We start from the raw sequence: 50,118 nt of genomic DNA on the forward strand, positions 1-50,118 counted from the left end.
ATAGAGAATCGTAAGAATATAAAAGATATGATTCTAGCTTAATATAAGTTTATGTTTAAACTAGAACCTTGCACAAGTACACGTAGAGAAAGGCTTGTGTAAGTTACTACGCTGGGTTAACTGCCCCTTTTCTACTGAACTTTAATTTTATCAAAATTAAAGGCACGCTGGGATTAGCTGAAGTTTCTTCGGAAATTTAGGAGCTGAGCAAAAACCTGTAAAAAGCTCGCATCTATCTTCAAAAATTAAATTTACTTTAATGAGAGGAGAAGGTGTCTAAATCTAAAATATTCTGACTTGTTCAGATTTGTTTAGATTTAGGAAACCAGGTAAGAAAATGAAGAAGCTTGTGCTAATTACTAGCTTGATTTTTTCACTTGTATTACTAAGCAGTTGTTCAGACAAGAAGGCTGTGCCTGTTCCTGTTCCTAGTGAATCTAAAACAGTTCCAATTGTAACTAAGGTGACACCTACCATTAAGGATTATTTTTATTTTAGTGAAAATTGTAAATATGTGTATGAGGGTAAGGGAAATGAATATGCTTCTTATAATGTTTTTGTAGACTATTTAACTGGAAGTCATGCTCAACTAAGATCTAATAATGGTGGTACAGAAACTGTTAAGGTGTTAGAGAATAAAGATGGAAAGTTGACAATGCTTCTCTCTAGATCTGAATGTTATTATAGAGAAAATTTAACCCAAAATTCTAGTAGTAATGCAGAGATTTTATTGAAAGAGCCATTAATAAAAGGAACCACTTGGATGCTTTCTGACAATAGAAAACGATATATATCAAATTTGGATGTAGAAGTTACAACACCTTTGGGTAAATATAAAACACTTGAGGTTACTACAGAGAATAAAGAAGGCAAGAATATAGATTATTATGCACCAAATGTTGGGTTAGTTAAGACAGCATTTGTTATAAAAGATGCCGATGAGATTACTTCTGTTTTAAGCAAAGTAGAAAAAGAGAGCCCATTAACTCAAAAGGTAAGATTTTATTATCCTAATGCAATTGATGAAAAACTATATTTCGTAAATAAGGAGCTTTCTTTTAAAACTAATGATATAACAAAAATAATTTTTGAGAAGGCTTTTAAAGATTTGCCTAAAGGGGAGTTCGGAAAAATACTCGGCCCTAATGTTAAAATAAAAAGTCTTTATTTAAATAAGGATAATATGGTCTATGTGGATTTCACAGAGGAATTGGTTAGTGAAATGAATGCAGGTTCTGGATATGAAGGCATGATTTTGAAGTGTATTACCAATACTCTTGGTGGATATTATGGTGTAGATAAAGTATGCATTACTATTGAAGGCATTCCTTACTCTTCAGGACATATTATGATGAAAAAAGGTGAGTCCTTTACGGTAGATTATAAAAATAGTGTGGAATTAAAATAAAACAGATTATGATAGTATGTAAATGAGCTTGTTTTCACATGAAAGAATAGCCGAAATAAATATTTAAAGAAATTATGAGAATATTCAAAAAATATCTTTACAAGCTTAATTTAATGTACTATAATAAACACAAGAAGAATTTAATTCTTCCTGCAAATCCTAATTCATTATTCTAAGTTACAAATTAGTTTTTATTTGAAAAGTTAGTTTTTGATTTGAAAAATTTAAGGATTTGAAAAGTGTTAAGGTTAAAAATTAAGGTTAAGATTTAAGATTTAAGATTTAAGATTTAAGATTTAAGATTTAAGATTTAATGTTTAATGTTTAATGTTTAATGTTTAATGTTAATGTTAAGGTTTAAGGTTAAGGTTTAAGGTTTAAGGTTTAAGGTTTAATATTCAAAGAATCAAAGATTCAAAGTTTTAAAATTTTCAAGGTTTATAATTAATAAAAAGTAAAATAGCTTAATTGTTTTAATTATGGTCAATGAAAAGTAAATTAAGATCAATGTTACTGTTAATGTAATTGGAACAACTGCAATAGAAGGGAAAGGTTTGTCATCACAAAATTAGGAAATATATTTAAAAATGAATTAGGGTTTGCTTAGAAGCCAATTTATATTTGTATATATAAATTGGCTTCTATAATTTTTTGGATAAATACGTATAGAAAATATTGTACTGATTATACCAACATTAGAAGGAAACCATTTACATTGCAATAAGTCTAATAGTAAGTTATACTTAATTAAGTAATAAATAATAAATGGCAAAGAATATGAGCCGCATTATTATAAAGTGTTATGCTTTATTTTGATGGGCTTTTTTTTATGTATTAAATTGTAAACGGTTCAACAGGACTAATTAAAAAGGAGTTTTCATAATGGCTAAATATATAATGGCATTAGATCAAGGAACAACAAGTTCAAGATGTATTCTATTCGATAAAAAGGGGCTTATTGTAACCTCAGCACAAAAGGAATTTACTCAGATTTTTCCGAAAGCAGCATGGGTAGAACATGATCCAATGGAGATATGGTCAAGTCAAATTAGTGTTGCAACAGAAGCAATGGCTAAAGTTAATGCTACGGCATCTGATATAGCGGCAATAGGAATTACAAATCAAAGAGAAACAACTGTGGTTTGGGATAAAAGAACGGGAGTTCCAGTATATAATGCAATTGTTTGGCAATGTAGAAGAACTGCTGAAACTTGTGATGAATTGACAGAAATGGGCTTTGATAAAGTAATTAGAGCAAAAACGGGGCTAATTTTAGATGCTTATTTTTCTGGAACAAAGATAAAATGGATATTAGATAATGTAGAAGGTGCTAGAGAAGAGGCAGAAGCAGGCAATTTATTGTTTGGGAATATAGATACTTGGTTAATTTGGAATTTAACAAAAGGAAAAACATATGTAACAGACTATTCTAATGCTTCAAGAACAATGCTATTCAATATTCATGAATTAAAATGGGATGAAGAAATTTTAGAAACATTGAACATACCAAAATCAATGCTTCCAGAAGTTAAACCTTCAAGTTATGTTTATGGATACACAGATGCATCTCTATTTGGAGGAGAAATTGCTATTGCTGGAGCGGCTGGAGACCAACAAGCAGCATTGTTTGGACAAACTTGTTATGCACCAGGAACGGCTAAGAATACATATGGTACAGGATGTTTCATGCTTATGAATACAGGGGACAAGCCAATAGAATCTACACAAGGATTACTTACTACTATTGCTTGGGGAATAGATGGCAAAGTAGAGTATGCACTTGAAGGTAGTGTATTTATAGCAGGAGCTGCTATACAATGGCTAAGAGACGAGCTTAGAATGATTGATAATGCCGCTGATTCTGAAGAATATGCAAATGCAGTAGAAGATACAAATGGAGTATATGTAGTTCCGGCTTTTGTTGGACTTGGAGCTCCCTATTGGGATCCTTATGCAAGAGGAACAATAGTAGGTCTTACTAGAGGTGCAAAGAAAGAACATTTGATAAGAGCGACTTTAGAAGCACTTGCTTACCAAACTCATGATGTGTTAAAAGCAATGCAAGAGGATTCTGGGATTAGGCTTACAGAGCTTAAAGTAGATGGAGGAGCTTGCATGAATAATTTCTTAATGCAGTTTCAATCTGATATTTTAAATGTTCGGGTAGATAGACCAGTAGTTACTGAAACTACAGCACTTGGCGCAGCTTATCTTGCAGGACTCGCAGTAGGATATTGGAAGAGTAAAGAAGAGGTAGCAGAGCACTGGGCAATATCAAGGAGTTTTACACCTAGTATGACAGAGGAACATAGAAAAGAATTACTTCATGGATGGCATATAGCTGTTAAGAGATCAGGTATAAAACTTGAATAGGGATAAATGTAAGAAAAGCTAGCAGAAATTAAAACTGCTAGCTTTTCTTTTTCAACTAATAAATGGTGAAAACATTCTGAAAATAAAGCTTCACTAATATACCCCCATATGGTATACTCTAAAGTAATAAGTAGTAAATTTTGATGGAATAAGGGGGAATAGTAATGATAAAAAAATTAAAAATTAAAAATAGAATTTATTTAATAGCTGCCATTCTTTTGGTAGGAACATTTTCTGGCTGTAGCAATAAAAGTGTTGAAACTAATAAAGAGGTTTCAACTGTTCAACAGAAGGCTAGTTTCAGTAATATAACTCCGGAAGAAGCAAAAAAAAGACTTGATAGTGAAAAAAACATTATACTTTTAGATGTGAGAACTAAAGAAGAGTATGAAACTGGTCACATAAAAGATGCTACATTAATGCCTGTAGATACTATAGAGGAGGAGTCTGTAAAAAAACTTGAGGATAAGGAAGCAATTATATTTGTTTATTGTAGGAGTGGGAATAGGAGCACTGCTGCAGCAAATATATTAATAGAACAAGGATATAAAAATGTATATAATTTAGGTGGAATAAATAATTGGCCTTATGAGGTTGTAAAATAACCTATGGAGGGGATGCTAATATGAAAAAATCATGGCGGAACAACTTGTATATATTAACTATACTTCTTTTCACTCTTGGATTTTTCAATATTATTTTTGCATGGCTTGGGTTTGCGTGCATGATTATTCCCTTTATATTATTGGCAAGGGATGGTAAGAAGACTTGGTGCCAGAATTATTGCCCAAGAGCAAGTCTTTTTACAGTTTTATTTAAGGATAAGTCTTTGACCGGTAAGTCTGCGCCAAAATGGCTGAGAAAAAGTAGTGCAAAAGAGTTTTTCTTATATTATTTTGGTATCAACTTATTTATACTATTTATGTCAACAGTTATGGTATTCAGGGGTAGACTAGATGCAATGGAAAAAGTGAGATTTATGATGGCATTTCAGCTCCCATGGAATATTCCTCAGATACTAAATATAAGTTCTATACCAAATTGGGCAGTACACTTGTCATTTAGAATTTATTCAATGATTCTTACAACCACAGTGATAGGACTTATTCTTGGTTTATTGTATAGTCCTAGAATCTGGTGTACAATATGTCCTGTAAATACAATATCAGATATAGTTATTAAAAAAATAAGCACTAAACAATAATTTTATTTATGAAGGGTAAGAAAAAATCTATTAGACAAAGGAGGTATAAAATGCATAAGTTTAATATTAAAAATATAGAAAAATTAGATAATCCAGAAAGAAGAAGGACCATGCCGCCAGAAGAAACACTTTTAAAGTTTAAAGTCGAGGATAATGGTACATTGTTAGATGTAGGGTGCGGTATAGGATATTTTTCCGTACCAGCTTCAAAGCTTCTTAAAAACAACAGTGTTATAGGAATAGATATAGCTCCTGAAATTTTAGAGTTTGCTAAGGAAAAAGCAGTGGGTATAAGCAATATAGAATTTAAAACCAGTGAAGAATATTCTTTTCCAGTACAAAGTGATTCGGTTAAATATGTACTTATTTGCAATGTTATTCACGAAGTTTCTGATGTAGTAAGATACTTTGATGAAGTTAAAAGAGTATTAAAGGATGATGGTTACTTTTTAATAATAGACTGGGCTAAAAAAGTAATGGAGGTTGGGCCTCCTATCCAGGATAGAATATCCGTTGATGAAATGATACAATTATGCAGCAGTGCAGGATTTAAAACAATAGAAACTATAGATGTATCACCTACTCAATATGGCTTAAAATTAGAAAAGCAAAAGTAAGTAAAAAAATTAAGGCAGGATTATCCTGCCTTAATTTTTTTACTTAGTACCTTTATTAGCAGCTGATTCATTATTTGATTTTTTTACTTGTTCCAAAGTAGCAGGATCAGTGCTACTAGTCATGTTAGCCATACTACTCATTCCAGAGTTTGAAGCACCAGCATTACCTTTATTAGCAGCTGATTGCTTATTTAATTTTTTTGTTTCCTCTAAAATAGCAGGATCAGTGCTACTGCTCATATTAGCCATACTGTTCATACCAGAGTTTGAAGCATAGCCATTACCTTTATTAGCAGCTGATTGATTATTTAATTTTTTTGTTTCTTCCAAGTTATTATTATTCATAAATGTTCTCCCTTCGAATTTGTAAATTACACTGGACGTATCCGATGCATTTTATAGTTTAACCATTTTTATTAAAGATATAGATGGGAAAACTAGGATATTTGTAATTTAAATTTTTTTTAAAATTAGTCAAGATTATTCCCTAAGCTTAAAAAAGCAAAAATAATAATTTGTGTATAATAATTTATTGTGTTATTATTAGTAGATGAAATAAAAGTGAATAACCGAGCACAGGGGAGTTGGATAAGCCAACTGAGATCAAGAACTATAATTCTTTGACCCTAATAACCTGAACTGGATAATGCCAGCGTAGGAAGTTGTTTAATGGTGTATAATATATGTATATATTTTATATAGCATAGAAATTTAAACACAAATCCTAGAGATTTGTGTTTTTTTGTTTAGCATCTAAAAAAACGATACTACAGATAAGCATGATTGGAGCACTTATAGCTGGAATTTTATATAAGAAAACCAAAAATAATTTGATCGCAGTATCTGGAGAAATATTTGGCACGGGAATTTTGGGGGGATTATTAGCATTTCCAATAGCTAACCTTATAATGGGTAAGAAAGTTGGCGCATTATTTTTTGTAGCTCCATTTTTAATAAGTACCCTTGGAGGAAGTTTGATAGCATTTTTTATTCTTAGAGTTTTAGATTTAAAAAAACTTACTAATTTAAGTAAAGAAGCTTAAATAGATAAAAAGTAGGAGGTTTTACATATGAAAAAAGTTTTGACTATAGCAGGTTCTGACAGTTGTGGAGGGGCGGGCATACAAGCAGATTTGAAAAGTTTTAGTGCCAATGGGGTTTATGGGATGAGTGTTATTACAGCGGTAACTGCGCAGAATACCATGGGAGTTTTTGCAGTGCAAGATTTGGAGGCCGAAATTATAAAGGCGCAAATTGATGCTATATTTACAGATATAGTTGTAGATGCGGTTAAAATTGGTATGGTGTCTGTGATTTCAACTATTGATGCCATAAGTGAGAAACTACAACAATACAAGCCGAAAAACATAGTACTGGACCCTGTAATGATATCAAAAAGTGGTTATTCACTTTTAAAGCCAGAGTCAAAAACTGCACTGATTAAAAAATTAATTCCATTAGCATCACTTATTACACCTAATGTTCCAGAGGCGGAGGAAATTCTACGTGAAGTCGGTTTAGACAATATTAGCATTGAGACTGTAGAAGATATGGAAATTGCAGTAAAAGAAATGTACAAGCTAGGCTGCAAAAGTGTGCTCTTAAAGGGTGGACATATGAAGGGGGATGCCATAGATGTGTTTTATGACGGAGTGGAAATTATACATTTTAAATCCGAAAGAATAAATACTAAAAATACTCATGGAACGGGATGTACATTATCTTCGGCCATAGCCGCAAATTTGGCACGAGGGTTTAGTATGAAGGACGCAATAAAAAATTCCAAAGAGTACATAACCATTGCAATAAAGCATTCTTTAGATATTGGGCACGGGGTAGGTCCTACAAATCATTTTTATGAATTATATAAGAAAGCAGGGATAGTAAATGATTAATGAAAATGAAAAATTAGGTTTTTGGACCTTCTTATTTTTATGGTTTGGCGCTGCGATTTCTGCTGCTGAAATATTGACAGGGGGACTCATTGCACCCTTAGGCTTTAAAATAGGGATAATAGTAATTTTGATTGGACATTTAATTGGAACTGGAATATTGATACTGGGAGGTATCATAGGTACTAGGGAAAAAGTGCCAGCAATGACTTCAACTAATATTTCTTTTGGGGTATATAGTACATATTTATTTTCAATTTTAAATATACTTCAATTGCTTGGCTGGACGGCAATTATGATAAAGGTAGCAGCAAGTTCTGTAAACTTGATTTCACAAAGTCTATGGAATTTCGATAATGTTTTAGTTTTTACATTGATTATTGGTGTACTTACAATGTTGTGGCTTTATTTTGGCAAAGCAGGTATGAAAAAATTAAATATTACAGCTGTATCACTACTGTTTATACTTACATTGGTACTTGGAACAATTATTTTCAAAGATAAAACATTATTACTAAAAGCAAGTAGTGACGAAATATCCTTTGGTGGAGCATTAGAGCTCAGCATAATTATGCCTCTTTCCTGGCTACCACTAATTGCAGATTATACAAGATTTGCGAAAAGTGAAAAGGGAGGCGCTTATGGAAGTTTTATAGGTTACTTTTTAGGAAGTTATGGATGTTTATTATTGGTCTTGGTGCGGCAATAGTTTCAAATAATTCAGACCCTTCGGCAATGATGCTTGCTGTAAATTTAGGAATGGCAGCTCTGGGAATAGTAGTGTTATCAACAGTAACCACAACATTTTTAGATGTGTATTCAGCAGGAGTTTCATTCTTAAACATTATGCCAAAACTAAGTGAAAGAAAAGTTGGTATTGTTATGACTATTATTGGAACAATTGCTGCTATAATATTTCCAATGGGAAATTATGAAGGCTTTTTATATGCAATAGGGTCAGTATTTGCTCCATTATTTGCGATTTTGATTACTGATTATTTTATAATAAAGAAGAATACAAAAGTTCAATCTAGTGTGCTTATAAACTTTGGTGCAATCCTCGTATGGATTATGGGAATAGTAATTTACTATAGATTTATAAAACTTGATTTGATACTTGGTGCTACAGTACCAGTTATGATTATTACAGGATTTATATATACAATAGGTTGGAGGGTGACATCTAAATGGAAATTAATAAGAAAATCATAGAATTATTAAACAATGTAAAAGAAAAAAGCCCCTTGGTTCATCATATAACAAATTATGTTACGGTTAATGATTGTGCTAATATTACGCTAGCTATTGGTGGGTCTCCAGTTATGGCGGAGGATATTAATGAAGTTTGTGACATGGTATCACTTTCATCAGCACTTGTGATAAATATAGGGACCTTAAATTCTACAAGTATACAATCAATGCTTGAGGCAGGAAAAACAGCTAACAAATTAAATATTCCTATTATTCTAGATCCTGTTGGTGCAGGTGCAACAATTTACAGAACTGATACTGCTAAAAGAATTATAGATGAAGTAAAACTCTCCGTTATCAGAGGAAATTTATCAGAAATAAAAACACTATATGGTATAGAAGCTAAAACAAAAGGTGTAGACTCTTGCGATAGTGTTTCTGTAGAAGGTAATGAATTTACACAGGAAAAGGAAATGGCAAGGGCACTGGCTATCAAATTTAATACAGTTGTAGCTATAACTGGTGTGGTAGACATAATAACAGATGGAGAAAATCTTTACACTACATCAAATGGTCATAAAATAATGGCCAAGGTTACAGGTACAGGATGCATGTGTACATCACTTATTGGCTGTTATTTAGGTGTAGGAGATAACAATCTTCTAGCAGCGTTGTCAGGAGTTGTTTCTATGGGGATTGCAGGAGAAATAGCCTATGAAGGCCTTGATAAAAAGCATGATGGAACAGGAACTTTAAAAGTGAAAATTTTAGATGCTATTTATAATTTATCTGAAAATGAAATAATGAAAAGGAGCAAAATAAATGAAGAGTAATATTGATTATAGCCTTTACCTTGTTACAGATAGGGATGTGCTAGTGGATTCAGATATATATACTGATGTTGAGGAGGCAATAAGAGGCGGAGTTACCTTAGTGCAGATTAGAGAAAAAAGCATGGGCACTCTAGAATTTTATAATATGGCAGTAAAATTAAAGTTAATTACAGATAAATATAAAATTCCATTGATAATTAACGATAGAATTGATATTGCACGAGCTGTAGATGCAGCAGGGGTCCACTTGGGTCAAAGTGACATGCCAGCAGATATTGCAAGGCGTATATTAGGAAATAATAAAATAATAGGTGTTTCTACTGGAACATTAAAACAAGCGCAAAAGGCAGAAAAGCAAGGAGCAGATTATGTAGGGGTGGGAGCTATGTTCCCTACAACAACTAAAGATGATGCTATTGCAGTGACAATAAACTGTTTGAAAGATATAAAAGAAGGAATTTCTATCCCGGTAGTTGCTATTGGTGGAATTAGTGAAAAGAATGTAGCGCTATTAAGAACAACCAAGATTGATGGTATAGCAGTAATTTCAGCTATTTTAGGTAAAAAATCAGTAAAAACAGCAGCAGAAAAACTAGCTGTTTTAATCAAATTATAGAATGAATATTTAGAAAATTTTTAAAATTCCTTGTAATTTATGGTAAAACAAATTATAATCTATTTAGAATTAAATTTTATAATTGGCGATTTATTAATAAGCCGTTTAATAACACTAATGCGAGTTAGCCCAGTATGATTAATAATCAAATTGGGCTTTTTTTATAAAGTTTTATGAAGTAATAAAGTAGAGAGTAGATACAACAATAGGATAGTAAATTTAATTCAAAAAAATCATTACAAAGGGGTGTGAAAATATGATAATTGAAGGTAAAGTTTTAATTGCACAAGGGGGAGGACCAACTGCTGTTATTAATCAATCACTAGTGGGTGCGGTACTAGAGGCAAGAAAATTTGCACAGGTGACAAAAGTCTATGGTGCTATAAATGGAGTACATGGAATAGTTAATGAAAATTTTCATGATTTAAGCCGTGAGACAACCCATAATTTAGAACAGGTTGCTATGACTCCATCCTCGGCACTTCTATCTACAAGGGACAAGCCAGATGAAGCATATTGTAAGGAAATATTTAAAGTGTTAAAAGCTCATGAAATAAGATATTTCTTTTATATTGGAGGAAATGATTCATCAGATGCAGTTAGAATAGTACATCAGCAAGCTAAAATTGCAAATTACGAGCTTCGTGCAATTCATATACCTAAAACTATAGACAATGATCTTATGATTAATGACCATACTCCTGGATATGGATCTGCAGCTAAATATATAACAAATGCATTTATTGGAATTAATCTTGATAATAGAGCATTACCGGGGGTATATATAGGAGTAGTAATGGGACGTAATGCAGGGTTCTTAGCAGGAGCAGCAGCACTTGCTAAAAAATACGAAGATGATGGTCCGCATTTAATATATGTTCCTGAAAGGGTTTTTAAAATAGAACAATTTTTAGTTGATGTAAAAAATGTCTATGATAAATATGGAAGATGTGTGATAGCTGTTTCAGAAGGTATTGTAGATGAAAAAGGTCAACCAATTATTTCAAGTCTTATGGAAAAAGTAGAAAAAGATGAACATGGAAATATTCAATTATCAGGATCAGGAGCATTAGGTGACCTTTTAGGTAACTACATTAAACACAATCTAAATATTAAGAGAGTCAGAACGGATACTTTTGGATATGCTCAAAGATGTTTTATGGGGTGTGTCTCAGATGTAGATAGAAATGAAGCTCGCGAAGTAGGGGAAAAAGCTGCACAATTTGCACTTTGGGATAATGTGGATGGCTCAATTACTATTCATAGAACAGGTCATTATTCAGTAGATTATAGACTTACGGAGTTAGACCTGGTAGCAGGAAAGACAAAGGTAATGCCTGATAATTTTATTAATAGTGCATGTAATAATGTAACTGAAGCATTCTTGAATTATGCTAGGCCACTACTCGGTTCCGACATGCATTATGCACATAGACTTAGAGCATCTAAAGTAGAGAAAATTCTAAATAAATAGGGCTAGAAAATAAAAAAGTTTAATAATAGTACCAATACTAATTGTGAGATAGTTTAACCAGGGGGAGGATATTTATAATGAGTATTGAAGGGGATATATCCTCAAAACAATTATGGAATCAAAAGTCAAATAAGTTTTTTCTTTCAAATATTCCAGGATTAAAGGAAGAAATGCTTTTCTCAAAGAACTGGATAAGATTAAGTGGCATGACTGAAGTTATTATGAATGCTCAGCACATTGAAGAATATAATAAGAAAAGTTCAAAAGATGTAACACCTATTGTTGATTTAGAAAATTACAGCGAATCCCTTAGTAAAGAAGAATTAATTGATAAACTAAACACTATTAGTTGTTTGACTAAATGTGAAAGGTACCATGAAGATGGGAAAGTAGTAAGTGTAGAATATTATAATAAGTTAATACAAAATTGTAATATCCATGGATTAATGGACAAAAATCATATTGAATATGGAATAACTTTTAGAAAGACTGTCATGAGGACATTTCCAACCTATGACACAGTATTTACAATTGGAGATAATTATGAATTTGATAGATTTCAAGAGACGGCTGTTTATCCTGTTGAACCACTTGTAATTCTGCATAAGAGCGTGGACAATAAATGGTATTTGGCACAGATGTATAATTATTTAGCATGGATACCTGAAAAAGATGTGGCAATCTGTAATAAACAAAGACTTTTTGATTATCTTAAAACACAAGATTTCATAATGACTATAGGAAAAAGGGTGTTCACAAATTATAATCCATTAAAAGAACAATTATCAGAAATAAAGTTAGATATGGGTATTAGGATACCACTTGCAAGTGTTAATGAGATAAAAGAAGATATCTATGGCCAAAATCCAATGGGTAATTATGTGGTTAAACTTCCAACAAGAAATGATAGTGGTGAGGTCGAATTTAAACTAGCTTTAATTGCAAGAAATGAGGAGGTTTCAATAGGATATTTACCTTATACTAGAGAAAATATTCTAGTTAATGCTTTTAAATTCTTAGGCGAAAGATATGGATGGGGTGGAATGTTCAATGCTAGGGATTGCGCAAGTCTTATAATGGACGTCTTTAGAACTATGGGTATTAATATTCCTAGAAATGCAGAGCAGCAAGGAGAACTTGCAGTTGGTGATTTCTATGAAATGCCAGAACTTATGGCTATAGAAAATAGAGAGAAGTTACTGGATAAATTGAAACCTGGAACACCAGTTTATATGAGTGGACATGCAATGATTTATTTAGGCAAAGAAGAAGGGAAACATTATGTTATACATGATTTTTCTGGTTTTTATAAACCACAGCAAGAGGGAGTAGCAAAATATTATAAAGTCCGGGAAGTAATGGTTTCTCCTTTAAATATTGAGTTGTCAGAGGATGGTAAAACATATATTGAAGGGTTATATGGGGCAAGGGACTTTGTTTTGTTGGAATAAGAAGTTTATGTAGATTAAAATAAATAACAAGTCAAAATACATTAGCATTTTGACTTGTTATTTTTTAATGATTTTTTTAAACTTTGGAAATAGCAATTATATGGTCTTTAACCTTGTTGTAAGCATAATCTATTGAGGAATCCAAATTATTATTATTTTTTCCGCCACCTTGCGCAGACAGGGCACTTCCACCACCTTTTCCATCTATAAGGCTTATAGCATCTTTAAGGAGAGAATTCATGCTAAGCATATTTAAACCCTTTGAGCACATGAATAGAAGATTTGCCTTATCATCAGATTTAACTCCAAATAAAACTATAACATTTGGTGAGGATACTAATTTTGTTGCTAACATATTAGTGTATTTTAAATCACCATTATCATATATGTATTTTAACACTCTAATATCTTCTATTTTTGTAGCTGTTGATAGCATATTTTCAACTTCATACTGCGCAACAGCTGCCTTTAATGTCCTCTTTTCGGTTAGAGCTTTATTAAGTTCACCAGAAAGGCGATCTACTTCGGACAAAAGGGTATCATTATTGCAGGATAAAAGTTTAGACATTTTATCTATGGATTCATGTTTTGAAATATAATCAGAAACAGCCCTTGAACCGCATAAAAATTCGATTCTTATGCCAGTTTTATATTTTTCAAATTTTATTACCTTAATTAATTGTACCTCAATAGTGGAGCTTGGATGTAATCCACAGCAAGGGTTTATATCAATATCACCTATCTTAACTATTCTAATTTTTTCACCAGCTTTTACTGGAATCTTTCTTTGAGTTAACTTTTTTAGCTCAGAACTACTTGGGTACAGTGTTTCTACTTTAATATTGTCTAAAACTATTTTGTTAGCCTTTTCTTCAGCAAATTTAATTTCATCACTGCTAATGATTTTAGGGAGATCAATAGTTGTAGAATGCATGCCAAGGTGAAAACCAATAGTATTTGCATTAGTTAAATCAGTAATACAAGCAGAAAGTATATGTTGCCCTAGATGCTGTTGCATATAGTCATACCTAATGTCAAAGTTTATGCTACATTTAACCCTATGAATTTTCAGTGGTTTTACTGCCACTACATGATATATTTTTTGATCTTTTTCATACACATAAGTTACAGAAGATCCATTTATAAAACCGGTATCACAGGGCTGACCACCGCCTTCAGGGTAAAAACAAGTATTATCTAGCTCAATATGATACTCTTTTTCACTTTCAATTACATCTATGATTTCGGCTGTAAACTCTTTTTTATATGGATTTTCATAATATAATTTTTCCAAAGTAAGCATCTCCTTTTACTAACTATACAAAATGAGTTCATAATATATAACAAGCACATTTTATATTGTATCATAAAAATATAATGGAATAAAAATATATTTTAATGGGCCATTAGTTCTTTTAAATTTATTATAGGTATATTGGAGTATTAATTGTGAAACACTATGGTTAAGTCTATAAAAGAAGAGTATTTTAAAATTACATTAAGAAAAATTTGCATAGTTAATTAATAAGAACTAGGAAGTTGGGATAAAATGAGTTTGCAATATGTTCAAGGTAAACCAATGTTTACAAATACAGATAAAGTACCTAAGCAGTATAATTATTTAACAAAAAATATAGAAACAGATGTGGTAATAGTAGGAGGGGGAGTTACGGGGAGTATTTTAGGATACTATTTTTCTAAACATAATATAAATACTGTAATTTTAGAGAAAAATAGGATGGGATATTGTAGCACAGCTGTTACAACATCCTTACTTCAATATGAACTAGATGAAAATCTTAATGAGTTAATTGGCGCTACCACCATGAAAGATGTAATAAAATCATATAGCTTGGGTATTGAAGCCTTAAGTGAGATAGATAGCTTCATAAAGGAGTATGGAAATAGCTGTGATTATAGTGTTAAAGACACATTGCTATATACTTCTAAAAAATTAGAGATAAAAGAAATATACGAAGAATATAGGATAAGATGTGAAAATGGATTTGATGTAGCTTTCATAGATGAAGAAAACAATCCCTTTAGTTTTGATATAAAAGCAGGTGTTTATTGTAATAATGGTGGAGCACAATTTGATCCCTATAAATACACTCACCAGTTATTAGGAATAGCTTGTGAAAACGGACTTAGAGTTTATGAGAACACAGAGGTCCTAAAAGTTAATTATGAAGATAAGGGAGTTGTGGTAGAAACCTCCTATGGCTATAACGTAAGTGGTAAAATAATTATAGTTGCTACTGGATATAATACGGAGTTATTTACTAAAAGAAAGTTTGGAACTAAAACTACTACCTTTAATATTGCCACAAAACCAATTAATGATTTTTCGGGGTGGCATAATAGAGCACTTATTAGAGATAATGGTGACCCTTATAATTATTTGAGAACTACCGAAGATAATAGAATAATAATAGGTGGGGAAGATATAGAATTTATGAGGGATATATTTAATGAAAAAGCAGCAGTGGAAAAATACAATATTTTGGAGCAAAGATTGAAATCAATGTTTGTGGATATTCCAGATATAGAAGTAGAATATAAATATTGTGGCGCCTTTGCATCAACTAAAGATAATTTAGGATTTTTAGGACCGGATCCAGATAATAGTAAGTTGTGGTATTGCTTAGGCTATGGAGCTAACGGTATATTATTTGCAATACTAGGCGGGAAGATGTTGAGCAATTTATATTTAGGTATAACCAATGAAAATTTGAGGTTATTTAAAATAGACAGATTTCATAATTAAAATGCACAAGCCCATTTTTATAGGGGGCTTGTTTTTTTTATTGTGTAAAATATGAGGAAACAATAGGGACAGTTAAAAAAAATATAAATGCACTCTTTAATCCTAAATTGGTTTAAATGGCATAGAAATTGCTGTAAAAGGTAGTAAAAAGATATTCAAAATAACGAGGAGGAATGTAAATGAAAGGTTTAACTATTAAAGAAATAAATTTAGGCGACAAAGAATCTTTTGAAAAAACTATAAGTGAATCAGATGTATATCTTTATGCAGGCATAACCGGTGATTTAAATCCAGCTCATATAAATCAAAGAGAAGCAGAAACTTCAATGTTTAAAGGAAGAATAGCACATGGAATGTTAACAGCAGGCTTTATATCTGCAGTCCTTGGCATGAAATTGCCGGGATCAGGAACTATTTATCTAGGGCAAGAACTGAAATTTACCGCACCAGTTAGATTTGGAGATACAATAAAGGCTGAAGTTGAAGTTATAGAAATGTTCGACGCAAAAAACATTATAAAACTAAATACAATATGCACTAATCAAGATGGCATTGTGGTTCTTAAAGGTGTTGCAACTGTTATGCCTCCAAAATAGATATAAAGAGAGTGTTTGGACTTAAAATAAAATTGTGATTGTATAAAATATCAATATATTCAAGGAGGCTAAGGCATACTACAAACACATAAAAGGCTTTGCTAAAAGATTGCAAGGCCTTTTATGTGTTTGTTTAAATTATAAATAACAATTAATTTGACTAGGGAATATGAAGTTTACAAAAGCTTGTAAAAGTATTAATATATGTATATAGAATATATTTGTAAACATTTACATATTTGTAATATAACTAACAATATTGCCACATTTATTAAAAAAGTATATTTTAGGAGGTTTATAATGAATTTTATTAAAAGTAACATAGACAATTTTGTAGAAGCTATTGAGCAACCAATAATGGCTTTAGACATAGATTGTAATGTTTTTTCTATTAATAAATTGGGCCAAGAGTTCTTTGAAAAAAAATTTAAAGTATATGATCCAAAAAAAATAGGAGAAATAATTCTTCAAAGTGAACTTCCACAAATAATGAAAGCTTTTAAGGCTACGAAAGAGATTGATTTACGAATTCAGGGGGAAAAAATAAACTTAAAGGTTTCGCCAATACAAATTGATGTAAGTGAAAAGGGAGCACTAATTATATTTCCTCGCTCAAAAGAGGCTGATTTAGATAAAATACATCTAGACATTTTGGACACAATGTTAAACACAGTAAACGAATGGGTTGTTGTTGTAAATGAAAAAGGAATAATAACTATGATGAGTAAAGCATATAAAGAATTTGTAAATATGGAGGATGTTGTAGGAAAGCATGTTACTGAAGTTATTGAGAATACAAGGATGCATATAGTTGTACAAACGGGTATTCCAGAGATCGGCGAAATACAAGAAATTCGTGGCAATAGAATGGTAGCTATGAGGATTCCTATAATTAAAGAAGGAAAAGTTGTAGGCGCTGTAGGTAAGGTTATGTTTAAAGATATGAGTAATTTTTATTCTATAAGCAAAAAACTGTTCAATCTTGAAAGAGAGATTGAATTCTACAAAAATGAACTTGGAAAAGAAAGGAGAGCAAAGTATTCATTTGAAGATATTATAGGTAGCTCACAGGAAATTCATAAAGTGAAAACAATGGCTGCAAGGGTAGCTAAAACAGATTCAAACGTTTTAATATATGGGGAGAGCGGCACAGGAAAGGAACTCTTTGCCCATGCTATTCATAGTGCTAGTAAAAGAGCTGCTGCACCCTTTATAAAAGTTAATTGCGCAGCTATACCTGCTCAATTACTAGAATCTGAATTGTTTGGATATGAAGAGGGTGCCTTTACTGGAGCTAAAAAAGGTGGTAAAAAAGGTAAGTTTGAATTAGCAAACAATGGGACTATATTGCTTGATGAGATAGGCTATATGCCTATGGATATGCAAGTAAAGCTTTTAAGAGTTATTCAAGAAAAGGAAATTGAAAGAGTAGGAGGGAATGTTGTTAAAAATATTGATTTTAGAATAATAGCTGCTACTAATAAAAACTTAGAAGAGTGCATAAAACATTCAGAATTTAGAGAGGATTTATTTTATAGGCTTGATGTAATGAAGATAACAATTCCTCCCCTAAGGGAAAGAAGAGAGGATATAATTGATCTGTCTAATTTTTTGATGAAAAAGGTTGCCAGTAAGCTAGGGATTTATGCAGAAGGAATTTCTAAGGATGCTATGAATTATTTGCATAATTACAATTGGCCTGGAAACATACGAGAACTAGAGAACGTAATTGAAAGGGCTTTAAATCTAATGGACTCAGAATTATCTATAACTGCAGAGCAACTTCCTGATAGAATATCTAAAAATGAGAAAAAATATTTTGATAGAGGGACTAGTGATTTAAAAGAAATTATTGAGGTAGTGGAAAAAGAAGTTATTGAGGAAAAATTAAAAATAAATAGTGGGAATAAAAATAAGACGGCAAAGCAATTAGGAATTAGTCGGGTAGGATTATATAAAAAAATAGAAAAGTACAATTTAGATAGGTAAATATTTTATCATTATACTTATAATTTTTAAAAAGCTATGTATAGCAATTAAAAGTTATAAGTATATTTTTTGTTTGAAACCATGTGTAAACTTTTATGAAGTCTATTTAGCTATATAGTTTTGAGCATATGTATAAAAATTGTATATGTAAAAAAAATGTACATGCTAGGGTATTTGCAATATAGTCATTTTATGGAAAAATAATAAAAAGCGTATATATATTGAACATATAAAATTCTTGGATTTTGGAACTTTAGTGAGAACAAGGGGCATTTTCTTTCCTAAATAGGAAATAATGAATTATATTAATATTGGCATATAACTTGCTTATAACTATTATAAAGATATGGAATTCATTCAGAAGTAAAATTCTTATTAGGAGGGTAGAATATGGGTTCAAAGATTAAAACACCAAAAGAAGCTATATTGATGATAAAAGATAATGACACAGTAGCCTTTGGAGGATTTATAGGAAATGGTCATCCAGAAGAGATATCTAGAGCATTAGAGGACAATTTTATTGAGACAAGAAAACCTGAAGGATTAACTCTAGTATATGCAGCTGGTCAAGGAGATGGAAAAACCAAGGGCTTAAATCATCTAGGTCATGAAGGTTTAGTTTCAAAAATAATTGGAGGTCATTGGGGACTTGCGCCAAAACTTGCAAAACTAGCTATTGAAAATAAAATTGAGGCTTATAATCTTCCTCAAGGAGTAATCTCTCACCTTTATAGAGATATTGCAGCAGGTAAACCTGGAACTATAACTCATGTTGGTTTAAAAACTTTTGTAGATCCTAGAATTGACGGAGGTAAGTTAAACGATTTTACTGTGGAAGATATAGTTAAAGTTATTAAAATTGACAATAAAGAATACTTGTTTTATAAGGCATTTCCTATAAATGTGGCTATTATTAGAGCTACTTATGCAGATGAGAGTGGAAATGCAACTATGGAAAAAGAAGCAGTAACCTTGGATGGTCTGTCTATGGCACAGGCAGCTAAAAACTCTGGAGGAATTGTAATACTTCAAGTCGAAAAAATTGTAGCAAATGGGTCCCTTGATCCAAGAAAGGTTAAGATACCAGGAATACTTGTGGATGCTATTGTAATAGGAAAACCTGAAAATCATATGCAAACTTTTATTGAACAGTATAACCCATCTTATAATGGAGAAATAAAAATGACAGTGAATAATATGGAAAGTTCAAAACTAGACGAAAGAAAGATAATATCTAGAAGAGCAGCTATGGAACTTACTGCCAATGCCATTACTAACCTTGGAATAGGAATGCCTGAGGGAATATCAATGGTAGCAAATGAAGAAGGTCTTGGACATGAAATAAAACTTACTTTGGAATCAGGTCCTATAGGTGGAATTCCTGCGGGTGGGTTAAGTTTTGGGGCTTCAATAAATCCTGAAAGCATAATAGATCAAAGCAATCAATTCGATTTTTATGACGGAGGAGGTCTTGATGTTGCATTTTTAGGACTTGCTCAATGTGATGAAAATGGAAATATAAATGTGAGTAAATTTGGACCTAAAATTGCAGGCTGTGGTGGTTTTATAAATATAACTCAAAATTCTAAGAAAGTTGTTTTCTGTGGCACGTTTACAGCAGGGGGCTTAGAAGTTGAGATTAAGAATGGAAGACTAAATATTTTACAGGAAGGTAAATCTAATAAATTTATTAAAACTGTTGAGCAAATCACCTTTAGTGGAGAATATGCTATAGATGTAGCTCAACCAGTTTTATATATTACTGAAAGAGCTGTTTTTAAGCTCAGTGATAAAGGCATAATGCTTATTGAAATTGCACCAGGAATTGATCTTGAAAAAGATGTTTTAGCACATATGGGTTTCAAACCTATAATCTCAGAAAGCTTAACTTTTATGGATGAAAGAATTTTTGGAGAGAAAAAGATGGAATTGAAATTTATATCTTAGTTTTTCTAGTTATTGTATTTTATAAATTAATATAAAATAAATCAAATAAAGGGGAGGAAATATTATGTTAGGGGTTATAGGTATTATTATTTCTTTAGCACTTTTAATGTATTTAGCCTATAGAGGAATTTCTGTTCTTATTTTAGCACCGGTTTTAGCACTACTAGCTCTTTTATTCCAGGGTGGACAAACACATCTTTTAGCTACTTATACTGAAGTTTTTATGGTGAATTTTGCAGCATATGCTAAGCAATATTTCCCTATATTCATACTTGGTGCAATATTTGGTAAGGTAATGGATGATTCAGGCGCGGCTAAAGCTATAGCTCATGGCATTAGTAAAAAACTAGGAAAAGGTAAAGCAATATTATCAGTAGTTTTATCTTGTGCAATACTTACCTATGGTGGAGTTTCATTATTTGTTGTTGCCTTTGCTGTATATCCTATTGCAGCGGCATTATTTAGAGAGGCCGATATTCCTAAAAGACTTATACCTGGTTCTATAGCACTAGGTGCTTTTACATTTACTATGACTGCACTTCCAGGAACACCACAAATACAAAATGCTATTCCAATGCCTTTCTTTGGAACAACTGCATATGCTGCACCAGTAATAGGTATTATTGGAGGATCGGTAATGTTTGTTCTTGGTATGTTATGGCTTGAAAGAAGAGCAAAGCAAGCTTTAGCTGCAGGTGAAGGATATGGGAGTCATCCAGACGAAGTAATTAAGGAATTTGATTTATCTAAATTACCTAAGTTTTACTTAGCAATAACTCCAATAGTTATAGTATTAGTCGGTAATTATCTTTTAGGCAAATTTGTGTTTGCTACAATGGATGGTTCATTCTTAAAAGATTTTGGAACTACACTACCCAAAGTACAAGGTATATGGAGTTTAATTTCTTCCTTAGTCATTGCTATAGTGGCTAGTGTTATTATATTTTGGAAAGACTTTGAAAATATTACCACCACAGTTAACAAAGGCGCGATAGGATCATTACTTGCAATTGCAAATACAGCATCGGAAGTTGGTTATGGAAATGTTATTAAAACTCTAGCAGCATTCTCTATAATCCAAGCAGGAATACTTGCAATACCAGGAACACCACTTATTTCATTAGCAGCATCTACTAGTATACTGGCAGGTATAACAGGGTCAGCCTCCGGCGGTTTGAGTATCGCACTTGGATCATTGGGTGAAATATATATGGCAAAAGCCCAAGCACTGGGAATTAATCCGCAAGTATTCCATAGAATAGCAGCCATGGCCTGTGGCGGACTTGATTCACTTCCACATAATGGTGCAGTAATAACTTTATTAGGAATAACAGGTATGACTCATAAACAATCTTATATAGATATAGGAATGTGTACAGTTGTAATTCCACTTATAGCTACAGTAGTGTCTATTATATTTGCTACTATGGGAGTTGTATAAGCAGTTGTGAATTTAAGGTGATGATTTAACCCAGTATAAAGATAAACTTGATACTGGGTTATTATATTTGTATGGAAATTAGTAAAATAAGAGACAGTAATAATATTTAGCATAAAGCAGGTAGTTTTGTGCAGCACAATCCTCATAGAACAGTATAGGATAAATAATATACAAAAAAAAGGGTTATAACACAATTTGTAGAATATAGTATTTTAAGAATATTATGTTAATATTTAATGTTAGTTATAAATTAGCATATATTTTAGTACATGTTTAAAGGGGGATTACCATGATTGAACATATTAGAGTTAAAGAAACAAAGGAACGGGATGTTGATAAAGTTAATAAGAAAAATGAAAGTGAAGAAGTATTTAAAAGAATATTTGAATTGTCTTCTGATCCCATATTTGTTCATTGTGCTGGGAAAATAGTTTTAGCAAATCCTGCAACTGAAAAATTGTTCAATATTAAAGAGTCCAAAGATATAATTGGAAAAAATGTTATGGATTTTATTCATCCAGATTATATTGATATTGCTAGTGGTAGAATTAATACAATATATGAAGGTGGAATGAGTGCACCAATTATTGAAGAAAAGTTTATTTCTAGTGGGGGCACAGTTATAGATGTGGAAATTGGTACCTCTGCCTTTCAGTATAAAAATAAATCTGCAATTTTAGTAATAGCACGAAACATTAACAAAAGAAAAAATATGGAAAGAAACCTAAGGGCAGCTGAAGAAATTATAAAACAAAATCAGGAAAAAACAAGACTTTTAAATCAAGCAATTGAATATGATCAGTTTAGAACTGATTTCTTTGCAAATATATCTCATGAATTAAGAACTCCCATCAATGTTATTTTAGGGACTCTTCAGCTTATGGAGCTAAAATTTAACGAATTATTTAAAGAAAATGATAAAAAAGGCAAGGTATATTTAAAATCTATGAAGCAGAATTGTTATAGATTAGTAAAATTAATTAATAATCTAATAGATGTAACAAAAATAGATGCAGGATATTTTGAAATTCATTTGAATAATTGGAATATAGTTAGTATTATAGAGGAAATAACTTTGTCTGTGGCTGAATATGTTGAGAATAATGGTATATCACTTTTATTTGATACAGAGATGGAAGAAAAAATAATAGCTTGTGATAAAGATAAAATAGAAAGAATAATGTTAAATCTTATTTCGAATGCAATAAAATTCACAAACCTTGGAGGAAATATTAAAGTGATTATATCTGAAAGAAAACATAACTTTGTTGTGTCTGTTGTGGATACTGGTATTGGAATACCAAAAGAAAAGCAACAATCTATTTTTGAAAGATTTATCAGGGTTGACAGGTCTTTGACTAGACACAGAGAAGGCAGTGGTATAGGGTTATCACTAGTTAAGGCTTTAGTAGAGATGCATGGTGGTAAAATATTTTTAGAAAGTGAGATAGGTGTAGGAAGTAATTTTACATTTGAAATTCCTATGAAACAATTGCCTGATAGTGAGGCGGTATATGTTAATAATAATTTAAATGCCAATAACAATCTTGAAGAGATTAATATAGAGTTTTCTGATATATGAATATAGTAACAAGAAATCAGATAATGTGGTTTCCACTATTGACTTTGAAAATTGTAATATTAAATAGAAGGTGTCATCCAATTTGGGTGGTATCTTTTATTTTTATTTTTAATATTTATCATGTTGTAGGTTTGTCACTGCATATAGTTAATAATAAATAATTTTATCTTAGGAGGTAGTAAATGGAATTTAAGAAAATGATAAAGAATGATAGAGAAGCTAAAATCAAAAACAAATTTGAAGGAAGCTTTTTGGAGTATTTAGATATAATTAAAACAGATCCAGATAAGGCTAAACTGTCTCATAAGAGGATGTATGACACAATAATAAAAGATGGTTTTGAAATTTTAAAGCCTGAAGAAAATCAAAGAATAAGAAAAATATATGGGAATGATGTTATAAAGAGGTATGGATTTTTCAAAGAAGACTTTTTTGGAATTGATAAAGTACTCATGAAACTTGTAAGTTATTTTTATTCTGCATCTATGAAGGGAGAAGAATCTAGGCAAGTATTGTATTTAGCAGGTCCTGTAGGAGCTGGGAAGTCATCACTAGTGGAAGCACTAAAAAAAGCTTTTGAAAATACAGAACCAGTATATGTTTTAAAAGGATGCCCTATGAATGAAGAACCATTGCATTTAGTACCTAAACATCTCAGAAAAGAATTCGAAAAAATATTAGGTGTAGAAATTGAAGGAGATCTTTGTCCTGAGTGTAAATATAGGTTACTTCATGAATTTAATGGAGAATATGAAAACTTCCCTGTTACAACCACTTCATTTTCAATAAGATCAAGAAAGGGTATAGGGGTTGTGCCACCAGTAGACCCAAATAATCAAGATACCTCAATTTTAACAGGTTCCGTTGATATATCTAAGATGGATATGTACTCAGAGGATGACCCAAGAGTATTTTCTCTTAATGGAGCATTTAATGTTGGAAATCGAGGTCTCGTAGAATTTATAGAAGTATTTAAAAACGATGTTGAATATCTTCATACCATAATAACCGCAACTCAAGAGAAATCAATACCATCTCCTGGAAAGGGTTCTATGATTTACTTTGATGGTATAATTATTGCCCACTCTAATGAAGCGGAGTGGAATAGATTTAAGTCGGATCATACAAATGAAGCTATTTTAGATAGAATTGTTAAGGTGGAAGTTCCCTATTGCCTTGAGCTAAATGAAGAAATTAAGATTTACGAGAAGATACTTAAAAAGAGTAACTTTAAGCCTCATATAGCACCTCATACTATTGAAACTGCATCAATGTTTGCATTGCTTTCAAGATTTAAACCTTCAAATAAAGTAGATCCTATAACAAAGCTTAAGATTTATAATGGTGAAGAAATAGTAGAAAAAGGAACTACCAAGAAAATGGATATTAGTGAACTCAGGGAAGAAGCAGGTCTTGATGAAGGAATGCATGGAATTTCCACAAGATTTATAGTAAAAGCTATAGATAATGCTATTTCAAATTCAGAATTTGATTGTATTAATCCACTTAGCATTATGGAAAGCATAATTAAATCTGTTAGAGAAATGGACGTTGCTGATGATGAGAAGAAGAAATATATGGGTTTTGTTCAGGATAGTATAAGAAAAGAATACAACAAAATTTTGGAGAAGGAAGTAACTAAGGCTTTTATACACAGCTATAAAGAGCAAGCGGAAAGTTTATTTAATAACTATATTGATAATGCAGAAGCCTATGTAAACAAGGCAAAATTAAAGGATAAAGCTACTGGTGAGGAGCTGATCGCAGATGAATCATTTATGCGCTCAATAGAAGAGCAAATTGGGATATCTGAGAGTTCTTCAAAGGGGTTCAGAAGTGATGTTACATCTTATATGTTTTATGTGGTTAGAAATGGTGGAAAAATCAGATATGAGTCTTATGAGCCTTTAAAGGAAGCCATTGAAAAGAAACTAACAAGTTCCGTTAAAGAACTTTCAAGAATTATAACTAGATCTAGAGTTCGCGATAAGGAGCAAGATGAAAAATATAGCGTAATGGTGGAACAAATGAAGAAAAATGGCTATTGTGATCACTGTTGTGACGTAGTACTTAAATATGCGGCTAATAATTTATGGAAGGACTAATCCTATGGCGATTTTTAGAGATTATAACGTAACCCCCATAGATCATGATAGAGCAGTGGAGGATAGGAGACGACATCGTCAGCTTGTTGAAAAATCTATTAAGGAAAACTTAGGGGATATATTGTCAGAAGAAAGCATTATAGGCCAAAGTGTTGATAAAAAAATCAAGATACCAATAAGAGGTCTTAAGGAATATGAATTTATTTTTGGTAAAAATAAAAGTGGTGTGGGAAGCGGTGATGGGACAGAAAAAGTAGGTCAAGTAATAGGAAAAGAAAAGGCAAAAGGGGAAGGTACAGGTGGTGCAGGTGATGAAGAAGGAGAAGATATTTATGAAACCGAGATAACACTCGAAGATGCACTCAATTACCTGCTGGAAGATTTAGAGCTTCCTGATATGGATAAGAAAAAATTTTCAGAGGTTTTAACTGAAAATGGTATTAAAAGAGCAGGATATCAAAAACATGGTATTAACCCACGTCTTGCTAAAAAAAGAACGGTAGCTGAGAAAATTAAAAGACAACAGTCAAAAAGAAAAGCTTTGATGGAAGCAGAAGAACCAGGGAAAGAAATTCAAAGATTACCCTTTAAAAATGAGGACTTAAGATATCATAGAGTAAAGCAAGTACTAAAAAGAGAATCAAATGCGGTAATTTTATGTGTAATGGATGTATCAGGGTCAATGGATAGCACAAAAAAATATTTGGCCCGTTCATTCTTCTTTGTGCTATCTCAATTTCTTAAATCAAAGTATTCAAATGTAGAGGTTGGTTTTGTTGCACATACAACAGTTGCCAAAGAGGTAAACGAAATTGATTTTTTCCATAAAGTTGAATCAGGAGGGACATATATTTCTAGCGGACTGAATAAAGCTCTAGAAATAATTGAAAAAAGATATAATCCTGAATATTGGAATGTATATGTTTTTTACGTTAGTGATGGAGATAATTGGAAAGAAGACAATGAAAAAGCCATAGAAGCTGCAAAAAATATTTGCAAGGTAAGTAATTTGTTTGGTTATGCTGAGCTTTTGAATAGCTACTATTCTTCTTCTTCTTCCATGAAAAATGTATTCGAAAAGGGAGTAACTAATAAAAATTTTATCTCAGTAGATATAAAGGAAAAACAAGATTTATGGAAAGGTCTTAAATACATGCTAAAAAAAGATGGAGAGAGGTGACATGGATTTGGATTATTCCTTAAAAGACTTAGAAGATTGGAATGAAAAAATCGAGAAAGTAGTAAAAAAAATAGGACTTGATTTCTATCCTCAAGAATTTGAAATGATAGGGTATAAGGATATGCTAGGTTATGAAGCTTATATTGGAATGCCGTCTAGGTATCCTCACTGGAGCTTTGGAAAGTCTTATGAAAAAAATAGCACTGTGTATAAATATAATTTAACTGGACTTCCTTATGAGATGGTTATAAATTCAGATCCGTGTATTGCATATTTAATGAAGGAAAACACACTTTTACTGCAAATACTTACTATAGCGCATGTTTATGGTCATAATGATTTCTTTAAAAATAACAGACTTTTTGTGGAAGGAACTAGAGCATCATCTACAGTAGAAATGTTTAAATTTCATGCAGATATGGTAAGAAGTTATATTAACGATCCTAGTATAGGTTATGAGAAGGTAGAGAGAATACTCGATGCAGCTCATGCCATAAAGCTTCAGACATCTAGGGTCATTGGGGAAAAGAGAATACAAGCGGAGGATCTAAAACAAAGACTTTTAGATGATTATAAAAACAGTAATGAGGTTCATAGTAACTTGGATGCTTATGTGAAACTAGCATTTCCGGATTTAAACAAAATACCTTTGCAGCCTGAGGATGATATTCTATATTTTATAATAAAATATGGAGATATAGAGGAATGGGAAAAAAGTTTATTAGAATTTGTAAGGAAAGAAACTGCTTATTTTCTGCCTCAGATTGAAACGAAAATAATGAATGAAGGTTGGGCTAGTTTTTGGCATTACAATATATTAAAGGAGCTTAAGCTGCCAGATGAACTTTATTTAGAATTTATTAAAAGGCATAATGATGTTATAGCTCCTGGATATGGTTCTATAAACCCATATTTTATAGGATTTAAGATATTTGAAGATATTTTGAAGAGATATGGAAAGGATAAAATATTTGAGGTTAGGGCCATTGAACGGGATGAATCATTTTTAAGAAAGTATCTAACTGAAGAACTGTGCGCAGAACTTAATTTATTTGAATATGCTGCAAAGGATGGAAATTATGTAATTAGTGAAGTGGCTGATGATAGTGGTTTTAAAAACATTAGAAACACTTTAGCTAGTTCTTGCGGTGTAGGAACTGTACCACTTATTCGGGTAGTCGAAATGTCCCAAAAGGACAAAACACTAAACTTAGAGCATGTTTTTGATGGAAGAGAACTAAATACTATTTATGCAGAAGCAACATTGAAGTATATATATGAATTATGGGGCCATACTGTAACTTTAAAAACAACACAACTTGGAAAAGAAGTTATACTTGAATGTGAAAATAAAAAAATATCTGTAAAAAGATAAAAAAATCATCTCAATTTATAGTGAAGGAAAATAAATCACACTGTAGGTTGAGATGTATTTTTTATGTAATTTTTTATAAGATAATATAATAAGTGGAAATGTATCGGCATTTATAGTATGATGTTCTTATAAATTAACTTTTGTCATACAACATGCCACTTGCCACGTGGGTGGCACAATGTTAAAATAAACGAATGCTAGAATAAATAGTATAAGACGGGTTGGTGATTAAACTGAAAAGAAAAAAAGTGAAAAGTAAAAGAATTTTTATTTTAGGTGTATTATTTTCTATAGTATTTATTGCTATTATTAGTAGATTGGGTTATGTAATGATAGTTGATGGGTCTGGATATAAACAACTGGCATTAAATCAGTGGACTAAAACTATAAAAATGGCTCCAAAGAGGGGTACGATTCTGAGTAGAAATGGTTCAGAATTAGCATTAAGTACTGATGTTTATAGGGTTGATGTTGATTTGAATGTATTGAATGTATATTTAACAAATAAAAAAATACCGCAGAAGCAAGTAGTTGCTGAGTTATCAGAGAAATTGAATATTAAAACCAGTGAAGTTCAAAAAAAATTAAATAGCAAAGATAGTAAAGGTAATCTATTTCAATTTGTATTTTTGAAAAGGAAAGTTGGAAAAGCAGCAGTAGATGATATTAAAGCCTTGAAGTATAATGGAATAATAATTTCAAATGATATGGACAGGGTCTATCCCAATGATAACTTTTTATCTCAGGTTATTGGACATATCAATTTAGAGAGGAATGGAATAAGCGGGGTAGAACAAAGTTATAATAATGATTTAGCTGGTGTTCCTGGGGTTAAGGTGGCACAAGTGGATAGGAATAATAATGAGTTGCCTTATACGGAAGCAATAACAGTTAAACCTGTAGATGGAAAGAATTTAACGTTAACTATAGACGAACGAATTCAAGAATTAGCTGAAACAGTAGCTAAAGAAACTTTAGCTCAAAATGGTGCAAAGTCTGTAAGTATAACAATTATGGATCCTCGAAATGGTGAAATTTTAGCTATGGCAAACTCGCCAGGATATAATCCCAATAATCCTTATGCAATGGGGAAAACAGATAGCGAAACACAGGAAACATGGAAGAATAGGGCTGTAAGCAACATGTTTGAGCCAGGATCCATTTTTAAGGTTATAACAGCTGCTGCTGCACTTAAAAATAATTTAGTAACAGATCAGTATAGTTTTCAAAGTAATGGGAGCATTAGGGTTGGAAATACAACTTTGTATAATGATAATAAAGAGGATTATGGAGTTGAGACTTTTTCAGATATTATTAAAAATTCAGATAATGTTGCATTTGTTAAGTTGGGACAAAAGATTGGAAAGGAAAAATTTTTTGATTTTATAAAAGAGGCTGGATTTGGACAGAAAACAGGTATAGATTTGCCTGGTGAGAGCACTGGATTAGTAAAAGATTTTAGTAGTATTAAATCTGTTGATTTTGCAACAATGGCTTATGGACAAGGGATTGCAGTTAGTCAAGTACAGTATATTGCTGCCTTCAATGCAATAGCTAACGGGGGAACGTGGATAAGACCACATGTTATGAAAGACATTTCCCATATGGTAAGTGGTAAAAAAATTGTGGACAAACAGTATGGAAATCTTGATAAGAGAAATGTAATTGATAGTGAAAATGCAGCGCAACTAAGAACTTGTTTAGAAAGTGTTGTTAAGCAAGGAACTGGGGTGGATACCTATATAAAGGGTTACCACATAGCTGGAAAGACAGGGACTGCAATTGCGGTTAATAATGTTACAGGGGGTTACGAACCAGGTAAGTATATAGCATCTTTTGCAGGTATGGCTCCTGCCAGTAACCCAAAAATAACATTGATAGTTACTGTAGAAGAACCAAACTCAGATAAATATTATGCCGCCCAGACAGCAGTACCGGCAGCACGTAAGCTATTTGATGGATTGTTTACAATACTTAATATATCTCCAGATACTAAATGAAAAAGAAAAAAGTATATATACTAGTACTAGCATTTATTGCAGTTAAATTTGTATCTGTAGAACATGTGTTACTTCGAAGATAATTTTATATATTAAGGAGAAAATTAATGAAAAATAAAAAGATATTATTGGCTAATAGTTTACTAGTGCTGGCATTACTATTATTTGTTTCAATGCCTTATTTAGCAATTAAGATACTTAGATTAAAAACACCTATCAGCGGAAATGTTTCACTTTTGCTTTCTGGAGGGGCCAGTATAATAGTGCTGGGAGGTATTGCACTATTATATTGCAGAATTACTAAAAGAAGGTTTGCTAAGGTAATGGTAATAAAGAAAATTTCTGTAAAACAAGTTATGTTAATTATGATGTTAGCAATTGGTACTTATATTTTTGCAATAGGTATTAATTCATTAAGTATGAAATTATTTCCTGTTGCAATAAAAGATAGTATGGCAATATCTAGCTTGCTAAACAATAGTTCAACAGTATTAGGACTATTTGTGGTAATTTTTGTGCCAGCATTTTTTGAAGAAGTGTTTTTTAGAGGGATTTTCCTGGATGCTTACGAAGGTATAAATAAAAAAATAAAATATTTTATAATAATAGTTATATTTGCAACTTTTCATGGCAATATAATGCAAATTATGTATGTATTATTTTTAGGGCTTATATTATTGAAGGTAAGGGAATATACAGGTTCATTATTAGGAAGTATGACACTTCATGCAACAAATAATGCAATATCGTTTATTTTAAGTAAAGTGGCATTGAATTACATGAAACTTATGGATACTGGAATAGACAATGGGGTAATTGATCCAGCAAAAGCAGCTGCCACAGCTGAGACAATGAATGTTAGTATGTCGGTTGTTTTACTTAGAGCCTCAATAGCTTTTCTAATCGGAGGAGCCATATTATTTATATATCTTAGAAAATTGAAAGAATATAAAGAGGAAAAAGAAGATTTAGAGTATATTGAAGAAGAAAAAAATACTATGGGCACAGAATACGATCTGGGAGATAAGTATATTTTAAGAGATGAAAAAAATACTCATACAGATAAAGTGAAATATGTACCATTAGCTATATATTTTGTTGCTATAACTGCATTAGTTGTTCTAAGGTATTAAGTTTCAACGAAAATTTACAACTTGATTATTTTTGTACTTATGATAAAATAAAATAATACAAATTTTATTAATTATCACTTATGAATAATAATAATTTAAATTCGTATAACCCCAATAATAAGGCTTGGGGGTTTCTACCAGGAACCTATAATTCCTGATTACGAAGAAAATACACCTATGTGTATCTTCTTTGTGGTCAGGATTTTTTGTATTTAAAATTATCATTGAAGGTAAATAATAATATTTGTAGTGATTAAATTATTATAAGAGGGGGACAATATGAAACTTGAAGATTTACCAAAAATTGAATTGCATTGCCATTTGGATGGAAGTGTAAGACCTGGGACAATAATTGATATAGCAAAAGATGAGGGTATAAGTATTCCATACTATGACATTGAAAATATCAAAAGAGAAGTGACTGCTCCAGCAGAATGTAAGTCTCTTGATGAGTATCTAAAAAGATTTGAAATTCCTATTTTAATAATGCAATCAAAAGAAAGTTTAAGAAGAATTACCTTTGAACTTCTTGAAGATTGTGCCAAAGAAAATGTAAAATATATTGAAGTTAGATTTGCACCGCTACTTCATGTGAAAAAGGGGTTAAGTATTTACGAAGTAATAGAGAGTGTAATAGCTGGAATTAGAGATGCAGAAGAGAAATATGATATAAAAGGTAACGTAATACTTTCATGTATGAGATTTATGTCTGCAGATAAAGCCATTGAGGTTGTGGAGGCTGGCGTGAAATACTTGTTTAAAGGTGTAGTTGCAATAGATTTATGTGGTTCTGAAGGAGAAGGGTTTTGTGAAAAATTCATAGAACCTATAACACTAGCTAGGGGATATGGGTATAAAGTGACTATTCATGCAGGTGAAACAGGAATAGGTAAAAATGTGCTGGATGCAGTGGAGCTTTTAGGGGCAGAAAGAATTGGACATGGAGTATTTATTAAGGACTGCCCTGAAGCATATAGCATTGTAAAAAATAAAGAAATTACCCTTGAATTGTGTCCAACAAGTAACATTCAAACTAAAGCAATTGATACTTTTAAAAAACACCCAATTTATAGTTTTTATAATGATGGCATAAAGGTGACACTTAATACTGATAATAGAACTGTATCAAACACAAATATGACTAAAGAATGCGAAATATTATTAAGGGAATTTAACATTACTTTTGAGGAATATAAACAAATCTATCTTAATAGTGTAGATGCAGCCTTTGTTGATTTAAAGACAAAGGAATGGCTCAGAAAATATATATAACAATATAGTGAGATATAATGAAAAATAGAGTATTGTTAGAAAGATGTATTTGGTGATATAATAAAATTAGATTAAATAGGTATGAAAATACCCTATTCTTGCAATAGTGCATATGTGCAGAAGAGGCTAAAAAGATTCTCAAATAAAAAATTTGTCGAAAAATAGAGGAAATATGAAACTGTTATAGAATATAATATCTAAGGTAATTGAATATTATTAATAATAAAGAAAATAAAACTATGAGAAAAATAAATAGGAAGGAAGGTGAACAAAATAGATTATAAGAAATTAAAAAAGGATTTGTTGGTTAAGGTCAGTGAATTGGGAGTTAAGTCACCAGTTGCTCCATCAGAAAGTACAAGTGAGACAGACCTTCTTAAATTTGCAAAAGAATATGATCTAAATATTTCAGATTATATAAATGATTAATAAATTAAAGAAGATACAATATAATTCACCAGTGATATTAACTTTTACTTTTTTAGCTCTTATCAGTTATTTGCTATGTTACTTAACAAATGGTGTTTTGACCCGATTTATTTTTTCGAATTATAGAACATCAATTTTGGACCCTATGCAATATGTGAGGCTTTTTTCCTACATATTAGGTCATGCTAACTGGGCTCATTTTTCAGGGAACTTTATAATTATTCTAATAATTGGACCCATGCTAGAAGAAAAATATGGTTCAAAAGTTTTAGTGCAATTAATATTAATAACAGCTTTTGTTACAGGCATAATACACATAATTTTTTCGTCAACTGCTCTTTTGGGCGCAAGTGGCATTGTGTATATGTTTATCATTCTAAGCTCCTTTACAAATGCTGAGAAGGGAAAAATCCCACTGACTTTAATAATCGTGTTTTTTGTATTTGTTGGTAGAGAAATTTTTGGAGGTGCTTTTGCACAAGATAATATCTCTCAACTTGCACATATTATAGGTGGATGCTGTGGAGCATTATTTGCTTTTAAAATTAAACATTAAGAACATATATATAAAGCTAACAATCCTATTGAAGTTTAGGAATGTTAGCTTTTTATTGTAGAGTATTTGTTTAAAGGTATAATTATCTAATTCGTATAATTTGGTATAAAAAATGAAAAAAGGTAAATTTAGTGATATACTATATTAAAAAATCATATAAGCGGGAGACTTTTCTTCTGAAATGTTGTTAAAATAAATAAAATTGGAGATAACAAATATGACAAATGTCAGAAATAAAATTGCTGCAACAATACAAGAAGAATCATGGAAAGGGTATAAATCTATACGTTTTTCAGCAGGTGGATATGAAGCTTTGATGATAACAGATGTAGGAGCCAATATTATAGAATTAAGGGATACTATAAGAGGTTTAAGCTTGCTTAGAACTCCTGAGGATGAAATAGACCTTGAAGTTTTTAAGACTGCACCGCAAGTATATGGTTTGCCAGTATTGTTTCCACCAAATAGAATAAAAGATGGTATTTTTAAAATGGAGGACAGGGTATATAAATTTCCAATAAATGAGCCTAGACTTAACAATTATATACATGGGTTCATTAAAAATGAAAAATGGAAGATATCTAGAAGTGAAATTATTGAGGCAGAAACTGTTGAAATAGAGGCTGTTTTTGATTTTGATAAAAAACATGAATTTTATAAGTATTTCCCGCATGCCTTTCAGTTTAAATTGGTTTATAATCTTTCGAGTAATGGGTTAAGGCAGAAAGCAAGTATCATTAATTTAAGTAGTGAAAAAATGCCAATGGGAATAGGATTTCACACAGCATTTAATATACCTTTTCATCCAGAAAGTGTGGAGGAAGATTATAGATTAATAGCATCAATAGATAAGAGATGGGAACAGGACGGGCGAAACTTACCCACAGGAAAAATTTTAGACTTAACTACTTATGAAAAACAATATGTAAATAAAGGTATAAATCCATTAGCCTGTAGCCTAGAATCTCATTATACAATAAAAGATATGGATATAAATGGGGAATCATTTCACGGAGCAATAATTGAGGACACTTATAAAAAACTAAGATTAAATTATGAAATGGGTAATGATTATAAGCATATGGTAATATGGAATGATAAGGGCGATAAAAATTACGTATGCGTAGAACCTCAAACTTGTGCAATAAATGCTGCAAATATAAATTTAGAAAATAGCATTACGGGATTTAAAACTTTACTTCCTAATGAGACTTGGAGTGAGCAATGCAAAATATATGTAGAGGATATGCGAGGAGATTTATAAATAGCAGGTAATATTATCAAATTATTGTGAATTGCCAACTAATATTAATGAATATAGTCTATAATAAATTAAACATATGATTTTAAGGTTAATATAGGTTTAATTTAAAATCAAGCATTTAAGTGAAAGGGGGATAAATAATGGCTATAGATAAAGTATATGAGTATTTAAAAAAATGGGGTGTAGATAAAGATATTCTAGAATTTGAAACATCTAGTGCTACTGTTGAACTAGCAGCGCAGACCTTAGGTGTTGAGCCTGCAAGAATTGCTAAGACCATTTGTTTTAAGAATGGAGAAAGTGCTATGTTAATAGTTACAGCAGGAGATGTAAAAACAGATAATAGAAAATTTAAGGATGAATTTGGGTTTAAGGCAAAGATGTTAACAGCCGACGAGACTTTACAATTCACTGGACATGCAGTAGGAGGGGTTTGTCCCTTTGGACTTGAAAATAATATACCCGTATTTTTAGATGAATCTCTTAAAAGATTTGAAACTGTTTACCCTGCCTGTGGAAGTAGTAATTCAGCTATTAAATTAACATGCCAGGAGTTACATGAATATTCTTTAAATAAAAAATGGGTTAACGTTGGTAAAGACTAGGAATTACCATAATATGGAGCAACTTTATATAATTTGTACTATGTTAAACCGTATCCTCTTATATTTAAGTAGAAAATATGCTATAATGTAAACTATAGATACTTATAATTAAACAATAATAACATTAAGAGGTCAAACTCTTTTGGATTCTTTATTGGAAAAAATAAGGTTTCAGATTTATGTTCTGGGCCTTTTTACTTTTGAGAGGGAACTGCGAGCTTGTGTAGAAATTATATAACGATGGATAAAATAAACAGGGAACTTGTACTTTGTATGTTGCCTGGCGGGGTAAGAAAGAAGGAAAAGAAAGATGATAAAGCTCCAGGAGATATATAAAATTTGTGAATTCTGTGAAAAGCAAAACAGAAAAAATGGTATTGTGAAACTAATAGAAAAAGGCTATAGTGAGAACACCGCAACAAAATATTACAATATTTGGAGGAGACATTATATGGATTCTAGTAGTGAGGACTTGACACTTTCAGGTATTTATATAAAGACTAGTAAAGAAACAAAACTTTTAGAAGAGTGTACATTTGTGGAACGTCAAAAATATTTGGAAGCTTTAAGTAAAGAGCAACTTGTTAAAATAGCACAAGCAGTGCTTAAATAATAATATAAAGCAAAAACTGTTAAATATAAGTAATTTCGCAAGAATAGATAAAAATGGTGGAGATAGGGGGAGTCGAACCCCCGACCTTCTACATGCGAAGCAGACGCGCTCCCAACTGCGCTATACCCCCATATCTAATTTTTTTAAATCTATCACTTTTGATTATACCACCATTTAGGATTATTCTCCACATTATTCATTAATTAAAATAATTTTCTGAATTCAATAATAAAGTATAAATAACTAATTAAAGAATAACGAATAATAACGAATATATCCAATTATTTTAAATTGAAATGCAAATATATAGCTGATTTAGTGATATAATAGTAGTTAGAAAACTTAATGTTAAGCACCCATAAATGAAACTTTTATGCTGGTAAAACGGTAAATGGTTTTTTAACTTATTTATATGGGTGTTTTTTTGCATATCTTAAATTAATAGTAAGAAATAATAAAATAAAATAAAGGAAGTGCTGTTTACATGGACATAGAAAAACTAACAATAAAGGTTCAACAATCATTAAATGAGGCTCAATTAATAGCTGTAAAAAATAATCATCAGCAAATAGATACAATACATTTATTTGCAGCACTTATAGCTCAAGAGGATGGGCTCATTCCTAATATATTTAGTAAAATGGGAGTGAATATAAGGCAACTTAATGAGGATATTAACAAGGCCTTAGAACGTATGCCGAGAGTTACAGGAAGTGGCGCAGATACTGGGTCTGTTTATGCAACTAGAAGATTTGAAGAAGTATTTGTAAAAGCAGAAGATGAAGCTAAAAAGTTTAAAGATTCTTTTATAAGTGTAGAACATGTAATGCTTGGGCTTATGGATGTTAATACTAAAGAAATTGCAGAAATTTTGAAGAAATTTAATATAACTAAAGAAGAATTTTTGAATGCACTTTCGAAAGTCAGGGGAAATCAAAGGGTAGAAAATCCAGATCCAGAAGGTACTTATGAGGCACTAGTTAAATATGGTTCAAATCTTGTGGAGCAAGCTAAGAAACATAAGCTAGATCCTGTTATAGGAAGAGATGATGAAATTCGACGTGTTATAAGAATACTTTCTAGAAGAACTAAAAATAATCCGGTGCTTATAGGAGAACCTGGAGTAGGTAAAACTGCTATAGTGGAAGGGCTTGCCCAAAGAATTGTAAAGGGAGATGTGCCAGAAGGCCTTAAAAATAAAATAGTATTCTCTTTAGATATGGGAGCTCTTATTGCTGGAGCTAAATTTAAAGGTGAATTTGAAGAAAGACTTAAAGCAGTGCTTAAGGAAGTAGAAACTAGTGAAGGAAAAATAATTCTATTTATAGATGAAATTCATAATATAGTGGGAGCAGGCAAATCAGAGGGATCTATGGATGCAGGTAACATGATAAAACCACTACTTGCCAGAGGAAGTCTTCATTGTATTGGGGCAACTACTTTTGATGAATATAGAAAATACTTAGAGAAAGATAAGGCCTTAGAGAGAAGATTTCAGCCAGTAACTATTGATGAGCCTACTGTGGAAGATTCTGTTTCCATACTTAGAGGTCTTAAAGAAAAATTCGAAATATATCATGGTATAAGAATTCATGATTCAGCTATAGTAGCCGCAGCAAAATTGTCGGATAGATATATAACCGGAAGATTTCTTCCAGATAAGGCAATAGATCTTATAGATGAGGCTTGTGCTATGATAAGAACTGAAATAGATAGTATGCCAACTGAGATGGACATGACTAAACGTAAGATATTTCAACTGGAAATTGAAAAAAAAGCACTGTCTAAAGAAAATGACCAGGCTTCAAAGAAGAGACTTGATGTACTAGAGAAAGAGTTAAGCAATTTAAAAGATAAAGATAATGAAATGACAGCAAAATATGAAAAAGAAAAATCTAAAATAGTTGAAATTAGAAAATTAAAAGAAAAGTTAGGTGTAGCGCGAGGGGAAATAGAAAAATCAGAAAGAGAATACGATTTAACTAAGGTGGCAGAGCTTAAATATGGAGTAATTCCAAAACTGGAAGCTGAGATAAAAGAGAAAGAAGAAAGCATACATGAAAATAATGAAACTGCTATGCTTAAAGAAGAAGTAACAGAGAAAGAAATTTCACAGATAGTATCAAAATGGACCGGAATACCTGTGACAAATTTGGTAGAAGGAGAAAGGAAAAAGCTCCTAAGACTGGAAGAGGTGTTATCAGAAAGGGTAATTGGACAAAAAGAAGCAGTTACTGCAGTTTCAAATGCCGTTATTCGCGCAAGGGCAGGAATGAAGGATCCAAGAAGACCTATTGGTTCATTTATATTCCTTGGACCTACTGGTGTTGGAAAAACTGAACTTGCAAAAACACTAGCTAAAACACTATTTGATAGTAAAGATAATATAATAAGAATAGACATGTCAGAATATATGGAAAAATATTCTGTGTCAAGACTTATAGGAGCTCCACCTGGTTATGTAGGATATGAAGAGGGAGGTCAACTTACTGAAGCTGTGAGGAGAAAACCCTACAGTGTTGTTTTGTTTGATGAAATAGAAAAAGCTCATGAAGATGTGTTTAATATATTTCTTCAGATACTAGATGATGGAAGGCTAACAGATAATCAAGGAAAGATTGTGAATTTTAAAAACTGCATAATAATTATGACTTCAAATATTGGAAGTGACTATCTTCTTGAAAACAAAGAAAGTGGAAGTATTCAGCAAAATATTCGAGATAGGGTTATGAGTGAACTTAAGACTAAATTTAAACCAGAATTCTTAAATAGATTAGATGATGTTATATTATTTAAACCACTAGATACTAAAGAAATAAAAGGTATAGTAGATATATTTCTTGAAGAAATTAAAAATAGGCTTAAAGATAAAAATATAACAATGAAAGTAACCGAGGATGCAAAAGAACTTATGGCAAGAGAGGGTTATGATCCAATCTATGGTGCACGTCCATTAAAGAGATACATTGAAAATGCCTTAGAAACAAATATTGCTAAAAAAATTATTAGGGGAGACATAGTTGATGGCTCTACTATCGGGGTGGATGCCAAAGACCAGCAAATTGTAATAGAAAAAATTTAATAAATCACTACCAAAAATACCAGTTAGTTAGAGCCAATACTTATATTGGCTCTATTTGTGGTTGTATGACTAAACACTTATAGCCTAAATTAAACTTTAGCTAGTCAAATATTAGAGTTATATAAATAACTCTAATATAAACTTTTGAAAAGAACTTTATAAAATCACTTTAAAAAGTTCCGTATAACTGTTATAATGAAAACAGAGGCATTGAAAATGTAAACAATTTCATGAATAAACTATTAATATTTAAACGAAAGGAAAGATAAATATGATTATTAAAAGAGTTATAGATAATGAGTTCAGGAAATATGGACAAGTATTAAAAAATTACAATTGTAGCGAACTAATTGAAAAAATGAAAAGTACTCCACTGCCAAGGGATGTAATCTACGAACCATCAATTAAAGAATTAGAAAATTTGAAAATTGCTGAAGATTTAGGAGTAAGAGAATTTGGTGGATTACCAATCCAAATAGGATATTGTAACGGTAATAATTATTTGTTAAATGCAGTTGAATATCATCGCTCATCTGAGATAAATGTTGCAGTATCTGATCTGATCTTACTTTTAGGTTGTCAGCAAGATATTAAAGAGGATTATTCATATGATACTACGAATATAGAAGCTTTTTTAATTCCAGCTGGTACTATAATAGAGGTTTATGCAACTACACTTCATTATGCGCCTTGTAATGCAAATGAAAGTGGATTTAGATGTGTGGTTGTATTGCCTAGGGATACTAATTTGCCACTGGAAAATAGAATTAATAAATCCGGTGAGGATGCTTTACTATTTGCTAGAAACAAATGGCTAATAGGCCACAGTGATACGGATTTAGGAGCTCAAGGAACATTTATTGGATTAATAGGTGAAAATATTTCAATAAAATAAAAAAGTTCAAAGCACAAAGCATAAAAATGACTATTCATAATAAAACAATGGGAGGAATGAAAAATGAAAAATTTACCACAATTAAAATTAGGAATTGTTGCAGTAAGCAGGGATTGTTTTCCAATGGAGTTATCTGAAAGTCGTAGGAAGGCAGTAGTTGAAAATTTTAAAAAATCTAATGTGGATATATTTGAATGTTTAACTACTGTGGAAAATGAAACACATATGTTAAAAGCATTAAAAGAAGTTAAAGAAGCTGGGGTAAATGCATTAGTAGTATATCTTGGAAATTTTGGTCCCGAAACTTCAGAAACCTTACTCGCAAAACAATTTGGTGGACCAGTGATGTTTGCTGCGGCTTCTGAGGAAAGTGGTGATAATTTAATGAATGGCCGTGGGGATGCTTATTGTGGAATGTTAAATGCAAGTTACAATTTAGCATTACGTAATATAAAGGCTTTTATTCCTGAATATCCTGTTGGAACAGCTAGCGAAGTTGCTGATATGATTTCAGAATTTGTACCAGTTGCTACTACATTACTTGGACTTGAAAAGTTAAAAATAATATCTTTCGGACCTCGTCCACAAGATTTTTTAGCATGTAATGCACCAATTAAGCAATTATATAATTTAGGAGTTGAAATAGAAGAAAATTCAGAACTTGATTTATATGCAGCTTTCAACGCTCATGCTAATGATTCAAGAATTCCAGAAGTAATAGCTAGCATGGAAAGTGAATTAGGTAAAGGAAATAAAATGCCAGGTATACTGCCAAAGCTTGCACAATATGAAATAACATTGCTCGATTGGATGGAAGCACATAAAGGCTCAAGAGAATATGTTGTTTTTGCAAATAAATGTTGGCCATCATTCCAAACACAATTTGGATTTGTACCTTGTTATGTAAATAGTCGTTTAACTGCTATGGGAATTCCTGTATCCTGTGAAGTTGATATTTATGGGGCATTAAGTGAATATATAGGAACTTGCATAAGCCAAGATGTTGTTACATTACTAGATATTAATAATACAGTACCAGCTGATATGTATGAATCAGAAATTAAAGGCAAATTTGATTATACAATAAAAGATACATTTATGGGATTCCATTGTGGTAACACAGCAGCTTGCAAGTTAACAAGTGGAACTATGAAAAATCAAAAGATTATGGCAAGAGCACTAGAACCTAATGTAGAACCAAACATAACTCGCGGAACACTTGAAGGAGATATTATTCCTGGTGAAATAACGTTCTTCCGTTTACAAAGCAATGCAGAAGCAGAACTCACAGCATATGTAGCAGAAGGTGAAGTACTACCAGTTGCAACTCGTTCATTTGGTTCTATTGGTGTTTTTGCAATACCTGAGATGGCAAGATTCTATCGTAATGTGTTAATCGAAAAGAGATATCCACATCATGGTGCGGTTGCATTTGGCCATTATGGAAAAGCAATTTACAATTTATTTAAATACTTAGGAGTTAACGAATTATCTTTTAATCAACCAAAAGGAATGCTTTATAAATCAGAAAATCCTTTTAAATAATAGATAGTAAAATGTATATGAAGTATTAGCATTAAAACCTAGGAGGATGTAGAAATGAAATTATTTATTGATACAGCTAATGTAGAAGATATTCGTGAAGCTAACGATATGGGTGTTATTTGTGGGGTAACTACTAACCCTTCCCTAATTGCAAAAGAAGGCAGAGATTTTAAAGAGGTTATAAAAGAAATAGTATCTATTGTAGATGGACCTATAAGCGGAGAAGTTATTTCGTTAGATTCAAAAGGTATGATAAAAGAAGGAAGAGAAATAGCTAAAATTCACAAAAATATGATTGTTAAAATTCCAATGACGCAGGACGGTCTTAAGGCTGTTAAAGTACTTTCAAAAGAAGGTATAAAAACTAATGTAACATTAATATTCTCAGCAGGACAAGCATTACTTGCTGCAAGAGCAGGCGCTACTTATGTAAGTCCATTTATCGGAAGGCTTGATGACATAAATGCTAATGCTATGGATTTAATAAGAACTATCGTCACAATATTTAAGGTACACGGAATAGATACTGAAATAATTGCAGCTAGTATAAGAAATCCAATGCATGTAACAGATGCAGCAGTTGCAGGTGCTCATATTGCTACAGTGCCTCTTAAAATAATTAAACAAATGATAAGACATCCATTAACAGATAGTGGAATAGAGAAGTTTGCTAAAGATTGGAAAGAAACTTTCGGTAAATAATAAGGATGGATTTAATGAAAAGGCTAGAAGAGCAGTTGGGTTGCAGATTATTGTGCAGCTTGACTGCTTTTATGTACTTAAAAATAATTATATTAGGGATTCTTATTAAGTTGTTACTTTAAATATATATATAATGTTCAAAAAAATCAAAACACTATACATAAAACCCTTTACATTGCAAATATGATGTGGTAAACTAACATTAATGAACTTGCATACAAGTATGCAAGAATGCAAGAAGCTGATTGTACAATATAAAGATAGATTTAAATTTGTTTAAAATCTTTATGTGTTAAGTTAGAATCAAGTTAAAATTTAATGAGGATGTGTTAATGTGAGCAATCAACAATTTCAGAGTATGAATAGCGATGAGATTTACTTTGCACTAAAGGAGGATATTGTTAATCTACAACTTTATCCTGGTCAACTTATTAGTGAAAATGAAATTTCAAGACAGTATAATGTGTCAAGAACTCCAGTGAAGACAGCTTTTTTAAGGCTAAGGAGTGAGAAATTCATAGAAATTGTTCCTCAAAAGGGAACTTACGTGACATTACTTGATATGGAGTTAATAAAGGAAATAATATATATGCGTACAGTGCTTGAAAGCAGAGTAATAGTGGATATTTTCGAAAATATTAATAATGATCTAATTGATAAATTATCTATAAACCTTGAAAGACAGAAAGAGATAGTTGAAAAACCTGTGATAGATTCAAGTGAATATTACCAAGCTGATTATGAATTTCATGCTATTTGCTTTGATTTTGCGGGGAAAACAAGATTATGGAAAATAATACAAGAATCCCAGGTTTATTACTCGAGATTTATGAGACTTGATATTGTTGCATCAGGACCTTTTAAAAAATTATATGAAGAACATTGTGAATTGTTCAAAGCTATTGAACATTCTGATAAGGATAAGGTAGAGGAGGTTATCTATCGTCATCTCCATGGAAATATTGATAGACTTGGAGATAAGATTAACAATGAATTCAAAGAATATTTTATTTGAGGAGAGTTTTTGATTACTCAAATATTTGTCTGGATATTAGTATGGAATGATTGTTTTAAATTTGATTGTATGGAATTATATACCTTAGTTTAATTTAGCTATGATGAATATGAATTCGACAAAAGGTGGAGAAATTCTTGCATATACATGATTGCAAGCGTTGTAATCAAATGATTACAAGGTTACGCAATTAATTTACAAATAATTACTTAGGGGGAATATTAATGCTTAAGAAACTGATTTGTTTAATTGCCACATCAACAATAATTTGTGGCTCACTCGTAGGATGTGGGCAAAAGGCAACTTCTACAAGTGACACGAAAACACAGAAACAGATTGTAATGAAAATTGGACATGCAATGCCAGTTAATACTCCACGTCATCAATCACTTCTTAAATTTAAAGAATTGGTGGAAGCGAAAACCAATAAAGGGATAAAAGTGGATATCTTTCCATCCGCACAACTTGGTGATGAAACTTCAATGATTGATGCGACAAAACTTGGAACCATACAGGGAGAAAGAGGAGGTGGATTCGAAAAATTAGCACCGGAATTACTTATATATACATTGCCATTTTTGTTTGATAAATTAGATAATATTGAAAAAGTAACTATGGGACCTATTGGAGATAAAATAGCAGAGGCTACTAAAAAGAATGGACTAGTTACACTTACAACAGGAGATGGCGGAGGATTTAGGAGTATTACAAATAATAAACGTCCTATATTAACGCCTGAAGACATAAAAGGACTTAAAATAAGGACCCCTGCAATTGATACAATAGTTAAATCTATGGAGGCTTTCGGAGCTAATCCTGTTTCTATTCCTTATGGTGACACCTATATGGCCTTGAAAACCGGGGTTGCAGACGGTGAAGAAAATCCTTTAATAAATATAGAATCTATGAAGTTTAATGAAGTCCAAAAATATATTAGTATTATTGAATATCAATGGCATCCAGAAGTATTTGTAGTAAATCAAAAATGGTATGAGGGCTTAACTCCTGAATATCAGAAGATATTGAAAGAATGTGCAATAGAGAGTATGAAGCTGAATGACAAAATGATATTGGAAGCAAATCAAAAGGCATTAGAAACAATTAAAAAAACCTGTGAGGTAACAGTATTGACAGATGAACAGAAAAAACTTTTTAGTGACAAGGGAAAAGCTGTTTATAAGATCTACATTGATAAAGGAATATGTACACAAAAGGATATAGATGAAATACAAAATGCTATAAAATAACATTCGCTTTTTATTAAATTCTATGGTGGGGGTTTACCCCCACACCATAATATTAGGAGGAGCACATGAATACTAAGCTTTTTAAGGCAGTTGATAATATAATATCTTGGTTAATAGTTTTTTTAATGGGTTCTATGGCTTTTATAGTTATAATATCTGTATTTCTTAGATACTTATTTTCTATTACATTTATTTGGTCGGAGGAATTAGTTTCAATGATATTTATTACATTTAGTTTTCTTGGATGTGTTGTGGCGATAAAAGAAAAGGAACACATATCTGTGGATTTTCTAGTTAAAAAATTTCCGTTTTTAATTCAAAAGGTAGCAGAGATTTTAGTAATAGTAATAATAATAGTAATGCAAGCTATTATTATTAAATATTCAATAGGATGGATTCAAACAACAGGTGGATGTTTAAGTGCTGGACTAAGAATACCTCTTGGTATTTATTACTCAATAATGCCAATAAGTTCAACATTTATAATTATTTATGAAGTATTAGAAATAGTAGATATAATAAATCGAAAGAAGGTGACTTAATAATATGAGTATGTTGATATTATTTGTATCGTTTCTTATTTTCACACTAATAGGTACACCTATATATGCAGGAATAGGTATATCAAGTATCTTGTATCTAGTTGTAAAAGATTATACCTTACTTGCTATGGTTCCCCAGAGAATTTGGGCGGGAATGGATACATATATTATGATAGCTCTACCGTTATTTATATTTGCTGGTCATTTAATGAATTCAGGAGGTATAACTAAGCGTATTATCGATTTTAGTTTGAGAGCAGTTAAGCCTATAAAGGGTGGTCTTGGTGAAGTTGCTGTAGTATCCAGTATGATTATGGCTGGTGTGTCAGGTTCATCTGTTGCTGATACATCTGCAATAGGTTCTGTACTTATACCTAGTATGGTTGAAAAGGGCTACAATGTAAAATATGCAACAGGGTTGGTTGCTGCGGCATCTACTATGGGGATAATTATTCCACCAAGTATACCTATGGTTACATTTTCTATGGTCTCGGGGGTATCGGTAGGAAAACTCTTTCTTGCAGGAGCAATACCAGGAATAAGTATAGGTGTACTTCAAATAGTAATGATTCAATATTACAAAAAAAAGCATAAACTAACAGCGCTTGACGAGAAAGTAGAAGTTATGGGAAATACTAAAAAGTCAATCATAGAGGGTGTTTTTGCTCTTTTAATGCCACTTATTATAATTGTAAGTATTACGGCCGGTATAGCAACTGCAAGTGAATCAGCAGGAATAGCGGTTGTATATACATTAGTACTTGGAATCTTTGTATTTAAAGAATTAAAACCTAAAAAAATAATAAAGATTTTAAAAACAACGGCATTAAGTACTAGTACAATTATGATAATAATAGGATTTTCAATGATATTTGGATGGATTATGGCTATGGAACAGGTTCCTGATTCTTTAGCAACTTTCTTATTAGGTCTAAATTTAAGTAAGGGATGGATATTATTATTCTTAGATATTCTAATATTATTCCTTGGAACATTTTTGGATGTAACACCAATAATTATACTTATAACACCAATTCTTATGCCTATTATGTTTCAATTTGGCGTAAGTAATCTCCAATTTGGTGCAATATTAATAGTTGGATCAGCAATAGGGCTTGTTACTCCGCCACTTGGAATGTGTCTCAATGCTGCAAGTAAAATTAGTAAATTGCCAATAAATGAGGTATTTTCTTCTGCAGTTCCTTTTGTTGCATGCGATTTTATTGTTTTATTACTTGTTACGTATATACCCGCGATATCGCTTTTTTTACCAAACTTAATAATGAAATAAAATATAGGAGGCAGAATATTATTTTGATTTTGAACATTCATGTAAAAGGATAGAATGGAGTTCTATAAAAATATTTAAAAAAGACCAAATGAAAAGGGGTAAATAAATGATTATTGATAGATTAATAAATGTACAACAGTACTATGAATTGGCACCAGGTCTAAAGAAAGCTTTTGAATTTTTAAAAACCACTGATCTAGAAAAACTTGAAGTAGGAAAATATGAAATAGATGGAGAAAAAATAGTTGTATTAGTTCAAGAATACGATACAAATCCAACTCCAAAATGGGAAAGTCATAAATATCATATAGACATTCAATATCTTGTATCAGGGGAAGAAAAAATTGGATACAGACCTTTAGAAGGAATGGTACCACCAAATCCAGATCCATACAAAATGACTTATGATTGCACTTTCTATGAAGAAAATTACAAAGGAGATTATCTTACATTAAAGGATGACATATTTATGATCTTTTTCCCAAAAGATGGTCATGTACCTCGCGTATCTGTTGGACAACCAATGCCTGTCAAAAAAGTTGTAATTAAAGTATTAATCTAATTTCACATCCCACTTCTAAAATATGTAAGTGGATGGCGAAGAAGTATATACAGTGTATAATAAAAATTCAAACCGAGATGATAATAATTTAAAAAAATAAAATTTGAAGGGGTAAATAAATGATTATTGATAGATTAATAAATGTACAACAGTACTATGAATTGGCACCAGGTCTAAAGAAAGCTTTCGAATTTTTAAAAACCACTGATTTAGAAAAACTTGAAGTAGGAAAATATCAAATAGATGGAGAAAAAATAGTTGCATTAGTTCAAGAATATGATACAAATCCAACTCCAAAATGGGAAAGTCATAAATATCATATAGATATTCAATATCTTGTATCAGGGGAAGAAAAAATTGGATATAGACCTTTAGAAGGAATGGTACCACCAAATCCAGATCCATATAAAATGACTTATGATTGTACTTTCTATGAAGAAAATTACAAAGGAGATTACCTTACATTAAAGGATGACATATTTATGATATTTTTCCCAAAAGATGGGCATGTACCTCGTGTAGCTGTGGGACAACCAATGCCAGTTAAAAAGATAGTAATTAAAGTATTAATCTAATTATATGTCAATAAAATTAAACAATAAGTACGTGAAGGAGTTAATGAAATGAATACAGAAGTGAATGAATTTTCAATGGATTTTTTTTCTCTAAAGGGTAAAGTAGCAGTAGTAACTGGAGGTAATACAGGACTTGGCCAAGGATATGTAGTTGCTCTAGCTAAGGCTGGTGCAGACATTTTTGTTCCAACTTATGATACAAATTGGGACGAAACTAGAGCACTCGTAGAAGCACTAGGAAGAAAGGTTGCTTTTTTTCAGGCAGATTTATCAAAAAGAGAAGAAATAACTGCAACCGTAGAAGCCTGTGTAAAGGAATTTGGTAGAGTTGATATCCTAGTGAATAATGCTGGTACTATTAAGAGAGCACCACTTCTTGAGTTTAAGGATGAGGATTGGAAGGCTGTAATGGATATAAACCTAAATGCGGTTTATTACTTAAGTCAAGATGTAGCAAAGATAATGGTTAAGCAAGGATCGGGAAAAATTATAAACATAGCTTCTATGCTTGCATTTCAAGGTGGAAAGTTTGTTCCAGCTTATACCGCAAGTAAGCATGGTGTAGCAGGTGTAACAAAAGCTTTTGCAAACGAGTTAGCAGATAAAAATATTCAAATAAATGCTATTGCGCCAGGGTATATTGCAACAAATAATACGGCACCGATTAGAGCAGACGAGGGCAGAAGTGCAGATATATTAGCCAGAATACCAGCAGGTAGATGGGGATACCCTTTTGATGTAATGGGAACGGTTGTATTTTTAGCAAGTCGTGCTTCAGATTATGTCAATGGCCATATTTTGGCTGTAGATGGTGGATGGTTAGTAAGATAATTTAATTAATTATACGAATTATATAGCGTGTAAAGAAAATAAAATTAATATTAGGAGGAATTGTAATGGAAACTAGATATTCAAGTCACTATGAAGATGTAAAAAAATATGATACGACAGATTTAAGAAGACATTTTTTAATTGAAGAATTATTTGTACCTGGTCAAATAAAGATGGTTTATAGCCATATAGATAGAATAATTGTAGCGGGAGTAGTACCAACAAATAAGGCACTTAGTTTAGAGGGAAGTAAAGCTTTAGGTTGTGAATATTTTCTTCAAAGAAGGGAGCTTGGAGTCATAAATATTGGTGAAGCAGGAGTCGTTTCTTTAGATGGTAAAAAATACGAATTAGGGGCTAGGGATGGACTTTATGTTGGACAGGGAATTAAAAAAATAACTTTTGAAAGCCTAGATGCTAATAAACCTGCTAAGTTTTATTTGAATAGTGCTACTGCTCATATGAGTTATCCAACTGTAAAAATAAGCTTAGAACAAGCTAAAAAGGTTAAAGCTGGTAGTGATGAAGAATGTAATAAGAGAGTGATAAATCAATATGTACATCCAGCAGTTTGCAAAAGTTGCCAATTGGTTATGGGAATGACAATACTTCAGCCTGGTAGTGTATGGAATACAATGCCTTGTCATACTCATGATAGACGTATGGAAGTATATTTATATTTCGATATGGATGCTGATAATATAGTTTTTCATCTAATGGGAACGCCTGATGAAACAAGGCATATAGTTATGAAAAATGAACAAGCGGTAATTTCACCAAGTTGGTCTATACATTCTGGCGTAGGAACCAAAAACTATACTTTCATTTGGGGTATGGTTGGGGAGAATCAAGAATTTACAGATATGGATGCAGTAGTAACTAAAGATATGAAATAATTTAGTTGAAAGATTCAATCATAGATCAATATAAGAAGGAAATAAATTTTTCCTTCTTATATTGATTTGTAACAAAATATTAGATTTATAATCATGTATTTACATTATAAAGGATAAGGAAAGCCTTCGAACCATTAAAGTATGCTATTACTTTAAAATATAATTTAAGAGGTGTAAATAATGAAAAGATTAGAAATGATTAAAAAAATAAGTGATGCAGGAATAGTAGCAGTAATTAGAGCAAATTCAAAAGAGGAAGGAGTAAAAATAGTAGAAGCAGTTAAAAAGGGTGGAATTAAGGCACTAGAAATAACAATGACAGTTCCAGGCGCAGTAGAAATAATTAAAGAATTAACTGAAATATATAAAGATGATGAAGATATGCTTATTGGAGCGGGAACAGTACTTGACCCTGAAACGGCAAGAGCTTGCATTTTAGCTGGTGCAAAGTATATAGTAAGCCCTAGTTTAAATGTAGATACAATAAAATTGTGTAATAGGTATAGAATAGCTGTAATGCCAGGTGTTATGACAGTAAAAGAAGCAGTAGAAGCGCTAGAACTTGGAGCTGAGATTATTAAGGTTTTCCCAGGAAACGTTTTTGGACCAGCAATTATTAGTTCCTTTAAAGGACCTCTTCCACAAGCTAACTTTATGCCAACAGGTGGAGTATCCCTTGCTAATGTAAAAGATTGGATTAAAGCAGGTGCCGTAGCAGTAGGAACTGGTGGAGATTTAACAAAGGGAGCAAAAACTGGTGATTATGAATTAGTAACTGAGACTGCAGCTAAATTTGTTGAGGCAGTTAGAGTAGCAAGAGAGGAGAAATAACATGGGAAAAATTATAACATTTGGTGAGATCATGCTTAGACTTGCACCAGCTGGTTTTGAAAGATTTGCACAAGCAAAAGAGTTTGGAGTTGTTTATGGCGGGGGAGAAGCAAATGTCGCTGTATCACTTGCAAACTATGGTAAGGAAGCATATTTTGTAACAAAACTTCCAAAACATGAAATAGGCCAAG

The 50,118-nt window shown here is 31.6% G+C and carries 46 protein-coding genes, 1 tRNA gene and 2 riboswitches; of the genes, 44 read left to right on the forward strand and 3 right to left on the reverse strand.

The annotated features are described in order from the left end of the window. The first annotated feature begins 337 nt into the window (after positions 1-337). From ACREVU_RS01125 to ACREVU_RS01145, 5 genes are all read left to right on the forward strand, one after another. Complete coding sequence (locus ACREVU_RS01125; protein WP_431549839.1) at positions 338-1,408, forward strand: GerMN domain-containing protein; 1,071 nt, start codon at positions 338-340, stop codon at positions 1,406-1,408. An 882-nt stretch (positions 1,409-2,290) separates the two neighbouring features. After that, entirely contained in the window at positions 2,291-3,781 is a 1,491-nt protein-coding gene (gene glpK, locus ACREVU_RS01130; RefSeq protein WP_431549797.1) for a glycerol kinase GlpK, read from the forward strand. Between the two features lie 164 nt (positions 3,782-3,945). Then, complete coding sequence (locus ACREVU_RS01135; RefSeq protein ID WP_431549798.1) at positions 3,946-4,386, forward strand: rhodanese-like domain-containing protein; 441 nt, start codon at positions 3,946-3,948, stop codon at positions 4,384-4,386. Positions 4,387-4,406: 20 nt separating this feature from the next. Further along, on the forward strand, positions 4,407-4,985 hold the full coding sequence (locus tag ACREVU_RS01140) for a 4Fe-4S binding protein (RefSeq protein WP_431549799.1): 579 nt from the start codon (positions 4,407-4,409) through the stop codon (positions 4,983-4,985). A gap of 50 nt (positions 4,986-5,035) precedes the next feature. Further along, positions 5,036-5,602: a class I SAM-dependent methyltransferase gene (locus tag ACREVU_RS01145; RefSeq protein WP_431549800.1), complete on the forward strand. Its 567-nt coding sequence runs from the start codon at positions 5,036-5,038 to the stop codon at positions 5,600-5,602. A 39-nt stretch (positions 5,603-5,641) separates the two neighbouring features. Here the strand turns inward: ACREVU_RS01145 and ACREVU_RS01150 are convergent, their stop codons facing one another. Further along, on the reverse strand, positions 5,642-5,947 hold the full coding sequence (locus ACREVU_RS01150) for a hypothetical protein (protein WP_431549801.1): 306 nt from the start codon (positions 5,945-5,947) through the stop codon (positions 5,642-5,644). 222 nt (positions 5,948-6,169) lie between these two features. Continuing rightward, a riboswitch (TPP riboswitch) is annotated at positions 6,170-6,281 on the forward strand. Between the two features lie 100 nt (positions 6,282-6,381). Here ACREVU_RS01150 and ACREVU_RS01155 point away from each other — a divergent pair. From ACREVU_RS01155 to ACREVU_RS01190, 8 genes are all read left to right on the forward strand, one after another. Further along, positions 6,382-6,645, forward strand: a complete 264-nt coding sequence (locus ACREVU_RS01155) for an energy coupling factor transporter S component ThiW (RefSeq protein WP_431549802.1) — start codon at positions 6,382-6,384, stop codon at positions 6,643-6,645. Between the two features lie 27 nt (positions 6,646-6,672). Next, entirely contained in the window at positions 6,673-7,497 is an 825-nt protein-coding gene (thiD, locus tag ACREVU_RS01160; protein WP_431549803.1) for a bifunctional hydroxymethylpyrimidine kinase/phosphomethylpyrimidine kinase, read from the forward strand. Then, complete coding sequence (locus ACREVU_RS01165) at positions 7,490-8,203, forward strand: cytosine permease (RefSeq protein ID WP_431549804.1); 714 nt, start codon at positions 7,490-7,492, stop codon at positions 8,201-8,203. Before thiD ends, ACREVU_RS01165 begins: the two co-directional genes overlap by 8 nt. Next, the gene (locus ACREVU_RS01170) at positions 8,173-8,706 is read left to right on the forward strand and encodes an SLC5/6 family protein (RefSeq protein WP_431549805.1); all 534 of its coding nucleotides are present in this window, start codon (positions 8,173-8,175) and stop codon (positions 8,704-8,706) included. Before ACREVU_RS01165 ends, ACREVU_RS01170 begins: the two co-directional genes overlap by 31 nt. Continuing rightward, on the forward strand, positions 8,682-9,518 hold the full coding sequence (thiM, locus tag ACREVU_RS01175; protein ID WP_431549806.1) for a hydroxyethylthiazole kinase: 837 nt from the start codon (positions 8,682-8,684) through the stop codon (positions 9,516-9,518). Before ACREVU_RS01170 ends, thiM begins: the two co-directional genes overlap by 25 nt. Continuing rightward, positions 9,508-10,134, forward strand: a complete 627-nt coding sequence (gene thiE, locus ACREVU_RS01180; RefSeq protein ID WP_431549807.1) for a thiamine phosphate synthase — start codon at positions 9,508-9,510, stop codon at positions 10,132-10,134. The genes thiM and thiE overlap by 11 nt, the downstream gene beginning before the upstream one ends. 256 nt (positions 10,135-10,390) lie before the next feature. Beyond that, positions 10,391-11,608 carry a 6-phosphofructokinase gene (locus ACREVU_RS01185; RefSeq protein WP_431549808.1) on the forward strand — a complete coding sequence of 406 codons (1,218 nt, stop codon included), beginning with the start codon at positions 10,391-10,393 and terminating at the stop codon, positions 11,606-11,608. A gap of 77 nt (positions 11,609-11,685) precedes the next feature. Beyond that, positions 11,686-13,059 (forward strand): C40 family peptidase, encoded by a 1,374-nt coding sequence (locus ACREVU_RS01190; RefSeq protein WP_431549809.1) that lies wholly within the window; start codon positions 11,686-11,688, stop codon positions 13,057-13,059. A 76-nt stretch (positions 13,060-13,135) separates the two neighbouring features. Here ACREVU_RS01190 and ACREVU_RS01195 read toward each other — a convergent pair whose 3' ends face one another. Continuing rightward, positions 13,136-14,353, reverse strand: a complete 1,218-nt coding sequence (locus tag ACREVU_RS01195; protein WP_431549810.1) for an alanyl-tRNA editing protein — start codon at positions 14,351-14,353, stop codon at positions 13,136-13,138. Between the two features lie 255 nt (positions 14,354-14,608). Here ACREVU_RS01195 and ACREVU_RS01200 point away from each other — a divergent pair, with 255 nt between their 5' ends. From ACREVU_RS01200 to ACREVU_RS01280, 17 genes are all read left to right on the forward strand, one after another. Then, positions 14,609-15,826, forward strand: coding sequence for an NAD(P)/FAD-dependent oxidoreductase (locus ACREVU_RS01200; RefSeq protein ID WP_431549811.1), 1,218 nt, complete (start codon positions 14,609-14,611; stop codon positions 15,824-15,826). A gap of 179 nt (positions 15,827-16,005) precedes the next feature. Then, positions 16,006-16,422: a MaoC family dehydratase gene (locus tag ACREVU_RS01205; RefSeq protein ID WP_431549812.1), complete on the forward strand. Its 417-nt coding sequence runs from the start codon at positions 16,006-16,008 to the stop codon at positions 16,420-16,422. 357 nt (positions 16,423-16,779) lie between these two features. Continuing rightward, positions 16,780-18,411 (forward strand): sigma-54 interaction domain-containing protein, encoded by a 1,632-nt coding sequence (locus ACREVU_RS01210; protein WP_431549840.1) that lies wholly within the window; start codon positions 16,780-16,782, stop codon positions 18,409-18,411. A gap of 390 nt (positions 18,412-18,801) precedes the next feature. Then, complete coding sequence (locus tag ACREVU_RS01215; RefSeq protein ID WP_431549813.1) at positions 18,802-20,358, forward strand: acyl CoA:acetate/3-ketoacid CoA transferase; 1,557 nt, start codon at positions 18,802-18,804, stop codon at positions 20,356-20,358. A 64-nt stretch (positions 20,359-20,422) separates the two neighbouring features. Continuing rightward, positions 20,423-21,799 (forward strand): GntP family permease, encoded by a 1,377-nt coding sequence (locus ACREVU_RS01220; RefSeq protein ID WP_431549814.1) that lies wholly within the window; start codon positions 20,423-20,425, stop codon positions 21,797-21,799. Between the two features lie 289 nt (positions 21,800-22,088). After that, complete coding sequence (locus ACREVU_RS01225; RefSeq protein WP_431549815.1) at positions 22,089-23,381, forward strand: sensor histidine kinase; 1,293 nt, start codon at positions 22,089-22,091, stop codon at positions 23,379-23,381. A gap of 182 nt (positions 23,382-23,563) precedes the next feature. Beyond that, positions 23,564-25,486, forward strand: coding sequence for a serine protein kinase (locus ACREVU_RS01230; RefSeq protein WP_431549816.1), 1,923 nt, complete (start codon positions 23,564-23,566; stop codon positions 25,484-25,486). Between the two features lie 4 nt (positions 25,487-25,490). After that, positions 25,491-26,666 (forward strand): sporulation protein YhbH, encoded by a 1,176-nt coding sequence (gene yhbH / locus ACREVU_RS01235; RefSeq protein ID WP_431549817.1) that lies wholly within the window; start codon positions 25,491-25,493, stop codon positions 26,664-26,666. A gap of 7 nt (positions 26,667-26,673) precedes the next feature. Further along, a complete protein-coding gene (locus ACREVU_RS01240) occupies positions 26,674-28,041 on the forward strand; it encodes a SpoVR family protein (RefSeq protein ID WP_431549841.1) in 1,368 nt (455 codons plus the stop codon). A gap of 248 nt (positions 28,042-28,289) precedes the next feature. Next, positions 28,290-30,041: a peptidoglycan D,D-transpeptidase FtsI family protein gene (locus tag ACREVU_RS01245; RefSeq protein ID WP_431549818.1), complete on the forward strand. Its 1,752-nt coding sequence runs from the start codon at positions 28,290-28,292 to the stop codon at positions 30,039-30,041. A gap of 107 nt (positions 30,042-30,148) precedes the next feature. Next, positions 30,149-31,174, forward strand: a complete 1,026-nt coding sequence (locus ACREVU_RS01250) for a CPBP family intramembrane glutamic endopeptidase (protein WP_431549819.1) — start codon at positions 30,149-30,151, stop codon at positions 31,172-31,174. 81 nt (positions 31,175-31,255) lie between these two features. Then, a riboswitch (purine riboswitch) is annotated at positions 31,256-31,355 on the forward strand. A gap of 98 nt (positions 31,356-31,453) precedes the next feature. Next, complete coding sequence (add, locus tag ACREVU_RS01255; protein ID WP_431549820.1) at positions 31,454-32,446, forward strand: adenosine deaminase; 993 nt, start codon at positions 31,454-31,456, stop codon at positions 32,444-32,446. Positions 32,447-32,710: 264 nt separating this feature from the next. Beyond that, on the forward strand, positions 32,711-32,875 hold the full coding sequence (locus ACREVU_RS01260) for a hypothetical protein (protein ID WP_431549821.1): 165 nt from the start codon (positions 32,711-32,713) through the stop codon (positions 32,873-32,875). A 145-nt stretch (positions 32,876-33,020) separates the two neighbouring features. Beyond that, positions 33,021-33,431, forward strand: coding sequence for a rhomboid family intramembrane serine protease (locus tag ACREVU_RS01265; protein ID WP_431549842.1), 411 nt, complete (start codon positions 33,021-33,023; stop codon positions 33,429-33,431). Between the two features lie 217 nt (positions 33,432-33,648). Further along, positions 33,649-34,695 (forward strand): aldose 1-epimerase, encoded by a 1,047-nt coding sequence (locus tag ACREVU_RS01270; RefSeq protein WP_431549822.1) that lies wholly within the window; start codon positions 33,649-33,651, stop codon positions 34,693-34,695. Between the two features lie 140 nt (positions 34,696-34,835). Next, on the forward strand, positions 34,836-35,300 hold the full coding sequence (locus ACREVU_RS01275; RefSeq protein WP_431549823.1) for a YbaK/EbsC family protein: 465 nt from the start codon (positions 34,836-34,838) through the stop codon (positions 35,298-35,300). Positions 35,301-35,751: 451 nt separating this feature from the next. Continuing rightward, complete coding sequence (locus tag ACREVU_RS01280; RefSeq protein WP_431549824.1) at positions 35,752-35,913, forward strand: hypothetical protein; 162 nt, start codon at positions 35,752-35,754, stop codon at positions 35,911-35,913. 54 nt (positions 35,914-35,967) lie between these two features. On the opposite strand, the gene ACREVU_RS01285 is transcribed toward ACREVU_RS01280, so the two are convergent. Beyond that, positions 35,968-36,043 (reverse strand) — tRNA-Ala (locus ACREVU_RS01285). Positions 36,044-36,397: 354 nt separating this feature from the next. Between ACREVU_RS01285 and clpB the strand changes: the two genes are divergently transcribed. The 14 genes from clpB to ACREVU_RS01355 all read left to right on the forward strand — a co-directional run. Next, positions 36,398-38,995, forward strand: coding sequence for an ATP-dependent chaperone ClpB (clpB, locus tag ACREVU_RS01290; RefSeq protein ID WP_431549825.1), 2,598 nt, complete (start codon positions 36,398-36,400; stop codon positions 38,993-38,995). A 271-nt stretch (positions 38,996-39,266) separates the two neighbouring features. Then, positions 39,267-39,890, forward strand: a complete 624-nt coding sequence (locus ACREVU_RS01295; protein ID WP_431549826.1) for a DUF4867 family protein — start codon at positions 39,267-39,269, stop codon at positions 39,888-39,890. Between the two features lie 63 nt (positions 39,891-39,953). Beyond that, a complete protein-coding gene (locus ACREVU_RS01300) occupies positions 39,954-41,435 on the forward strand; it encodes an L-fucose/L-arabinose isomerase family protein (RefSeq protein WP_431549827.1) in 1,482 nt (493 codons plus the stop codon). Positions 41,436-41,489: 54 nt separating this feature from the next. Then, entirely contained in the window at positions 41,490-42,137 is a 648-nt protein-coding gene (gene fsa / locus ACREVU_RS01305) for a fructose-6-phosphate aldolase (RefSeq protein ID WP_431549828.1), read from the forward strand. Between the two features lie 358 nt (positions 42,138-42,495). Further along, positions 42,496-43,152: a GntR family transcriptional regulator gene (locus ACREVU_RS01310; RefSeq protein ID WP_431549829.1), complete on the forward strand. Its 657-nt coding sequence runs from the start codon at positions 42,496-42,498 to the stop codon at positions 43,150-43,152. 224 nt (positions 43,153-43,376) lie between these two features. Next, complete coding sequence (locus tag ACREVU_RS01315; RefSeq protein WP_431549830.1) at positions 43,377-44,399, forward strand: TRAP transporter substrate-binding protein; 1,023 nt, start codon at positions 43,377-43,379, stop codon at positions 44,397-44,399. 65 nt (positions 44,400-44,464) lie between these two features. Continuing rightward, a complete protein-coding gene (locus tag ACREVU_RS01320; RefSeq protein WP_431549831.1) occupies positions 44,465-44,941 on the forward strand; it encodes a TRAP transporter small permease in 477 nt (158 codons plus the stop codon). 4 nt (positions 44,942-44,945) lie between these two features. Continuing rightward, a complete protein-coding gene (locus ACREVU_RS01325; protein ID WP_431549832.1) occupies positions 44,946-46,232 on the forward strand; it encodes a TRAP transporter large permease in 1,287 nt (428 codons plus the stop codon). Between the two features lie 106 nt (positions 46,233-46,338). Beyond that, complete coding sequence (locus ACREVU_RS01330; protein ID WP_431549833.1) at positions 46,339-46,794, forward strand: NanQ anomerase/TabA/YiaL family protein; 456 nt, start codon at positions 46,339-46,341, stop codon at positions 46,792-46,794. A gap of 119 nt (positions 46,795-46,913) precedes the next feature. Beyond that, entirely contained in the window at positions 46,914-47,369 is a 456-nt protein-coding gene (locus ACREVU_RS01335) for a NanQ anomerase/TabA/YiaL family protein (protein ID WP_431549834.1), read from the forward strand. A gap of 48 nt (positions 47,370-47,417) precedes the next feature. Beyond that, complete coding sequence (gene kduD / locus ACREVU_RS01340; RefSeq protein ID WP_431549835.1) at positions 47,418-48,200, forward strand: 2-dehydro-3-deoxy-D-gluconate 5-dehydrogenase KduD; 783 nt, start codon at positions 47,418-47,420, stop codon at positions 48,198-48,200. A 65-nt stretch (positions 48,201-48,265) separates the two neighbouring features. After that, complete coding sequence (gene kduI / locus ACREVU_RS01345) at positions 48,266-49,096, forward strand: 5-dehydro-4-deoxy-D-glucuronate isomerase (protein WP_431549836.1); 831 nt, start codon at positions 48,266-48,268, stop codon at positions 49,094-49,096. 180 nt (positions 49,097-49,276) lie between these two features. After that, positions 49,277-49,927: a bifunctional 4-hydroxy-2-oxoglutarate aldolase/2-dehydro-3-deoxy-phosphogluconate aldolase gene (locus ACREVU_RS01350; protein WP_431549837.1), complete on the forward strand. Its 651-nt coding sequence runs from the start codon at positions 49,277-49,279 to the stop codon at positions 49,925-49,927. 1 nt (position 49,928) lies between these two features. Then, a partial coding sequence (locus ACREVU_RS01355) for a PfkB family carbohydrate kinase (RefSeq protein ID WP_431549838.1) occupies positions 49,929-50,118 on the forward strand: 190 nt, incomplete at its 3' end.

Source organism: Clostridium sp. (assembly GCF_050717535.1).
Classification (GTDB): Bacteria; Bacillota; Clostridia; order Clostridiales; family Clostridiaceae; genus Clostridium_AD.

Bases quoted from the DNA above. Each gene is read 5' to 3' on its own strand.
- ACREVU_RS01265 (WP_431549842.1), top strand. From the start codon at position 33,021: ATGCAATATGTGAGGCTTTTTTCCTACATATTAGGTCATGCTAACTGG.
- ACREVU_RS01250 (WP_431549819.1), top strand. From the start codon at position 30,149: ATGAAAAATAAAAAGATATTATTGGCTAATAGTTTACTAGTGCTGGCA.
- ACREVU_RS01230 (WP_431549816.1), top strand. From the start codon at position 23,564: ATGGAATTTAAGAAAATGATAAAGAATGATAGAGAAGCTAAAATCAAA.
- ACREVU_RS01295 (WP_431549826.1), top strand. From the start codon at position 39,267: ATGATTATTAAAAGAGTTATAGATAATGAGTTCAGGAAATATGGACAA.
- ACREVU_RS01335 (WP_431549834.1), top strand. From the start codon at position 46,914: ATGATTATTGATAGATTAATAAATGTACAACAGTACTATGAATTGGCA.
- yhbH (WP_431549817.1), top strand. From the start codon at position 25,491: ATGGCGATTTTTAGAGATTATAACGTAACCCCCATAGATCATGATAGA.
- ACREVU_RS01200 (WP_431549811.1), top strand. From the start codon at position 14,609: ATGAGTTTGCAATATGTTCAAGGTAAACCAATGTTTACAAATACAGAT.
- add (WP_431549820.1), top strand. From the start codon at position 31,454: ATGAAACTTGAAGATTTACCAAAAATTGAATTGCATTGCCATTTGGAT.
- ACREVU_RS01125 (WP_431549839.1), top strand. From the start codon at position 338: ATGAAGAAGCTTGTGCTAATTACTAGCTTGATTTTTTCACTTGTATTA.
- thiE (WP_431549807.1), top strand. From the start codon at position 9,508: ATGAAGAGTAATATTGATTATAGCCTTTACCTTGTTACAGATAGGGAT.
- ACREVU_RS01205 (WP_431549812.1), top strand. From the start codon at position 16,006: ATGAAAGGTTTAACTATTAAAGAAATAAATTTAGGCGACAAAGAATCT.
- ACREVU_RS01225 (WP_431549815.1), top strand. From the start codon at position 22,089: ATGATTGAACATATTAGAGTTAAAGAAACAAAGGAACGGGATGTTGAT.
- ACREVU_RS01320 (WP_431549831.1), top strand. From the start codon at position 44,465: ATGAATACTAAGCTTTTTAAGGCAGTTGATAATATAATATCTTGGTTA.
- ACREVU_RS01270 (WP_431549822.1), top strand. From the start codon at position 33,649: ATGACAAATGTCAGAAATAAAATTGCTGCAACAATACAAGAAGAATCA.
- ACREVU_RS01310 (WP_431549829.1), top strand. From the start codon at position 42,496: ATGAATAGCGATGAGATTTACTTTGCACTAAAGGAGGATATTGTTAAT.
- ACREVU_RS01220 (WP_431549814.1), top strand. From the start codon at position 20,423: ATGTTAGGGGTTATAGGTATTATTATTTCTTTAGCACTTTTAATGTAT.
- thiM (WP_431549806.1), top strand. From the start codon at position 8,682: ATGGAAATTAATAAGAAAATCATAGAATTATTAAACAATGTAAAAGAA.
- ACREVU_RS01165 (WP_431549804.1), top strand. From the start codon at position 7,490: ATGATTAATGAAAATGAAAAATTAGGTTTTTGGACCTTCTTATTTTTA.
- ACREVU_RS01150 (WP_431549801.1), bottom strand. From the start codon at position 5,947: ATGAATAATAATAACTTGGAAGAAACAAAAAAATTAAATAATCAATCA.
- ACREVU_RS01315 (WP_431549830.1), top strand. From the start codon at position 43,377: ATGCTTAAGAAACTGATTTGTTTAATTGCCACATCAACAATAATTTGT.
- ACREVU_RS01210 (WP_431549840.1), top strand. From the start codon at position 16,780: ATGGCTTTAGACATAGATTGTAATGTTTTTTCTATTAATAAATTGGGC.
- ACREVU_RS01145 (WP_431549800.1), top strand. From the start codon at position 5,036: ATGCATAAGTTTAATATTAAAAATATAGAAAAATTAGATAATCCAGAA.
- ACREVU_RS01140 (WP_431549799.1), top strand. From the start codon at position 4,407: ATGAAAAAATCATGGCGGAACAACTTGTATATATTAACTATACTTCTT.
- kduD (WP_431549835.1), top strand. From the start codon at position 47,418: ATGAATACAGAAGTGAATGAATTTTCAATGGATTTTTTTTCTCTAAAG.
- kduI (WP_431549836.1), top strand. From the start codon at position 48,266: ATGGAAACTAGATATTCAAGTCACTATGAAGATGTAAAAAAATATGAT.
- ACREVU_RS01190 (WP_431549809.1), top strand. From the start codon at position 11,686: ATGAGTATTGAAGGGGATATATCCTCAAAACAATTATGGAATCAAAAG.
- ACREVU_RS01170 (WP_431549805.1), top strand. From the start codon at position 8,173: ATGTTTATTATTGGTCTTGGTGCGGCAATAGTTTCAAATAATTCAGAC.
- ACREVU_RS01300 (WP_431549827.1), top strand. From the start codon at position 39,954: ATGAAAAATTTACCACAATTAAAATTAGGAATTGTTGCAGTAAGCAGG.
- ACREVU_RS01135 (WP_431549798.1), top strand. From the start codon at position 3,946: ATGATAAAAAAATTAAAAATTAAAAATAGAATTTATTTAATAGCTGCC.
- ACREVU_RS01215 (WP_431549813.1), top strand. From the start codon at position 18,802: ATGGGTTCAAAGATTAAAACACCAAAAGAAGCTATATTGATGATAAAA.
- ACREVU_RS01275 (WP_431549823.1), top strand. From the start codon at position 34,836: ATGGCTATAGATAAAGTATATGAGTATTTAAAAAAATGGGGTGTAGAT.
- fsa (WP_431549828.1), top strand. From the start codon at position 41,490: ATGAAATTATTTATTGATACAGCTAATGTAGAAGATATTCGTGAAGCT.
- glpK (WP_431549797.1), top strand. From the start codon at position 2,291: ATGGCTAAATATATAATGGCATTAGATCAAGGAACAACAAGTTCAAGA.
- clpB (WP_431549825.1), top strand. From the start codon at position 36,398: ATGGACATAGAAAAACTAACAATAAAGGTTCAACAATCATTAAATGAG.
- ACREVU_RS01325 (WP_431549832.1), top strand. From the start codon at position 44,946: ATGAGTATGTTGATATTATTTGTATCGTTTCTTATTTTCACACTAATA.
- ACREVU_RS01280 (WP_431549824.1), top strand. From the start codon at position 35,752: ATGGATTCTAGTAGTGAGGACTTGACACTTTCAGGTATTTATATAAAG.
- ACREVU_RS01155 (WP_431549802.1), top strand. From the start codon at position 6,382: ATGATTGGAGCACTTATAGCTGGAATTTTATATAAGAAAACCAAAAAT.
- ACREVU_RS01185 (WP_431549808.1), top strand. From the start codon at position 10,391: ATGATAATTGAAGGTAAAGTTTTAATTGCACAAGGGGGAGGACCAACT.
- thiD (WP_431549803.1), top strand. From the start codon at position 6,673: ATGAAAAAAGTTTTGACTATAGCAGGTTCTGACAGTTGTGGAGGGGCG.
- ACREVU_RS01350 (WP_431549837.1), top strand. From the start codon at position 49,277: ATGAAAAGATTAGAAATGATTAAAAAAATAAGTGATGCAGGAATAGTA.
- ACREVU_RS01330 (WP_431549833.1), top strand. From the start codon at position 46,339: ATGATTATTGATAGATTAATAAATGTACAACAGTACTATGAATTGGCA.